This is a genomic window from Sphingomonas hankookensis, from assembly GCF_028551275.1.
Lineage (GTDB): Bacteria > Pseudomonadota > Alphaproteobacteria > Sphingomonadales > Sphingomonadaceae > Sphingomonas > Sphingomonas hankookensis_A.
Window position 1 is genome coordinate 3,193,787 of the sequence record NZ_CP117025.1, and the last position, 56,278, is coordinate 3,250,064.

The window sequence follows — 56,278 nt, forward strand, 5'->3', positions numbered from 1 at the left end:
GGTCCCCCTCCCCGCGAGCGGGGAGGATCTGCAAGGTCATCATGCCGCCACCGCTCCATAACCTTCGCGTTCCAGCTCGTGCGCCAGTTCCGGCCCGCCCGAGCGCACGATGCGGCCATCGGCGAGTACATGCACGAAATCCGGCTGCACATAGTCGAGCAGCCGCTGGTAGTGGGTGATGAGGATAACCGCCTTGTCCGGCGAGCGCATGATGCGGTTGATGCCGTCGCCGACGATGCGCAGCGCGTCGATGTCGAGGCCGCTGTCGGTTTCGTCGAGAATGGCGAGCTTGGGGTCGAGGATGCCCATCTGCACCATCTCGTTGCGCTTCTTCTCGCCGCCCGAAAAGCCGACATTCACCGGCCGCTTCAGCATGTCCATGTCCATGCCGAGGCCGTCCGCCTGGGCACGGGCGAGCTTCAGGAATTCGGCGCCCGACAGCGGCTTTTCGTCGCGGGCGCGGCGCTGGCTGTTCAGGCTTTCGCGCAGAAACTGGACGTTCGACACGCCGGGAATCTCGACCGGATACTGGAAGCCGAGGAACAGGCCGGCGGCGGCGCGGGCATCGGCCTCCATCTCCAGCAGGTCCTCACCCGCGAAGGTCACGCTGCCCTCGGTCACTTCATAGCCGGGACGCCCGCCCAGCACATAGCCGAGCGTCGACTTGCCCGCGCCGTTCGGCCCCATGATAGCATGGACCTCGCCCGCATTGACGCTGAGCGAGAGGCCCTTGAGGATTTCCTTGCCGTCGATTTCGGCGTGGAGATTGTCGATCTTCAGCATGTTCCGTCCTGTTCGTGCGGGGTCAGGCCCGCAGATCCAAATCTTACGGCGTCTCGCCCGCGACCGGTTCGGTGCCGAACTCGGCCTCGGCGGCGTCCGGGTTAGTCAGCACCGCCTTCATCGACGCATCGATCTTGTCGAGCATCGGGCCATGCGCCTTAGCGACCTTCGCCCGCACCGGTGCGCACGCCTTGGCCGCGTCGTCGAAAATCGCGACGCGGGCCGCGGCCTCGGTCGGCGGCTTCTCCATGCGCGCGTCCGCATTGATCCGCTCCGACAGGCAGTCGGCATAGGGCGCGGTCGGCGCGACCGCCTGCAGCGCGAGCAGCAGCGCGATCACCCCACCGACCCTTCAAGCGAAATGCCGAGCAGCTTCTGCGCCTCGACCGCGAACTCCATCGGCAGCTGCTGCAGGACTTCGCGGGCGAAGCCGTTGACGATCAGCGCGACCGCCGCTTCCGAATCCAGCCCACGCTGCATCGCGTAGAACATCTGATCCTCGGAAATCTTCGACGTCGTCGCCTCATGCTCGATCTGGGCCGAGGGGTTCTTGACCTCGATGTACGGCACGGTGTGCGCGCCGCACTGGTCGCCGAGCAGCAGGCTGTCGCACTGGGTAAAGTTGCGCACGCCCTCCGCCGAAGGACCGACGCGCACCAACCCGCGATAGGTATTGTCGCTGCGCCCGGCGCTGATCCCCTTCGACACGATGGTCGAGCGCGACCCCTTGCCCAGATGAATCATCTTGGTGCCGGTATCGGCCTGCTGGCGATTGTTCGTCACCGCGACCGAATAGAATTCGCCGACCGAGTTCTCACCCGCCAGCACACAGGACGGATATTTCCAGGTGATCGCGGAGCCAGTCTCGACCTGCGTCCACGACACCTTGCTGTTCCTGCCCTGACACAAGGCGCGCTTGGTCACGAAATTATAGATGCCGCCCTTCCCGTTCTCGTCGCCGGGATACCAGTTCTGAACGGTCGAATATTTGATCTCGGCATCGTCGAGCGCGACCAGCTCGACCACCGCCGCGTGCAGCTGGTTCTCGTCGCGCATCGGCGCGGTGCAGCCTTCGAGATAGCTGACGTAAGAGCCCTTGTCGGCGACGATCAGCGTCCGTTCGAACTGACCGGTATTCTCGGCGTTGATCCGGAAATAGGTCGACAGCTCCATCGGGCAGCGCACGCCCTCCGGAATGTAGACGAAGGTGCCGTCCGAGAAGACCGCGCTGTTCAGAGTCGCGAAGAAATTGTCCCGTTGCGGAACGACCTTGCCCAGCCACTTGCGGACCAGCTCGGGATATTCGCGGATCGCCTCGCTGATCGAGCGGAAGATGACGCCGGCGGCTTCGAGTTCCTTGCGGAAGGTCGTCGCCACCGACACGCTGTCGAACACGGCATCGACCGCAACCTTGCGCGACCCTTCGACCCCGGCGAGCACCTTCTGCTCCTCGATCGGGATGCCGAGCTTTTCATAGACGCGCAGGATTTCGGGATCGACCTCGTCCAACGACGACAGCGAGGGCTTCTTCTTCGGCTCCGCGTAATAGTACGCGTCCTGATAGTCGATCGGATCGAGGTTCAGCTTGGCCCAGTCGGGCGCCTCCATCGTCTGCCACAGGCGAAACGCCTTCAGCCGCCAGTCGAGCATCCATTCGGGCTCGCCCTTCTTGGCGCTGATATAGCGGACGGTGTCCTCGCTCAGCCCCTTGGGCGCGAAGTCCTGTTCGATGTCCGAGGAGAAACCCCACTCGTACTTCTTGTTCGCGGCGGCGAGCGCCTCGGCATTCTTGGTGGCCATCACACTACCTCTTGGGGCATCGCCCCGGTGTTCGCGAGTTGGGCGAGCGTCACGCCCGCCAGAGCGCCCCGGACCACGGCGTTGACCGTGCCGGCATGGGGGCGGATCATGCAGTTCGTCTCCACCGCGCAATCATGCCGCGCGGCGTCGACGCAGGTGGTGAGCGCGATCGGCCCCTCGATCGCCTCGATGATTTGCGCCAGGTCGATCGCCTGCGGGGCGCGGGCAAGGCGGAAACCGCCGCCGGTGCCGCGCCCGGTTTCGATCAGCCCGGCGGCGGACAGGCGGCTGACCAGCTTCTGCACCGTCGGCAGCGGCAGGCCGGTTTCCTCCGCCAGCACGGTCGCCGTCACGCGCGCATCGCCGCCCCGCCGCGCGGTGGCGGCGAGCAGGACGACGGCATAGTCGGCAAGGCTGGAAAGGCGCATGGATTCCTTAATCGGATCATTCCGGTCGGATTGGCATGTGGTCGCGCGGGGGCGTGAGGTCAACCGGGTTTCTGTCGATCGTTGTGATCGATTGTTTGGGGGCTCGAGGATTTGGTTTCGCGCGAAGGTGCGAAGAGAAGAAGGAAGAATGGTTCGCGCAGAGGCGCGGAGGCGCGGAGGAGTTGCGCCCGCGGATCGGTCAGCTGCGCCAGCGGCCTTCATCCTGTTGGTTGCCGCAAGTATGAAGGTCTCGCTGACGCGAGACGGGGTGGCGAGCGAACCTCCTCCGCGCCTCTGCGCGAACCACTCTCTTCTTCGCGCCTTCGCGCCTTCGCGTGAAACCGAATCTTCCTTCCGTCGCCGCTGAACGATAGAGCGCCGCATATGGCCTGGTATCACCCGCTTCTCTTCGCCCTCGACGCCGAACGCGCGCATTCGTTGACGATCGCCACGCTGGAGGCGTGGGGGAAAGCCGGCGCACCGCTCGCCCCCCGCACCGACGACAAACACGCGGTGACGGTGGCGGGCATTCGCTTCCCCAATCCGGTCGGGCTGGCGGCAGGGGTCGACAAGGATGCGCGGGCGGTCGCCGGGTTCCTGGGGTTAGGCTTCGGATTCGTCGAGGTCGGCACGCTGACCCCCCAGCCGCAGCCGGGCAATCCCAAGCCGCGCATCTTCCGCCTGCCCGAGGACCGGGGCGTGGTGAACCGGCTCGGCTTCAACAATGGCGGGATCGACGCGGCGCTGGCACGGGTCGCGGCGCTCACCCCCCGCCCCGGCATCATCGGCATCAATGTCGGCGCGAACAAGGATTCGACCGACCGCATCGCCGATTACGGGACGGCGGTCGCCAAGGCTGCGCCGCTCGCCGATTATGTCACGATAAACATTTCCAGCCCGAACACGCCGGGCCTGCGCGACCTGCAATCGCAGCCCGAGTTGGGGCAGTTGATCGCCGCGAGCGACGCCGCGCGCCATGTCGGTGGCAAGCGCGTACCACTGTTCCTGAAGGTCGCGCCCGACCTGTCGCGCGAGGGACTGGAGGTCGCGATCCGCGCGGCGGTCGATGGCGGGATCGATGCGCTGATCGTGTCTAACACCACCATCTCGCGCCCCGATACGCTGCGGTCGGCGAATGCGAAAGAGACCGGGGGGCTGTCGGGCGCGCCGCTCGCCCCCTTGGCACTCGCCAAGCTGGTCGAGGCGCGCGAGATTGCGGACGGTGCGATCCCCCTGATTTCGGCCGGCGGTGTCGGATCGGCGGACGAAGCGCGGCGGCGGCTCGACGCCGGGGCCAGCCTCGTCCAGCTCTATAGCGCTTTGGTCTATGAAGGCCCCGGCCTCGCCCGGCGGATCGTCGACGGATTGTGATCCGGCTGTTCCGTTCGCTGCTCGCCAATGCCGGGTTCGGCCGGCGGGTCGTCGCCTGCATCGGTGCGGGCATCGGCATCGCGCTGACCATGGTCGTCTGCGCGCAGGTGCCGTGGATCGAGGGCGACCTGCCGATCATCGTCGCGCCGCTGGGGGCATCGGCGGTGCTGGTGTTCGCGGTGCCGGCCAGTCCGCTCGCCCAGCCTTGGCCGGTGGTCGGCGGCAACATCCTGTCGACGCTGGTCGGTGTCGCGGTGTTCCAGGCGATCCCGAATGTGACGATCGCCGCCGGGGTCGCGGTGGGCCTCGCCATTCTCCTCATGTCGCTGTGCCGCTGCCTGCATCCGCCGGGCGGGGCGGCGGCGCTGACGGCGGTGATCGGCAGTGCGGGCATCCATGATGCGGGCTATGCCTTCGCCTTCGCGCCGGTCGGGATCAATTCGATCGCGCTGGTGTCGATCGGCATCTTCTATCACCGCATGACCGCACTCAGCTATCCGCACCAGCCGGCGACCCCCGCCGCGATTCAGGCGGCAGTGGAGCCGGGCGGGGTCCGGCTGGAGGATATCGACGCCGCGCTGGCGGAGACGCCGGACGCGTTCGATATCGCGCGGGAGGATTTGACGCTGCTGCTCGAACGGGCCGAACATTTCGCGACGGTTCGGCGGAAGAAGTAAGGGGTTCGCGCAGAGGCGCGGAGACGCGGAGGGGTTGCGTTCGCGGATCGGTCAGCCGCGCCAGCGGCCTTCATGCTGCTGGCTTCCGGAAGAGCGAAGGTCTGGCTGACGCGAGACGGAGCCGCAAATGCACCTCCTCCGCGTCTCCGCGCCTCTGCGCGAACCCCTCGTCCTTCTTCTTCGTACCTTCGCGCCTTCGCGCGAACCAACCTTCTACTCCACGATCACTTTACCCTCACGCCGCGGATCGACACCCCCATCGACCTTCCCGTCGCGGATGATGACCCCGTGCAGCCCCGAATCCTCGCCCTGCCCCGGCTGCAACCGGACACCCCGTGCCGCCAGCCCGCTCAGGATTTCCGGCGAGAACTTCGTCACCTCCCCCTGAAAACTGCTGCCCCGCGCGACGAGGTTGGGGAGCGCCAGCGCCTGCTGCATGGTCAGCTTCCATTCGACCGCACCGACCAGCGACTTGCCGACATAGGCGAGGATCGCATTGCCGCCCGCCGATCCCAGCGCCCCGGCGAACTTGCCCTGCCGGTCGATCATCACCAGCGGCGTCATCGACGACCGCGGCCGCTTGCCCGGTGCCACCGCATTGGCCGCAGGCCGGCCCTGCGCATCGCGCGGTGAAAAGGCGAAGTCGGTCATCTGGTTGTTCAGGAAGAAGCCGTCGACCATCCGCCCGGTGCCGAAGAAGCTCTCGACCGTGGTCGTCATCGACACGACATTGCCCTGCGCATCACCGACGATGAAATGCGACGTGCCCGCCGGCTCGCGCGTCGTGTCCGCCGCCGCCGTCACCACCCCGGCCGGCACGCCCGCCGCCGGGGCGGGTCCGGCGAACGGGCCAATCAGCTTCGCCCGCTCGGCGATATAGGCCGGGGCGAGCAGCCCTGCGACCGGCACGTTCACGAACTTGGGATCGCCGACATACAGGTCGCGATCGGCATACATCAGCCGGCTCGCCTCGGCGAAGAGATACCAGCTCTGCGGGTCGTTCGGCCCGCGCTTGTCGATATCGGTGCGGCCGAGGATCGCGAGCAGCTCGAGCAGCCCCACCCCGCTCGACGGCGGCGGCGGCGTGCAGACGATGTACGCGCGCCAGTTGCCGCACAGCGGATCGCGCTTCACCGCGCGATAGGCGGCGAGGTCGGCAAGCGTCATCGTGCCGGGCAGGCTGCCGCTGGTGGTCTTCGCCACGATCCGCTCGGCGGTCTTGCCGGTGTACAGCGCGTCCGGCCCCTGCTTGGCCAGCCGCTTCAGGAAATCGGCATAGTCGCCATTCCTGATCCGGTCGCCGGTGGTGGCGAGCGCCCCGCCCTTGCCCTTGAAGTAACGGCGGACATCCTCCGCCTGCAACTGCGGCGACTTGCCGCCCAGGAACCGACCGAGCCGGGGCGAGATCACGAACCCCTTGCGCGCGACCTCTTCCGCATCGTCGAACAACTGGTTCCAGGCGAGCGTGCCATGGTCGGCATGCGCCTGCCCCAGCATCCTGACCGCGCCCGGCACCCCGGTCGCCCGCCCGCTCAGCACCGCCTGCGCAAAGGGCAGCGGCTGGCCATCGGCGCCCATCAGCATGGTCGGCGTGGCGCCGGCGGGCGCAACCTCGCGCCCGTCATAGATTTCGACCTTGCCGGTCTTCGCGTTGAAATAGGTCAGGAACGCGCCGCCACCGAGGCCGGAGCTTTGCGGTTCGACCAGCGACAGCATCGCCTGAACCGCGATCGCCGCGTCGACCGCGCTGCCGCCCTTGCGCAGCACCGCCATCCCCGCCTCGCTGGCGATCGGGTTGGCCGAGATCACGAACTTCTGCGCCTGTCCCGCCGGCGCGGTCGGCGGCGCCTGTGTCGCAGACGTCGCCACCTCCTTCTTCCCGAAGGGCAGGACGTTGCAGCCCCCCAGCGTGACGGTGGCGAGCGCGGCGACGGTGGTGGCGAACATCTTCATGACCGCCTGTCTAACCAACGCGGTCGCCCCCGTCACCCGCTGTCGAACGTTGCCGTACCGGTTCCGCCTGCCTACACCCGGCGACAGGAGAAGGATAAGCAATGGCCCGGCAACTGGAACGATTCCCCAATCTGGTCGCGATGTTCTTTACGCGGGCGGCCGAACGCGGCGACGCGCCGTTCCTGTGGAGCAAACAGGCGGGCGCATGGCAGTCGATCAGCTGGGCCGATGCCGCGCGACAGGTCGCCAGCCTCGCCACGGCGCTCAAGGCGATCGGGCTGAAGCGCGGGGACCGGGTGATGCTGGTCAGCGAGAACCGGCCCGAATGGTGCATCTCCGACCTGGCGATCATGGCGGCCGGCTGCGTGACCGTGCCGACCTACGTCACCAATACCGTGCGCGACCATGGCCATATCATCGAGAATTCGGGCGCCTGCGCGATCATCGTGTCGACCGAAAAGCTGGCGCGCACCGTCCTCCCCGCCGCGCTGCGCACCACCCAGTCGTCCGAAAAGATCATCATGATCGAACGGATGAAGACCGCGCAGCAGGGCAGCCTCGAATTCCACGACTGGCACGACCTGATCGCCCGGCACCCCGCCGACCCGGCGAGCGTCGCGGCGCAGGCCGATTTCACCCGCGACGACCTCGCCTGCATCATCTACACCTCGGGCACCGGCGGGTCCCCGCGTGGGGTCATGCAGCATCACGGCGCGATCCTGCACAACGTCAATGGCTGCTGCACCGTCATCTCGGAGGATTTCGGCTGGGACGACGAGGTGTTCCTGTCGTTCCTCCCCCTCAGCCACGCCTATGAACATACCGGCGGCCAGCACTTCCCGATCGCGCTGGGCGGGCAGATTTACTATAGCGAAGGCCTCGACAAGCTCGCCAGCAATATCGAGGAAGTCCGCCCGACGATCATGGTCGTCGTCCCCCGCCTGTTCGAGGTATTGCGCACCCGCATTACCAAGGCGGTGCAGAAACAGGGCCGCGTATCGTCGTGGCTGCTCGACCGCGCCGTCACGATCGGGGGCAAGGAGAACGGCCCCACCCTGCTCGACCGGCCGACCAAGCTGCTGGTCGACACGCTGCTCAAACCCAAGGTCGGCAAGCGCTTCGGCGGGCGGTTGAAGGCGATGGTGTCGGGCGGCGCCCCGCTCAACCCGGAAGTCGGCGGGTTCTTCCAGTCGCTCGGCCTGTGCTTCCTGCAAGGCTATGGCCAGACCGAGGCGGCGCCGGTCATCTCGTGCAACCGCCCGGCGGCGGGGATCAAGATGGACACGGTGGGTCCGCCGCTCGCCGAGACCGAGGTCCGCATCGCCGAGGACGGCGAAATCCTGGTGCGCGGCGAACTGGTCATGCACGGCTATTGGCGCAACGAGGCGGAAACGGCGCGCGTGCTCAAGGACGGCTGGCTGCACACCGGCGATATCGGCGAGATCGACGCCAAGGGCCGCATCCGCATCACCGACCGCAAGAAGGATATCATCGTCAACGACAAGGGCGACAATGTCGCGCCGCAAAAGGTCGAGGGGATGCTGACCCTGCAGAACGAGATCGCGCAGGCGATGATCGCGGGCGACCGGCGCCCCTATATGGTCGCGGTGATCGTGCCCGACGCCGAATGGACCCAGCAATTCTGTGCGAAGGGCGGAGCACGCTGCGACTTCGCGAAGCTGCGCGAGGACAGCGACTATCGCGCGGCGCTCGGCGCGGCGGTGGAGCGGGTCAACAAGGACCTGTCGGTCACCGAACGCATCCGCCGCTTCATCATCGCCGACGAACCCTTCACCATCGAGAACCAGCAGCTGACGCCCAGCCTGAAGATCCGGCGGCATGTGTTGAAAGAGGTGTATGGCGAGCGGCTGGACGCGCTGTACCGAAATTGATCGCGGCCGACGAGCCTGTGGCGTCGCAATACGGACGGCCGACGTGACGCATCCCAGCGGCTCGATCTGCGTTAATCGGCTGCGTCATCGAACGACGACATAGAGAAGGTGGAAGATGCGCCATGCAGCCGAAGTGCGCCTTGCCGGATCCGTGGGCCGGGGCGGGCTTAATCGCTGGCCCGATGTGGCCGCCGTACAGCAATTGCTCAACGAACATCTACCCTCCGGCGTCCGGCCGCTGGTGATCGATGGCGATGCCGGTCCACTTACCGTAGATCTCATTGCCCGCTGGCAACGCCGCCACGGCATCGTGCGCCAGCCCGATGGTCGCGTCGATCCGGGTGGGCCAACACTGCGTGCGCTCAACGGCGCCAGGCGCGTGCACAGCATTCCCCGGGCTGAAGTACGCAAGGCACCGCCACCTGTTGCACCCCCTGTTTCGCGTCGTCCTCCACGCACGCCTGGGCCGGCGGTCCCAGTTACCCGCGCAACGCCACCGACTCCCGATACCATGGCCGCGCGCGGGCGCACGCCACCCGATGCGGTAATCCGTGCCGCCAGGCCTCTCAGACACGTTGGGGCATCCCCGCTTCCGTCACGCTGGCCCAATGGGCCTTGGAAAGCGCATGGGGCAGCCGAATGCCTCCCGGCAGCAACAATCCCTTCGGCATCAAGGCCAGGCGTGGTGAACCATCGGTCAGCACCGGCACCGAAGAAGTCATCAACGGCCAGCGCGTCCGCATCCGCGCTGGATTTCGCGCCTTTGCCTCGATCGCGGACGCATTCGATCACCATGGCAGGTTGCTCGCGACCGGTCGCCCCTATCGTAACGCGCGAGCGACCCTGCCCGACCCGAACGCCTTCGCGGATGCGCTGACCGGCGTCTATGCAACCGATCCAGGCTATGGTCGGAAGCTGAAGTCTCTGATGAACAGCAACAACTTCTATCGATTTAACGTGCGGTAAGGCCGTCCCTGGAACGGTTCTCCCCGTCTGGCCTATGCGGCGCTGAAGCACTTCGACAGGCGCGCGACGACCGGCGCCCATTGGCGTTGCGCCGCTGCGGGGTAGCGCAACTCCATCGTGCTGAACGTACCGTGGGCAAGCATCGATTTTAGATAGAATATCTGACCATTCTGACGTCCCGACAGCACATACCAGTTCGGACGCGTCACGGCATAGCTCACCTGCCCGTTTTGGGTCAGCCGTTTGCGATCCTCGGCCGCGCTCGAGGCAACCGTGTCGTTCAGCGCGTTATTGCTGCCCCAAACGCGCAAGACGGCACCACCCGCGCCGTTGAAGCGGCGCCCATCGCCGTTCGGGGCCTCTGCAGCCGGCCGAAGCAGTCCGGCTGGATAGCAGACGCGATAGCCGTAGCGCGCATTCACATAAGTCGGCCACTGCCCAGCCGCGTGGACACCGGTTGCGACTGCCGGCAAACCACCGGCTACGCCAGACACCAACATAGCCGAAGCCAGCACAACCGCCCGAACCGTTCCCGATACAGATCGCATCCATCCACCTCCGATTCCACGCTTGTCATACGTGTAGGGCCTGTACCAGGCGTGAAGCGCAGTTCCGGTTACCATTCCAACGCCGGCATCCTGAGCAGTTGCGAGGTAACGCAGGTCGGCGTTGCCCGATCCCAGACAACGGTCGCAAAGGTGGCAGGAAAGTTTGGAACCCCAATGACGGGGAAAAAAACGTTGCCGTCACAGGCAGACGCCAGGACGTCGCGCATAGCTATTCACCGTTGAACCGGCGATACCCTATCCCATATCGCCCGCTTCCGAACCTGCACCAAAACAAGGAGCGTGCCGGTGCCCCCGATCCGCAGCCCTGCCCTGTCCATCCCGCGCTCGCGCTGGGTGGCTTTGCGATCGGGACGACCGAGTTCGCAACGATGAACCTCGTGCCGTTCTTCGCGCCGGGCCTCGGCATTTGCGAGCTGACGGCGGGATATGTCATCAGCGCCTATGCGCTAGGCGTCGTGGTCGACGACAACCGCCGCATCCGAAACCGGACGTGAAGCGGCTGGCCCGGACGCTCGCGATCGGGGCGCTGGTCATGGCAGGGTCGCCCGGCTGTTCGAAGAGCACGGCAGATATGGTCGAAGGCGCACGGAACGACGTCGCCACGTTGCGAAAGCTCGTCACGCTGCAACCCGTGCCGGTCGAGGCGCGGTGGTCGCTCGACCCCGTCGGCAGGGACGACGGCTTCGGCCCGACCGACCGGGCGTTGTGGGTCGTAGTCCGCTATTCCGAGGGCGATGCCGCCAAGATCGCCCGCGCGCTCGAATCGGCCCCGGCAACGCAGCCGGTCACGGTCGCCGCGCCGCCCGCGTGGCTGCTGGCCGATATCGATCTCGCCCGGCACCGGCGGGGTAAGGACTATGTCTTCGACCGCTCCGTGTCGGACGGACGGCCGTTCGCATCGGACCTGTACTCTACCGGCTTTGCGATGCTGCTGCCGGACCGCCGCGTCCTGATCCACTTCGCGTCGCGGTAGCGCGCAGCGGCGACCAGGCCGAAGCTTGCTGCCGATCCGCCCGAACCAGCGCGTCGCCCCAGCAAAAGCTAGTTCCTCAAGCGGCTCCTGCCCCAAGCATAACCGGGAGATCCCAGCCTTCGCGGGGATGACGGTTGGGGCGAACACGACAGTGCCGGCATTCGGCAGCGCCCTTTGCCACCGCATAGCTATTCAGTGTTGAACTGCCCCGGCCCCATCCCATATGGCCCGCTTCTAATGCTGCATCGCAGCAAGGAGCCTGCCTGTGACCCCAACCCGTAGCCCTGCCCTCGTCCATCTCGCGCTCGCGCTGGGTGGTTTTGCGATCGGGACGACCGAGTTCGCGACGATGAGCCTCGTGCCGTTCTTCGCGCCCGGCCTCGGCATCGACGAGCCGACGGCGGGGCATGTCATCAGCGCCTACGCGCTGGGCGTGGTCGTCGGTGCCCCGCTGCTGGCGGTGATGACCGCGCGGATGGCGCGGCGGACGGTGCTGATCGCGCTGATGGCGTGCTTCGGCATCGCCAATGCGGCGAGCGCGCTGGCCCCGACCTATGAGGCGATGCTGATCGCGCGCTTCTTCAGCGGACTACCGCATGGCGCCTATTTCGGAATCGCCGCGTTGGTCGCCGCGTCACTGGTGCCGGCGGAGAAGCGGACGCAGGCGATCGGGCGGGTGATGCTGGGGCTGACCGTCGCGACGATCGTCGGCGTGCCGCTGGCCAACGCTTTGGGACAGGCACTCGGCTGGCGCTGGGGCTTCGGCGTGGTCGCGGTGCTAGCGGCGGCGACGATGGCGATGGTCGCCTGGGCCGCGCCGCATGACCGGCCGGACGTACAAGCCAGCCCGCTGGCCGAGCTGGGCGTGCTGAAATCAGGGCAGTTGTGGCTGACGCTCGGCATCGGCGCGATCGGCTTTGGCGGGATGTTCGCGGTGTACACCTATCTTGCCTCGACGCTGATCGAGGTGACCGGTGCCGCGCCGGCGATGGTGCCGGTGGTGCTGGCAGTATTCGGCGCGGGCATGACCTTCGGCAATCTAGTCGTGCCGCGCTTCGCCGACCGCGCGCTGATGCCGACCGCCGGCGGCCTGCTGCTATGGAGCGCGGCGACGCTGGCACTCTATCCGCTGGCGGCGGGGCAGCTATGGTCGATGCTGGCGATCGTGTTCCTGATCGGGATCGGCGGGGCGCTGGGCACGGTGTTGCAGACGCGGTTGATGGACATCGCCCAGCAGGGGCAGAGTCTGGCGGCGTCGCTCAACCATTCGGCGTTCAATACCGCCAATGCGATCGGGCCATGGGCCGGGGGGCTGGCGATTGCGGCAGGCTATGGGTGGACGTCGACGGGGATCGTCGGTGCCGGGCTGGCGCTGGGCGGGTTCGCGATCTGGGGGCTCGCGGTGCTGGCAGGCGCACCGGTTCGTCAGGTTGTGGAGGCGTAGAAGCAGGTAGGGGTTCGCGCGGAGGCGCGGAGACGCGGAGGGGTTGCGCCTTGTGCCAGCGTTCCCCGCGTCAGCGGCCTCACTATCAGCCTATCCGGTCACGCAAGGTCTCCCGTTCGCGAGCGCTTCGCCCGGAACGCAACCCCTCCGCGTCTCCGCGCCTCCGCGCGAACCCCTACCTTCTTTCTAAAAGTCAGGGGCGCCCGCCACCGGTTCGTGTGCGGACGCCCCCCTCCACCATCCTGCAGATGGTCCCCCCTCCCCGTTCCGGGGAGGAGCCTTACTTCTTCTCCGGCAGCACCTGCATCGACCAGTCCCTGGCCGGCACCAGATACTTCGCCGCCAGCGCCTGCAACTCGGCCGGGGTCGTGGCCCGGATGTCGTTGATGATGCCCGGGATCGCCGCCAGCCGCGCGGGATCGCGGGTGCCGCCCTGGGTCTGGTTCATCCAGAACATGTTGCCGCTCGACATGCGTGCGACCATCTGGATCACCGGCAGCTTGGCGCGGTCGAGTTCGTCCTCGGGCACCGGCGTCTTGACCAGGTCGGCCGCCAGTTCGCGCGCCAGGTCGAAGAAGAAGCCGGTCTTGTCCGGCGGCACCATGCCGATCGCCATGATCCGCCCGCCGCCGGGCAGGCCGACCGGCCAGCCATTGTCGACGTTCGGCGAATAGCTGACCCCGGCCTGGCTGCGCAGCCGGTCGAGCAGCCGGTCGCGGAAGACGGCAGCCAGCACCTCCAGCTTGCGGCTTTCGGCCAGCCCCGCGCTGCCGGCACCGGTCGGCCACGCGATCGCCGCCGCAGCCTGATTGGGCTGGCCGCTATGCGTGCGGGTGACCGGCGTCGCGACATGCGCGGGGAAGCGGACCGGCGGCGGCGGGGTGGTCGCGGCGGGACGCGGCGCCATCGCGCCGATCGTCGCGGCAACCGCGTCGATCGCCGGCTGCTGCTGCACATCGCCGAACACCTGCACCTCGATCGGACCAGAGGCGAGCAGCGGCGCCCACAGCGCCTTGAACGCCGCCGGGGTCAGCGCCTCGATCTCCTTGCGGTCGGGCGTGCCCCAGCGCGGGTCGTTATCGTGGAGCAGCGCGTCGAGGTCGCGCGCCATCACGCCGTCGGGCGAGGCGCCCAGCGCATCATAGCTCGCCAGCATCACCGCCCGCGCGCGGGCGACGGGCGCGGGATCCCATGCCGGCGATTGCAGCTTCGCCGCGATCAGCTTGAGCTGGTCGGCGAGGTCGGCGGCGGTGGTGATCCCCGACAGGCTGAACGCGTCGTCGTCGATCCCGAAGGACAGCCCGATCTGCCGCCCGCCGGTCAGCCGGTCGAGCTCCTCCTGCCCCAGTACGCCCTTCGGCGTCTGGATGCCCGATGCCACCAGCGCGAGGTCGGCCGCAAAGGCCGGCGTACGACGGTCGGCCGGCAGCGCGTTCAGCCCCCGGCCGAACCGGACGCGGACATAGAGTTTGCCGGTTTCGGACTCGTTCGGGAACAGCAGCAGCGACGAGCCATTGGCGAAGTCGACACGTTCGATCGGCGGATCGCTCAGCGCCATGCTGCGCGCGGTGATCGCACCCGGCTTGCCGAGCGAAGGCAGCCGGTCGAAGCCGATCGCCCCCTGCCCGCTGCGCCGGCTCGCGCTGCCGGCGATCTTCTGCGTCAGCGCGGCGGTCAGCTTGGTCTGCGCGGTCGGATCGGGAGTGCGGGTGTTGACAATCGCGCGGGTGGCGGTGCCGGCAAAGACCTTCTTCGTCGCCGCCTGCACGCGTGCCGGGGTGAAGAACTTCTTGGTCACCGCCCCTTCGAAGATGCGCAGCGACGTTTCCGGCCCGGCGACGGTTTCGCGAATGTCGGTCGCGGCGATCAGATTGTCGGCGAGCAGCGCGCCCGCCGTCACCGGCGCGGTGCGCACCTCATTCTCCATGCCCGCGCGGATTTCCGCGACCTCGCGGTCGATCTCCGCCTGGGTAGGCGCAGTGCGCATCGCATCGGCGATCGACTGCCGCACGTCGCGCAACGCCGCCGCCCAGTCGTCGCCCAGCGGCAGGATCGACAGCTGGGTGATGTTCGCGGAACGCGACACGTCGTCGAGGTTCGCTCCGGCCGAGATATAGCTGCCCCCGGCACGCGCGCGACTTTCCAGCCGGCGGTTGAGGATGCGGAGCGCAATCTGGTCGATCATCCGTTCCTGGTTGAACAGGATCGTGTCGTCACCGACCGTCCACGGCCGCAGCACCGCCATCTGGACGAGCGTCGGCATGGTCGGTTCGCTGACCGCCGCGGCGACCGGCTCGCCCGCCTTGGGCGATCCGAACTTCGGCTCGGCCGGCGACGGGCCGTTGCCCTGCCAATCTGCGAAATGCTTCTTCACCATCGCTTCGAGGATGGCGGGATCGGCGTCGCCCGCGATGACGATGATCGCGCGGTCGGGGCGATACCAGCGGTCGTGGAACGCCTTCACGCTGGCGGCAGTCGCCGCCTGCAACGTGTCGACATTGCCGATCGGCGAACGGTCGGACAGCGGCTGCCCGGCGAAGAACAGCGCACGCACCGCATCGCCGAAACGGACCTGGGGCCCGGGCTGTTCGCGCTGTTCGGACAGCACCACCGGGCGTTCGGCATCGAGCGCCGCCTGGGTCAGTGTCGGTTCGGCCATCATCCCCGACAGGATCTTCATGCTCTCGTCCAGCCCGGCGGGCGTGGCGGAGGGCAGGTCGAGCTTGTAGACCGTCTGGGTAAAGCTGGTCGACGCATTGCTGTCGGAGCCGAAAGTGACGCCCAGACGCTGCCACACCCGCTTCGATTCGCCATCGGGCACATGGACCGACCCGCGAAAGGTCAGATGTTCGATCAGGTGCGCGAAGCCGCGCTCGCTGTCGGTTTCCATCAGCGATCCGGTGCCGATCGCGACGCGGATCGCGACCTGCCCCGGCGGCACGCCATTCTTGCGCACCGCATATTTCAGGCCGTTGGACAGCACGCCATAGGTCCATGACCGGTCGGGCGGAATGTCGCTGCCCTTGAACAGCCACGGCGTGTCCGGCCCCTGCGCCACCGGTTCCAGTGGCGGGAGCTGGCGTGCCGGTGCCGGCGAACTGGGCGCGGGCGATGCGGGCGGGGTCTGCGCAGCGAGCGGCGCGGCGATCAGGGCCAGGGTCGTGAACGCACCCGTGGCCAGACGAAACGAAGATGCCATGGGCGGCAGGTGTAGCGTCGTTGCAACGCCCCGACCAGTATCGACAGCGCGCTGCAAATATAAAGGTGAAACGCGCCTCTGGTTCAGCCCCGGCTCAGCTTGGCGTCAACGCTCCTCGCGACGGAGATACAGGTACGAATCGTCGAACTCGGCCAGCGCGGTCAGCCCGGCAAGATCATGGATCGTCACCCGCCGCCCGCGAAAATCCATCAGCCCGCGTTCGCGCAGGTCGCGCAGCGTGCGGTTGACATGGACCGGGGTGAGGCCGGTGCAGTCGGACAGGTCGGACTGGGTCAGCGGCAGGGCGAAGCCGTCATCGTCCGCCTGCCCGATCAGGCCCAGCCGCACGCGCAACTCGCACATCAGGTGGGCGATCCGCTGGATCGCGCTGCGCCGGCCGAGCGACAATTCCCATTCGCGGTGGATCGCGGCATCGAGCGCGGTCAGGAACCAGTAGACCCGCGCCAGATGCGGCTGGGTCTCGGTAATCTCGGTCAGCTTGGCATGCGGCACCAGCACGACGCGGCACGGGGTCAGCGCCATGACATTATGCTCGAGCTGTTTCAGCGAAAAGCTGTGCAGGTCGAGAAAGTCGCCCGCGACATGCAATTCGGTGATCTGCCGCTCGCCGCCCGGCAGATCCTTGTAGCGGCACATCAACCCGTCGAGCAGCAGCGTGCTCGCGCTCAGCCGCTCGCCGGCGCGGATGCAGGTGACGTGCGCCCGCAATTCGCGCACCTCGCCCAGCGAGGCACGGATGACCTGCTCCTCCTCCTCGGAAATCGTGTCGCGTGCGCGCAGTTTCGCCAGATGCGTCTCGATCACGGGCACGTTCCCCTTCTGCCTTTCCCGGCTCGTACAGGAGCGTAACAATCGTGGCAACGCGCGGGTCGCCACCGCACAACCCAGCGTTTCCGCAACCGCCCTTGATCCCCCGTGCCCATGCCGCCACATGGACGCCATGTTGATCGAAACCGAATCCACGCCCAATCCGGCGACGCTGAAATTCCTGCCCGGGCAGGTCGTGATGGACGCCGGCACGCGCGACTTCGCGTCGCCGGAGGAAGCGGAAGCATCGCCCCTCGCCACGCAGCTGTTCGCGCTGGGCGATGTCGTCGGCGTGTTCTTCGGCCGCGACTTCGTGTCGGTGACCAAGGCGCCGGGCAGCGAATGGGCCGATCTGAAGCCGGATGTGCTGGCGCTGCTGCTCGACCATTTCGGCGGGCGCATGCCGTTGTTCCACGCGACCGGCACCGCCGGCTTCTCGGTTCCGGCCGAGGACGCGGCCTTCACGGACAACCCGGAAGACGCCGACATCGTCGAACAGATCAAGGAACTGATCGAAACCCGCGTCCGTCCGGCGGTGGCGAATGACGGCGGCGACATCGTCTATCGCGGGTTCGACCAGGGCAAGGTCTATCTCCAGCTGCAGGGCGCCTGTTCGGGCTGCCCGTCGTCCAGCGCGACGCTGAAGAACGGGATCGAGCAATTGCTCAAATATTATGTCCCCGAAGTCACGGAGGTTCGTGCAGTCTGATGGCCAAGCTCGACGACCAGGCGCTCGACACGCTGTTCCGCAGCGCGCGCACGTTCAACAACTATACCGATCGGCCGGTCGACGACGCGACGCTGCACGCGATCTGGGACCTGCTGAAATGGGGGCCGACCAGCGCCAACCAGCTGCCGGCGCGGATCGTGTGGTGCACCTCGCCAGAGGCGAAGGACAAGCTGGCCGCCTGCGCCAGCGGGACCAACCCCGACAAGATTCGCGCCGCGCCGGTGACCGCGATCATCGGCATGGACACCGAATTTCACGAACATCTGCCCGAACTATTCCCGCATACCGATGCGAAGTCGTGGTTCGACGGTAATGCCGAGCTGCGCCAGGCATCGGCTTTTCGCAATTCGTCGTTGCAGGGCGCCTATCTGATCCTCGCGGCACGCGCCCTGGGGCTCGATACCGGGCCGATGTCGGGCTTCGATGCCGGCGCGGTGGACAAGGCGTTCTTTGCCGATACGCCGTCGGTCCACGCCAATTTCATCACGACGCTCGGCTATGGCGATACCGCCAGCCTGCATCCGCGGTCGCCCCGGCCCGATTTCGCCAAGTTCAACCGGATCGCCTGACCCCCTCGTGCGGACGCTGGTCATCGAAACCGCCACCGCCGCCTGCTCGGTCGCGTTGATCGAGGATGGCGCCGTGATCGCACACGACCATGTCGTCGTCGGGCGCGGCCATGCCGAACGGCTGGTGCCGATGATCGCCGCCCTGCCCGATCAAGGACGCGCCGATGCGATCCTGGTCGATTGCGGTCCGGGCAGCTTTACCGGCGTGCGCGTCGGGCTGGCGGCGGCGCGCGGGCTGGGCATCGGCTGGGGCGTGCCGGTTACGGGCTATTCGTCGCTGGCGCTGATCGCCGCCGCCGCGCTCGCCGAACAACCGGGCGACGCGATCGTCGCGGTGCTCGACGGCGGCCATGGCGAGGTGTTTCAGCAGGCGTTCGACGGCGATCTGGTCGCCGATGGCCCGGCGGTGTCGCGCAAGCCCGCCGATGCGGTCGCGGCGCTTGCCCGCCGTCGGGTGGTCGGACAGGGCCTTGCCCGGTTGCGCAGCGTCGACGACAGCCTGCCCGACAGCGACCGCCTGCCCGATGCCGCCGATGCGGTGCTGCTTCCGGCGGTGCAGGCCAGCCTGCCCCCCGCCCCGCTCTATGGTCGTGCGCCCGATGCGGTGCCGAGCGTGCGGGCATGAGCGATACGCGCGTCGCGATCGCGCTGGCCGATGGCACCGCCGCCGATGTCGGCGCGGTCGACCGGGTGATGCAGGCGGCGTTCGATCCGCGCTTTGGGGAGGCATGGACCCCTGCCCAATGCCTCGGCATGTTGTCGTTGCCCGGCGTCTGGCTGACGCTGGCGCATCTGGACGGCCGACTGGTCGGCTTCGCGCTGACGCGGGCGGTGGCCGATGATGCCGAATTGCTGCTGATCGCGGTGCTTCCCGACGAACGCGGGCGCGGGGTCGGACGCGCCCTGCTGCGGCGGGCGATCGACGATGCCGCTGTGCGGGGTGCCGTGCGGCTGTGCCTCGAAATGCGCGCGGGCAACGATGCCACCCGGCTCTATGCCAGCGAAGGCTTCGCCAAATGCGGGGAGCGGCGCAATTATTATGCCGGTCGCGGTGGCGAACGCTTCGACGCACACACCTATGTCCGGCCGATTCCGGGCAAATAACAAAAGATGTTACTTATATTGTTGCGATGACCGCGCGGTAGGCCGATAGCGGTAACGGCCAATTGTAGCGGCTGCGTAACGAGGGAAGATATGGAAATGGACGCGGAGCGTGACGGCACGCTGATCGCATTGACCGCGGATATCGTCGCGGCACATGTCGGAAACAACAATATCGATGTCGCGGACATCCCGACGCTGATCCACAGCGTCCATGGTGCGCTCGCCAAGCTCGGTTCGCCGGCCGAGGCGCCCGCACCGCGCGCGGAACCGGCGGTGCCGGTGCGCTCGTCGGTCAAGCCCGACTATATCGTCTGTCTGGAGGACGGGCGGAAGCTCAAGATGCTCAAGCGGCATCTGATGACCCATTACAACCTGACGCCCGAGCAATATCGCGCGAAGTGGAACCTGCCGGCCGACTATCCGATGGTCGCGCCCAACTATGCCGAACAGCGTCGCTCGCTCGCCAAGCAGATCGGCCTGGGTACGCAACGGCGCAGCGCCTGATCCGGGCGGCACGCGTTTAGCGGCTTTCGCTGGCGCGCCCGGCACGCTAGAACGGCGCGCAACTCTCCCGTCTGGACGTACAGGAATTCATGCCCCGCAAGATCGATCTCGAAGCGCTGTGTCACCAAAAGGGGCTGCGGATCACCGAACAGCGCCGCGTCATCGCGCGCGTCCTGTCCGAAGCCGACGACCATCCCGATGTCGAAAAGGTGTATGAACGCGCATCGGCGATCGATCCGGGCATCTCGATCGCGACCGTGTATCGCACCGTGCGCCTGTTCGAAGAGGCGGGCATCCTCGACCGTCACGATTTCGGCGACGGCCGCGCGCGCTACGAACCCTCGCCCGAGGCGCATCACGATCACCTGATCGATGTGGAGAGCGGCCGGGTGATCGAATTCGTCGATCCGGAACTGGAACTGCTGCAGAAACAAATTGCCGAACGCCTGGGCTTCCGTCTCGTCGACCACCGCATGGAACTCTACGGCGTCAGCCTCGACCGCAAGGATTGACGCGCATGCCCCTGCCCGCGCGGCTGCGGTTGATCGCACGGGCGGGCGGCATGCTGGCGGCGCTGGTCGTCTATCTGATCCTGCACGGCAGTTGGCGGGCATTGCGCCTGCGCTCGCCATGGCCGCCGCGCTTTCTGGGGCGGATCGCTTCGGTCGTCGGGGTCAGGACCACCGTCATCGGGTCGCCGGCGCCGCGCGACGTGCTCTACCTCGCCAATCATCAAAGCTGGATCGACATTCTCGCCATTGCCGGGGCGAGCGGGAGTGCGTTCGTCGCCAAGGGCGAGTTGCGTGACGCGCCGCTGGTCGGGTGGCTGTGCACGCTGAACCACACCCTCTTTGTCGATCGCGGCGACCGGCTGGGCGTGGCGCGGCAGATCGATACGCTGCGCCAGGCGCTGCTGGCCGACCATCCGGTGACGGTGTTTCCCGAAGGGACGACCAGCGCGCCGGGCGAATTGCTGCCGTTCAAGGCGGCGTTGCTGGGTGCGATCGACCCGCCGCCGCCGGGCCTCAGGGTACAGCCGGTCTATCTCGACTATGGCGACGCGCGGGACGTCGCGTGGCTGGGTGACGAGCCGGGCACGACGAATGCTGCGAGGGTGCTGGCACGGCCGGGGCGGATCGCGCTGACGATCCATTTCCTCGAACCGTTCGATCCGGCGGGCATGGGACGCAAGGCGGTCGCGGCAAGGGCGCGGGATGCGATCGCGGCGGCGATGCGTCAGGGAAGAACGTAAGCGATTGGCGCTCCGTCCCGGTCGGTCGCTGGACGAAATCGCAACGATCGCAGGCGACTGCAGATCGATTTGGCACTATCGTCCGACTGCACCTGACCGTTTACCGTGCAATTTCCAACGCGCCCATCGGGGTTCACGACGAAACGAATACGGTGCGGTGGTGATACGGCCAGCACCGATTGCAGCGTCTGCTCCGCTACCTCGCTCGATGGCAGAACCCGTGGTGGTGTCACGTGAACATCGCCACGCCACGCAATGCGGGGATATATCGACGCGTCGGAAAGCGGCACATCGAATAGCTCTAAATCTTCCACACATTTGCAGACGTATCGATACCGCCAGTCGAACGTCACCGAGTAGACGAGCCAATTCGTCAGCAGGGCAAGGGCCAAAGCTGCCAAACGGCTCAGCGCCGTTGGCGCGGCAGACGAGGCCCCGGTATCAGCCATCGACCCGAAGTGTGTCACGCCGAACTGGCAATGCCAACCCTACTCGCTGAACTCCCCGACCGTCACCCGCCGCCCCAACAGGAAGGCGTCGTTGACGTGCACGAACGGCGACAGATCGACGTCGCTCACCCGGTCGCGCAGGCATTCGGCGAAACGGCGATACAGGCGAGCATATTCGGGCTCGTCACCAACATCGACCGGCGTGCCATCGACCGCCATCTGCGACGCGCCCATCGACAGCTTCAGGTTGCCGTCATCGGTTTCGACATCGACGTCCCAGGTCTGCGGCCCCGTCTGGTCGAAGTCGAATTCGACGCGGACCGGCACGCCCGCCGTGTCGGTGAAGTCGAGATCGGCGGCGATCGGCGCGTCGCGGTTCGAGGGAAAGCGTAGCTCCGCCGCATCGAGCAGCAGCGGGCGCGGCAGGATGCGGGTGATGACCGACAGCGCGTTGATCCCCGGATCGAACACACCGATGCCCGGCTCCCAGATCCATGCCTGTCCCGGATGCCAGACGCGCACGTCCTCCTTCCAATTGACCGCGACGCGGCGGATATTGCGGGTGGCCAGCCATTGCCGCGCCGGTTCGACCGCCGCTGCCTCGCGCGAATGCCAAGTCGCGAACAGCACCTTGCCGGCCTGTTCGGCGGCGCGGGCGAACGCCTGCGCTTCGGACAGGGTGGCGGCGGGCGGCTTTTCGATCATCACGTCGAGCCCGTGGTCGAGCGCCTGTTGGATCAGCGACAGGCGTCCGCGCGGCGGCGTGCAGATCGAGATCGCCTGCACATCGGGCATCGCCGCCATCATCTCGTCGATGGTCTTGAACCCCGGCACACCATCGGGCGCGGCATGGCCGGTGACGGCGGCGACGAGCTCGAAATCCGGGCTGGCGGCGATGTGCGGGATATGCTGGTCGCGCGCGATCTTGCCGATGCCGGCCAACGCAATGCGGGTCGGGGAAGCCAACGTCATTCTCTCCTGCCGATTATTTGTCCGACTTATCAAGCCGGCCGCAACCTAGCAAGCGGCGTATCAGATTCCGCCGGCGACCGGATCGTGACCGGCAGAGCGCAGGCGGTCGGTCAAGTCCGCAAGGCAGGCATCGACCAACACCGGATCGGTCGCGCGGACGACGAAGTTCGCGCCGGTGCGGCCTTCGCGAAAGAAGGGGTAGCTGCCGATCGCCACGCCATCATGCGCGCGTTCGACCTCGCCCAGCATCCCGGCCACCTCGCTCTCGCCCACCCAGCAGCCGAGCGTCCCGGAGACGACCGGCCGACCGCCCTCCATCGTGCCGGTCAGGCTGTCGAGCATCGCCGCGGCGATATGCGGCACGCCCGCCATGACGAAGATATTCGCGATATGAATGCCCGGCGCGCCCGACATCCGGTTCTCGATCAGCTCGCCGCCTTGCGGAACCCGCGCCATGCGCAGCCGCGCGTCGGTCAGCCCGCCACGCGTTGCGTAATAGGCTTCGAGGATCGCCCGCGCGCGGGGATGCACGACGACCGGCACGCCCAGCGCCGCCGCGATCGAATCGACGGTGATGTCGTCATGGGTCGGGCCGATCCCGCCGGTGGTGAAGAGATAATCGTTGCGCGCCCGCAGCGTGTTCACCGCCTCGACGATCGCATCCTCCCGGTCGGCAACCACCCGAACCTCGGACAGGCGGATGCCCTGCACGTTCAGCCAGGTCGCCAGCTGCGACACATTCTTGTCCTGCGTCCGGCCGGAGAGAATCTCATCCCCGATGACGAGCAGGGCGGCGGTCCAGATGCGATCGGTCATGCCCTTCGCATAGCGCGGGCACGCGCCCTCGCCTAGCGCCCGATCCTTGCCTATATGGGCACGATGACCGACTATCAGACCGTCACCGCCGATATGCCGCTGGCCCGGACCGGCGCGATCAAGCTGCACGATGCCACCGGGTTCGAAGGGATGCGCCGCGCCGGCCGCCTCGCCGCGCACATCCTCGATGAAATCACCCCGCATGTCGTGCCGGGCGTCACCACCGCCGAGCTGGATGCGATCATCTATCGCCTGATGCGCGAGGGCGGCGCGGTGCCCGCCACGCTCGGCTATCGCGGCTATGCCCATTCGACCTGCATCTCGATCAACCATGTGGTTTGTCATGGCATCCCGTCGGACCGGGCGCTGAAGGACGGCGACATCGCCAATATCGACGTGACGCCGCTGCTGGACGGCTGGCATGGCGACAGCAGCCGCACCTATCTGGTCGGCAACGTGCCGATCAAGGCCCGCAAGCTGGTCGACGTGACCTATGAATGCCTGATGCTCGGCATCGAACAGGCGAAGCCCGGCAACCGGATGGGCGATGTCGCGCACGCGATCCAGCGCCATGCCGAAGCGCATCGCTACGGCGTGGTCCGCGACTTCTGCGGTCACGGCCTGGGCCAGCTGTTCCACGACGCGCCGGAAGTGATCCATGCCGGCCGCCCCGGCACCGGTCCGGAACTGCGGCCCGGCATGTTCTTCACCATCGAACCGATGATCAATATCGGCCGCCCCGACGTGAAGATGCTGGAGGATGGCTGGACGGCGGTGACGCGCGACCGGTCGCTGTCGGCGCAGTTCGAGCATTCGATCGGGATTACCGAGGATGGGTGCGAGATCTTCACGCTCAGCCCCAAGGGGTTTACGAAGCCGCCGTACGGGTAAGTAGGGCGCCGGCCTTATCGCCTTCGCGACAGCCACCCGCCCAGCACGAACCCTACGCCCAGCACGACCGACGCGATCACGCCTGCCCAGACGCTGCCGATCGCGTCGATCGCCGGGCTGATCCGTGGTCGTCGCGGATCGTAGCGCACCGCTATGCGGTCACCTGTGGCGTAGCCGCCGATCCATCCATTGCCGGGAAAGGTCACGACGACGCCGTCCGCCGTCGCGAACCGTATGACCGGGTGGCTTCCGCCATAGGGCGTTGCCATTACCTCGCCGATGGTCACCGATGTGTCGCGAAGGTAGCGGCGCACGGCGACTGCCTGCACTGCCGCAGCCGTCAGAAGCGCGATACCCAGTACGACGAACAGCTTCGCACGCATGTCCTGCCTCCGTCACGGCTGCCCGAAAAACCGGCACCCTGCCCCTTCTGCGGGCAATATCGACAGCTTCGACCGAATGCTCGATGATCGTATCCAAGGCGAATCGCCGGTTGGCACGGTAATTGTTTAACGGGATGCAAACGACCCGTCCGGGTCGTCACGTCCGAGGGGATCGGCAGGGCGCATGAAGAAGATCGAGGCCATCATCAAGCCGTTCAAGCTGGATGAGGTAAAGGAAGCGCTGCACGAGGTTGGCGTGAGCGGGATCACCGTGACCGAGGCCAAGGGCTTCGGTCGGCAGAAGGGCCATACCGAACTGTATCGCGGCGCGGAATATGTCGTCGATTTCCTGCCCAAGGTGAAGCTGGAAGTGGTGGTCGAGGACGGCCTGGCCGAGCGCGTCGTGGAGGCGATCGCCGCGGCGGCACAGACCGGCCGCATCGGCGACGGAAAGATTTTCGTCATTCCGGTCGAGACCGCCTTGCGCATCCGCACGGGTGAGCGCAACGACGACGCGATCTGACGCAACGCAGCATTATTTCGAATCACGGGGCGTTCCGGGGCGATTGATTGCGCCGGAGCGTGGGGTTTAAATCAGAAAGGGCAGTTTCCGATGGCTACTACCGCCAGCACCATCCTGAAGCGGATCAAGGAAGAAGAGATCGAGTGGATCGACCTGCGCTTCACCGATCCCAAGGGCAAGTGGCAGCACCTGACCATGGTCGCGTCGATCCTGGGCGAGGACGAGCTGACCGACGGCCTGATGTTCGACGGTTCGTCGATCGAGGGCTGGAAGGCGATCAACGAATCCGACATGGTGCTCAAGCCCGATCTTGACGCGGTCTATACCGACCCGTTCTCGGCCACCCCGATGCTGGTCATCTTCTGCGACGTGGTCGAGCCGTCGACCGGCGAACTCTATGCCCGCGACCCGCGTTCGACCGCGAAGCGCGCCGAGGCGTATCTGAAGACCACCGGCATCGGCGACACCGTCTATGTCGGGCCGGAAGCCGAATTCTTCATGTTCGACGACGTGCGGTTCGAAAACAGCTATTCGACCAGCTATTACAAGATCGACGACATCGAACTGCCGGGCAATTCGGGTCGCGAATATGAAGCCGGCAACATGGGCCACCGCCCGCGTGCCAAGGGCGGTTACTTCCCCGTCGCCCCCGTCGATAGCGCCGTCGACATTCGTGGCGAAATGGTCACGACGATGCTCGAAATGGGCCTGCCCTGCGACAAGCATCACCACGAAGTCGCCGCCGCGCAGCACGAACTGGGCCTGACCTTCGGCACGCTGACCACGACCGCCGATCGCATGCAGATCTACAAATATGTCGTGCACCAGGTCGCCCATGCCTATGGCAAGACCGCGACGTTCATGCCGAAGCCGATCAAGGAAGATAACGGCTCGGGCATGCACACCCACTTCTCGATCTGGAACGGTGGTTCGCCGCTGTTCGCCGGCGACGGCTATGCCGGCCTGTCGGACATGTGCCTGTATTTCATCGGCGGCATCATTAAGCATGCCAAGTCGGTGAACGCCTTCACCAACCCGACGACCAACAGCTACAAGCGCCTGGTCCCGGGTTACGAAGCGCCGGTGCTGCTCGCCTATTCGGCGCGCAACCGGTCGGCATCGTGCCGCATCCCGTACGGCACCGGTCCGAAGTCGAAGCGCGTCGAAGTCCGCTTCCCCGACGCGATGGCCAACCCCTATCTCGCCTATGCGGCGCTGATGATGGCTGGTCTCGACGGCATCCAGAACAAGATCCATCCGGGCGAAGCGATGGACAAGAACCTGTACGACCTGCCGCCGGCAGAACTCGCCCAGGTCCCGACCGTGTGCGGCAGCTTGCGCGAAGCGCTCGACAGCCTCGAAGCCGATATGGACTATCTGCTGAAGGGCGACGTGTTCTCGAAGGACCAGATCGAAGCCTATATCGAGATCAAGCGCGGCGAAGTGGCGCGGTGGGAAATGACCCCCAGCCCGGTCGAATATGACATGTACTACAGCGCCTGAGGTTGCCGTGCCGGCAACCGGTGGCACGCAAGCGTGCCACCGGCGCTGTCGGCCGGCCTCGCCTTACGGCGAGGACCGACGGCGTGGCTTCGCCACGTCGCGCTGATGGATAAGAGGCGTCGGGCGCATGCTCCGGCGCCTTTTTCCATTGTCCGATCTGCCACGCGTCACGCTCGCCGAAGAAGAAGCGGGACCCCGGATCAAGTCCGGGGTGACGATGGACGATGGCTTTCGATAACCGCAAACGCCCCCTAACCGCGCGCACCGGCTCGCCCGCCCCACCCACCAACGTCATCCCAGCGAAGGCTGGGAATCTCCCGGTACGAGCCCACCGCAGGAGCCGCGAGAGGCCCCAGCCTTCGCTGGGGTGACGGGCTGATTGTGAAGGGGATTAGGCGATCCCCCCTCACCCTCACCGCCACACAATCGTCACATCGCCATGCTCCAAGGCCCGCATTCGCCCGTCAACAGGAACGCCCATGACCGTCATCCTCGACCGCCGCACGTTGCTCGGCGGGTTCGCCATCGGCGCGGCCAGCCTGGGCGTCACGCCGTCGCGCGCGCGGAGTGCGAACCGCGCGACCTTCGCCGTCCTCGGCGACTGGGGGCGCGATACCCCCGAACAGCATCATGTCGCCGCCGCGATGGGCCGTACCGCCGCAACAGCACAGGCCGATTTCGTGCTGGCGATCGGGGACAATTTCTACACCGACGGCGTCGCGTCGGTAGACGATCCGCTGTGGCAGTCGGTGTTCGAGGGCGTCTATACCCACCCGGCGTTGCAGGTGCCGTGGTATGCGCTGCTCGGCAATCACGACTATCGCGGCAACCCGCAGGCGCAGATCGATTATGCCGCGCGCAGCAAGCGGTGGCGGATGCCGGCGCGCTATTATCAGGTCGCCGATGCGGCGCTGGTCCGCGCCGACGCCGATCTGTTCGCGATCGATACCTCGCCCTTCGTCGAACGCTATCGCAGCAACGACGGCGTGATCGGCAGCAACACGCGGTCCCAGGATACGAAACAGCAGCTGGCATGGCTCGACCATGCGCTGTCGCAGTCGCGTGCCAAGTGGAAGATCGTGACCGGCCACCACCCGATCCGATCCGGCGGCAGCGGCCATGGCGACCAGCCGGAGATCATCGCGCAGGTGCTGCCGATCCTGAACCGCCACGGCGTGCAGGCCTATATCGCGGGCCATGACCACGACCTTCAGCATATCCGTCGCGACGGGATCGACATGATCCAGTGCGGCGGCGGCATGGAGGCACGACCGGTGCAGCCAGTCGAGGGCACCCGCTTCTGCCGCGCCGCCGCCGGCTTCGGCATGGTGCAGATCGCGGGGGACCTGTTGTCGTTCGACCTGCGCGACGAACGCGGCGCCAGCCTCTACAACGCGTCGATCCCGGTCCGCGCCCGCGCTACGGCATGACCGGCGGGGTGTAGGGCAGCGTAAACGCCAGCGCCCAGAGCAGGAACAGCACCAGCGGCAGGTGGACGATCAGCTGCAGGAAGCTGAACCCGACAATGTCGCGCGCCTTCAGCCCGAGAATGCCCAGCAAGGGCAGCATCCAGAACGGATTGATGAGGTTCGGCAGCGCCTCCGACGCATTGTAGATCTGCACCGCCCAGCCGAGATGGACCTGCAGGTCGTTCGCCGCCTGCATCACATAGGGCGCCTCCAGCAACCACTTGCCGCCGCCCGAGGGGATGAAGAAGCCGAGGATCGCCGAATAGACGCCCATGGTGATCGGGAAGGTCTCGGCGGTGTTCAGCGACACGAAGGCATGGGCGATGACGTCGGACAGGGTCGATCCGTCGGCGCTCCTGGCGGTCGTCATCATCGCGGCGATCGCGGCATAGAAAGGGTATTGGATCAGGATGCCCGCCGTCGCCGGCACCGACCGGGCGAGCGCGTTCAGGAAGCGTTTGGGCCGCCAGTGCAGCACCAGCCCCGCCATCAGGAACAGGAAGTTGTAGGTGTTGAGGTTGGAGATGGCGATCATCCACGGTTGCCGCGCGAACTCCTGCACCAGCCATCCGGCCGCCAGCAGCCCGATCAGCACGGTCAGCAGCGGCGCATGTTCCAGCCATTCGCCGGGCTGGGTCCGCGGCGGCAGTGCGTCGTCCTCGCGTGCCGGATCGATCCCCATGTCCTGCGCGGTCACCGCGCTGTCGCGACCGGGGGCGGAAGCGACCGCGATCACCGTCGACACCACGACCAGGATCGCGGCGATCAGCATCGATTGCCACAGGAAGATCGTCTGGCTGAACGGGATGACGCCGGTGATCGGCAGCAGCCCCGGTGGCAGGCTGGCCGGGTTCGCCTGTAGCTGCGCTGACGACGACGACAGTCCCATCGCCCAGGTCGCGCCGAGGCCGAGATAGGCCGCCGCCCCGCCTGCGCGGTAATCCATGCGCAACTCGGTCCGCCGCGCCACTGCACGGGTGAGCAGGCCGCCGAAGATCAGGCTCAAGCCCCAGCTGAGCAGCGAGGACAGCATCGTAGCGATGGCGATCAGCCCGATTGCGCCGCGTCCGCTCTTCGGGATCAGCGCCAGCCGATCGATCAGCCGCTGCATCGGCGCGGAGGTCGCGACGACATAGCCGCCGATGGCGACGAACACCATCTGCATGGTGAACGGGATCAGCGTCCAGAAGCCGTCACCGAAGCTCTTCGCAACCGACGCCACCGGCGCGCCATTGGCCAGCACCGCCGCGGCGACGACGACCACCGCCAACGCGACGAACACGAAGGCATCGGGAAACCAGCGTTCGGCCCATTCGGTGAAGCGCAGGGCGATCCGGGCAAGGCGGCCATCGGTGGCGGGGGCGGCGGCGGTCATCGGCGTCTCCGGTGGTTCGGACATTATACGAACCGCCCGGCCAATCGTTGCGCAGCCGGTTCGACCGCGGGTCAATAATCGCGGGAGATGCGGACGTTGGTGCTCTGCCGACCGATGGTGGAGATCGACGCCAGCAGCGACAGCCAGCGCGTGACCTGAAACTCGATCCGGGTGGCGGAATAGCCCTGCCCGTCGGTCACGATCTCCGCATAGAAACGCCGCGTCAGATATTTGCCGGCAGCGACCGAGGTCCCCTGTCCGGTCTGCGGGTCGGCGGGCAGGATGCGCAGGCGATCGAGGCCGGCGGCACGACGCACCGCGTTGATCGGGTTCAGCCCGCCCTCGCCATTCTGGAGCGCGGCGACGGCGGCTGCCAGCTGCAACGCCTCCGGTGCCGACAGGTTGGTGATCGAGGTGCCGAACAGCAGGCGGGACAGCAATTCGTCCTCAGGCAGCGCCGGCACGCTCTGGAAACTTATTTCCGGACGCGTGGCAGTGCCGGCAACACGAATGGTCGCGTTCAACCCCTGCGTATCGGCATTGGCGACGATGTCGAGCGCGGGGTCGGCCGGGCTTTCGCCGTTGAATCGCAACGCCCCGCGATCAAGCTGAAACTCCCGCCCGGCAAATTCATAATCGCCGCGGACCAGATCGGCGCGACCGTTGATGATCGGATTGGTCGGTTCGCCGGTGATGGCGAGGTCGGCGGACCATTCGCTGGTGAGACCCAGGCCGGTGACGATCAGGCCGCCGGGCGCACGGGCGCGCAGGTCGAGCTTCCACGGCACCACCGCCGCGCTCGCCTCGTCATCGCCGTCGGGGCGGTTGATCTCGCGGATGTTGAGGCGGGGGATCGGCGCGGTGGCGGTCGCGCGGCCGAGGCGATAGCGGCTGCCATCCATCCGGACCTCGCCCGAGATGGTGCCGCCCGCGCCGTCGCTGCGCACGCGGATCGGACCGGTGACGGTTGCCCCAATCGAGTCGGTATTGATGAGCCGCGCGCGGTCGGCGGTGAGCGACAGGTCGATGCCGAAGCCGCGCACCGCGGCGAATTCGAACGCGCCGGTGCCGGTCACCCGCCCCTGCCGACCGTCATTCGCCGCGAAGCGATCGATCACCAGCCGCGATCCGTCGAAGCGCCCCTGCGCCTCCACGCCGGTCAGCACGGTGCCGGTGATCGCGCTTTCGATGCGCGCGCCGCTGGAACGGAGCACGCCCCGGATGCGTGGGTCGTTCAGTCGGCCGGTCACGTCGGCGCCGACCGATACCGGGCCGGACAGGTCGAACAATTCGATGCCGGTCAGTCGCCATAGCGTGTCCGCCGGGCCGCCATAGCGTAGCTGCGCGAAGAGCGGCGCATTGCCCAGCCGGGTGGCGAGATCGCCCTGCCCCAACGGCGCGAGGCGTGCCTGCGCCCGGCCGATCGTCCTGCCGCCGCTGGCCATTACCGCACGCACGCCGGCGCGGTTCGCGTCGAGCACTGCCGCCACGCCGACGTCGATCGGCGTCGACGACAGCACCAGCCCCGACCGGCTCAAGCCCCGGATGGTCAGGTCGACCCGGCCGCTGGGGGTATCGCCGCGCGTGGCATAGGCGATCTTGCCCGACGCGCTGCCGCTCAGCCCCAGCCCCGGATAGCCGATGTCGAGCACCGCCAGCGGCATGCGCGTCACGTCCAGCGCCAGTTCGGTCGTGTCCGGCCCGACCGCGCCACCGACCGTCGCCGTGCCGCCGGCAAAGCTGAACCGGGTCGGTGCCAGCCGCCAGCCATCGCCTTCGCGCCGGACCACCGCCGGGGTTTCGAGCTTCAACGGCCGGCGGTCCAGCGTGCCCTGCGCGCTGATGCGATATTCGTCGGCGGTGACCTGGGTCACGCTCTGGATCGAGAAGGCGCGACCGCGCGAGCCGGCGATGGCGGCGCGGACTTCGCCGACGCCGTCGACCAGCTTCGCGCTGCCCGCCAGCCGCGGGATCGACAACTGGCCACGCCGGAACCCTTGCGCGGTCATCGTCGCGTCGAGCGTGGTGCCGCCATCCGCGAGCAGTACGCCCGCCTCAAGCCGGGCGCGCCGCACCGATCCGGCGACGCCGAGGCGCGCGCGCGTGGCGTCGAGCGCGATGTCGATCCGCTGGTCGCTGCCCTGCGGCGCGAAGTCGATCGTGCCGGCAATGCCGCCGCCATCGACGTTCAGCCGGCCAAGGAACCCTTCCGCGACGATGTCGACGCCACCGGTGGCGCGGGTGCCGCTGACCTCCAGTTCGTCGACCGCGATGCGTGCGGTGCCGCCGCTCGGCAACAGGATACGGCCGTTGGCGGTGAACGGCCCGAGCCGCGAGTTGCCCTGGGCACGATAGGCGAAGCCTTCCGCCGTCGGATCGAGATGGGCGACGACATTCGCCAGTCCCAGCGTGGCGTTGGGCGAGGCGAAGCGCAGGTCGAGCGTAGGCTTGGAGATATTGCCGTCGAGGACCAGCTGCACCGGGCCATAGGTCACCTGCCGTCCGCTGCCTTCGAAATGGAAGGTGCCGTCGCGGCGACGATAGCCGATGCCGGTCAGCGTCAGGCCGGGTGACGTGAGCCGCAACCCGCGCAGATAGAGGATGCCGTCATTGCCGCGCTCCAGCCCGGTCTCGATCCGGGGCAACCCTTGCGTCAGCGAGCGGAAGAAGCCGTTGTCGAGCCGGCGGACCTGCGCCATGCCGCGGCCGACGATCCGCGTGCCGCCGCCGGGGATCGGCACCGCCGTCAGCCGGGTCTGCACATCGACCAGCCCCAGTCCCGGAATCAGATAGCGTTGCAGTGCGCCGCTGATCCCGACCTCGTAGCGGCCGGTTGTCAGGTCGAGCGTCAGCATGATCCGCCCGTTAAGTTTGTCGGAGCGGACGATCAGGTCGTTGCCGACCAGCGTCCGGGCATCGACCGCGAGCTTGCCGGTCACCGACAGGTTGCGCAGGATACCGCCCGCAACATCGCCGACCCCGGTCACGCGCGCCGCCGCCAGCCGGATCGGCACGATCACCGGCGCCTTGGAAAAACGTCCCTGCCCGGCAGCCACCACCTGTTCGAACCCGGTCTGATCGAACGCCAGTCGGGCCGCACGCAGGCGATAGTCGAAGCGCGCAGTCGAGAATTCGCCGTCGAGGATCGCGCGCAGTTCGATGTCGCGCCCGGTCATGTTCGGGAACATCGCCGCCGGACGCAGCAGCCGTGCGCGCAGCCGCAGGTCGCGGAACGCGCTGGTGCCGAGATCGACGATGCCGTCCGCTTCCATCGCCAGCGCAGCGCTGCGCAACGCCAGCACGCCGTCGATGCGGCGGTCGGCGAAGGTCGCGCTGCCGGTCACGCGGACTTGGCGGGCGGTCAACCGCTGGAGCTTGCCCTGCAATAGCGATGACGGGGCGAGCGTCCCGCCCAGCGTATAGCGACCGGCGCGTACACCCAGCGTCAGGTCGACGATCCGCGCACGACCGGCATCGGCGACCGCCCGCCCGTCCCATGCCGACCAGCGCCCGTCGCCCGATATCTCGACCGACAACGGGCGGCGAATACCGCTGGCCGTCGCGAGCAGCCCGTCGCCCGCCCCGCGGGCACGAACGTCGACGTCGAACCGGTCGCGATCCGGTTCGGCGTCGAGGCGCAGGCGCAACCGGTCGCTGGCGGCGATATCGAGCGCGAGGTCGACCAGCGCCCGGCCCGAGCGGACATCCGCCTGCCCGGCCAGCTTGCCGATCCGCGGCGTGCCGGTGACCGCCTTGGCCAGTTCCAGCCGCTCGACGCTCAGCCGGCCGATGCGAATGTCGAAGCTCGGCAGGATCGGCGTCTTGCGCCCGGTCGGCGTCGGCTGCGGCAGTTTGGCAAGGATCGCGCGCGGAATGGTCAGGCTGTTGATCGACAGCCGGTTCGACACGAATTCCCACGGCCGCCAGTCGAGTTCGGCCAGCGGTGCGCGCAGGATCAGGCCCTTGGAATCATAGATCCGCACGTCGATCAGCCGTGCGCGGGTATAGATCGACCCGTCGATCCGCCCGATGCGATAGCGCAGGCCGTTGGCGGGCTTCATCGTCGCGATGCGGTTCGCGATCAGCCGGTGGCCGGGACCGGTGTCGATCAGCACCAGCAGCCCGGCGATCAGGACGATGATCGCCAACACCAGCTGCGCCAGCCGCCGGCCCCAGCCGATACGGCGCTTCGCCACGACCGGCGGCGACGCTGCGACGGGTTCGTCGGTCAAAATGCCTGCCCCAGTGAGACATAGACCGCGACGCGCGGGTCGCCACGCTGCGGGTTGATCGGCGTCCCGACATCGACGCGGATCGGACCGAAATTGCTGTAATAGCGCACGCCGACCCCGGCGCCGTAGCGCATGCCGGTGAAGCGCGGCAGCGTCGAGGTATAGATGTTGCCGGCATCGAGGAACGGCACGACGCCGAAATTGCCGAACGCCTTGACCCGCGCCTCCAGCGAGAATTCGGCAAGGCTGCGGCCGCCGATCGGATCGTTGTTGGGATCGCGCGGACCGATATCCTGAAAGCCATAGCCGCGCACCGACGCGCCGCCGCCGGCATAGAAGCGCCGCGACGGCGCCACCGCATCGCGCGGCGCGCCGAGGATCGACCCGATCCGGGTACGCGCCGCCAGCACGACCCGGCCGGTGATCGGACGATACACGCTCGCATCGATCTGCGCACGGGTATAGCCGAACACATTGCCCTGCAGCGACAATTCGGGGCTGATCCGCCCGCCCAGGCGGAAGCCGCGCGTCGGGTTGAGCAGGTCGTCCGAGCCGTCATAGTTGAGGCTGCTGGGCAAGGCGCCGATGAAATAGGTGCGGCGGCGCGGTTCGCCGGTCGCGACGATCACGTCGCGTTCGTCGGTCGCGACCAGTTCCCCGCCCAGCGACCAGGTCCAGGTCTTTTGGAAGAAGATGTTGGTCTGTCGCTCGAGGCTGCCCGACAGCGACAGCGTGTTCGCCTCGAACGCGTTGCGCACCAGGTGGGTCGCCGCCATCTGCGCGGTCAGCACCCGGTCGCGACCATGGAAATTGTTGCGGCGGAAGGTGACCGCCGCCACCTGTTCGAGGGTGCCGATCACGCCGCGCAGCGTCAGCGCGCCTTCGGGCGGGAACAGGTTGCGATGGGTCCAGCTCGCCTCGACCCGCGCGCCTTCGCCGGTGCCATAGCCGATTTCGCCGGCGATGGTGCGCGGCGGCGCCGGCTCCATCGCGAGGTCGAGGTCGACCGTGCCCGGCGCCTGTCCCTCGACCGGGGTCAGCCGCACCTGCGAGACGAGGCTGGTCTGCACGATCGCGCGGCGCAGATCGTCGACCAGCGCCGAATCATAGGTTTCGCCGGGCTTGAACCGGGCGATGTTCTGCGCATGATCGCCATCGAAGATGCGGTTGGGCCGGGCGACGATCCGCCCGAACCGCCGCTCGCCGCCCGGCTGCACGTCGACCTCGATCGTCGCGGTGCGGGTCGCATGGTCGACGGTGATCTGCGGATCGCCGACCTTGGCGAAGGGAAAGCCTTCGCGCCCGATCGTCGTCTCCAGCTTTTCCTGCGCCGCAACCACCGTGTCGCCCTGTACCGGTGCTTCGGGTTTGAGGCCGAATGCCGTGCGCAGGTCGCCGGCCTTCTCGCCCGCCGCCGCAATACCTGGCGTGCGGACCTGCGCGAAGCGGTAGAGCTGGCCCGGCTCCACCTCCAGATACACGATCAGCCGGTCGCCTTCGGGCCGGACGCTGGTCGCGATGCGGGCGTCGAAATAGCCTTCGTTGCGCAGCAGGTCGTCGAGCAGCCGGGCATCCTCGCGCGCGCGGCGGTCGATCTGCGCCGCGTTCGACGGTTCGCCTTCGTTCGCGCGCAACGTCGAGAGTTCGTTGAACCGCTGGCGGAACAGGTCGTTGTTGATCTCGTCAATGCCGGTGATGCGGTAATTATAGCGATATTCGCCGCCGGCACGCTGCGGCCCGGTGGCGAGCGTCGGGTCGGTCGGCGCGGTCGACAGATCGGGCCAGGCGACGCCGATATCGGGCAGGTCGGTCAGCGGCGCATTCGGATCGAGCGGGGTTTCCTGCGCGGCCGGCGGGGTCTGCGCGAACGCCATCGGACCCGCAAAAGCGAGCCATCCGGCGCTCAACAGCACGGCTAGCCGGCAGCTCGACATCGTTTCGTCCTAGACCGGCAGGGCACTTGCCGCCAAGGGCAAACCGGCCCGAAACGTCAGTGAATCGTGCCCCAGGCGCCCGGCTGCTCCAGCAGCGTGACGAGCCGCGCGACCTGTCGCCAGCGGCAGAATTGGACGACATTGTCCCGGTTGCGGGCCTGACCGGCACGGGCGGCGGCTTCCTCCGCGGCGACCGGGCCGTATTCGGCCATCAATTGCTGTGCGATACCCACGTCGGAAAGGTCGGCGATGTAGGGCGGCAGCGGTGCAGGGTCGAGCATGGCATCCCGTGGTTCATGGATCGTGCCGGAAGCGAACCGACCGCCTTCCCCGCCGCCTTTGATCGTTAACGGCCGCCGCGCAATCCCGGATCGGCACGCCACCCTGTCCCGATGCGACACAGGCGGGACGGGAGTGGCGCGCGGCCGTCGACTATGGCAAGCGACGGGGATGAACAAGACACCGCATACTCCGAAGGCCGGCGGAATGCCGATCGCGCTGGGCGTGATGGGCGGCGCGATCATCGGCGCGGTGTTCGGCGAAGCGACAATGGGGCTGCTGATCGGCCTTGCGCTCGGCATCGCGATCGCCGTCGCCATCTGGCAGCTGGACCGGCCGAAGCCGTGATCCGCCTATAGCGCGCGCGACAGCCACACGACGCGTCCGACGATATCGGGCGTGCCGTCGACCCGGATCGGGGCATAGGCCGGATTGTCGCTGACCAGTTCGACCCCGTTCGGCACCCGCGCCAGCCGCTTGACCAGCAACACCCCGTCATGGCGCACGACATGGATCGCCCCCGACACGCCGCGCCGGTCGCCGCCATCGACCAGGATGGTGTCGCCATCCGCCAGCGTCGGCAGCATCGAATCGCCTGCGACCGCGATCACCGACGCCTGTCCCGGGCGCACCCGCAACTGGCGTAGCAGCGCGCCGTCGATCCGCATCGCGCCGTCGCCGCGATCGTCATCCACCAGCCCACCCGGCCCCGCCGACGCCAGTGCGTCGACTCGTGGCACGGCGACCAGTTCGCGCGCCTCCGGGCCGCCCAGCGCCGCCTCCGACACGCCTAGGTAGCGCGCCAGCGTCGCCCGGTCGCCCTCCGACAATCGGCGGGGCGAACCGCGTTCGATGAACTGCTGCATATAGGCCGGATTGCGCCCCAACAGGCGCGACAATTCGGACAGGCTGGCCCCGCGTTCCGCCGCGACCCGCGCGATCGTCGCGCGGACATCGTCCATTTCCATCGCCGTCCTCCTTGTAGGAATTTTCCTAGACATGTTGGATTCCAAGGAACAGATCAAGAACATTGTCGAGTCGAGGGAGCGGACGGGAGGTTATGGATGCACACCATATTGCAGCGAATCAGCCGGCATCTGCAGGAAACGGGAACGCCCGAAACGCTGTTCGGGCGGCGCGCGGCGGGCGATCCGCGACTGGTGGGCGACCTGCGCAACGGGCGACAGCCGCGCCCGCCGCTGATCGCCCGGATCGAGGCCTATATCGACCGGCAGGAGCGTTCGCAGTGAGCCGGGGGCCGGACGTCACGACCCTGCTCGAACGGCGGCTGCGCATTGCGGCCGAAGCGGCGGGGATCGCGATCGAGATCGTCGCATCGGCGGCGACGCCTTGGGCGAGTGCCACGTTCAACGGGGCGCGGCACCACCTGACGCTGATCGGCGACGGGGCTGGATTCGCCCCATGGCTGGCGAACTTGCCCGAAGCGGACCTGCCGCTACGCGGACATCTGGTCGCCGACCTGGTCGTCACGAGCGCGGCCGAACGGACGGCAACGATCGACATACTCAGCGTCGAGGAACGCTGACCCCCTACTCGCCCCGCGCCATGCGGCGCAGCGCCCCCAGTGCCAAAGCGAGGCCGGCATTGGGGGCATCCGCATCGGGATCGCCCCGTTCCCCACGCCGACGCTGCAACCCGTGGTCGAGCCGGTCGATCAACGCCGACAGGCTGGGCGCAGGTTCGGCGGATCGGGCTTGCGGTTCCACCGGCGAGGGGGGAACGGGTTCGCTCTCCGCCACCGGTTCGGGTTCGGGCTCGGGTTCGGCGGCCGGACGGAACAGCGGGCGAACGGTCGGCGGTGGGGCGGCCGGCACCATCGGCAGCGCGTCCGGGTCGAACATCGCCATCGGCGTGTTCAGGTCGCGCGGCAGGGCGACCTCCGGCTCGGCCGGCGCGACCGGATCGAGGAACGGCTGACCCAGATCGCGCACGGCGCGGACCGGCGGGCGCGGCGGGGCGTCGGGATGGGCATCGGCGCGGCGGACGCTGGGCGGCGCTTCCTCTTCGACCGCTTCCGCCGATGGCAGCGCGACCGGGCCGCGATCGAGCAGGCGCAGCGCGATCCAGACCGGGACCGCAACCGCCAGCCCTGAAAGAAGCATCAGCGCCGCGCGCGCCGTTATGCCCAGCGGCGGCTCCGCGATCGACAGGAAGGCGGGCAGCCCGGTTTCGGACACCACCGTTTCGATCCGCCACATCGGTACGAAGGCGATGGCGATCGCGACGGCCAGCCCGACCAGCGTGGCGACCGTCAGGGGCAGTGCGCGGTTCATGCGTCCACCATCGATGCATCGCCGACCACCGCGCCCGGTCGCCGTGCGGCGATGAGGCGCTGGTAGAGCGGCTGATAGCGCGCGACGTTCGACGCCCAGTTGCGCTCCGCCTCGACAAAGGCGCGGCCGCGGTCGCGCATCGCGTCCCAGCCGGAGCGGTCGGCGAGCAGCGCGGCGACGCGCGACGCCAGCGCGGCGGGATCGTCGGGTGCGAACAGCGTGCCGGTATCGCCGTCGCGGATCAGTTCGCGATGGCCGCCGACGTCGGACGCAGCGACCAGCCGGCGCTGTGCCATGGCTTCGAGGGGTTTGAGCGGGGTGACGAGATCGGTCAGCCGCATCGCCTTGCGCGGATAGACCAGCAGGTCGACGAGGCCATAATAGCGTTCGACCTCCTGATGCGGCACGCGGCCGATGAAATGGATGGCGTGCGCGACGCTCGACGCCGCCGCCTGGGCGCGCAAGGCCGCTTCCATCGGGCCGCCACCGACCATCAGCAGCCGGACGTTCGGCCGCGCCGCAACCAGTGCCGGCATGGCGGCGATCAGCGTGTCGAGCCCTTCATAATCGTAGAAGCTGCCGAGATAGCCCAGCACCTCCTTGCCGGCCAAGCCGAGTTCGGCGGCGAGCGCGGTGTCGGGCGGGGGCGGATCGCCGAACAGGGTCAGGTCGACTCCGTTGGGCGACACCATGATCTTGCCCGCGTCGATCCCCCGCGCGACCAGATCGCGGCGCAGTCCTTCGCAGATCACCGCGACGCCATCGGCGCGGCGCACGGCCCAGGTTTCGAGCGCGCGAGTCGCACGGTAGCGGGCGGAGCCTTCGGTGCCGGTGCCGTTGCCGACCGCGGCGTCTTCCCAGAAGGCGCGGATTTCGTAGACGAGGGGCAGCTTGCGCCGGCGGGCGACGCGCAACGCGGCGAGCGCGTCGAGCACCGGCGAATGAGCGTGGAGGATGTCGGGGCGAAACTGGTCGACGACCCGGTCGATCGATGCGGAAAAGGCGCGGATTTCCGCCAGTTCGCCGAGTGGCGCCGGCAGCTGGCGGGGCGGCACGGTGCGGTGGAAATCGATGCCGTCCACCGTTTCCTGCGCGACCGCCGTCACGCCCTGCCGCGCGCCGGTGACGGCGGCGACCTGCCACCCGCGCGCCATCTGCGCCGTCAGGATCGCCCGCGTGCGGAACGTATATCCGCTGTGCAGGGGCAGGCCATGGTCGAGGATGTGAAGGACTCGCATGCCAACCTCCTGCCACGACAGGGTTAAAGGAGACGTAACGCCGTCATAGCGTGTGGTCAGTCGCCGGCAAAGGCGAAGGGGGTCAGCCCGCCCTCTCGGTCGTCCAATCGCATGGCGCGCCCGGCCGGCGGGGCGGAGCGTTGCGGGCAGTCGCTGCGGGTGCAGGCGCGGCAGCCCGGCCCGACCGGCATGCCCGGCGCCGACAGGTCGATGCCCCGCGCCGCCGCGAGGCCGCCCGCCTGATCGGCGGCGACCCCCAGCATCACGACGAAGCGCGCCCGCACCTCTCCGGCCAGGGCGCCGGGCGGAGTGACGGTGCGCGACAGGGTCAGCCAGCGGCCGCCCTCTTCCGGTTCGACCAGCTGCACGATGCTCTCCCCGCCGCGTGCGAAGGCGTCGAAGGCGCCGAGCAGCGGACAGGGTGCCCCCTCGACCAGCGGCGACTGGCTGGCGCCGGCGAAGCGCTTCGACACCTGCCCCGCCCGGTCGAGCCGGAGCAGGCAGAAGGAGAGCCCCCGCGCGCCGACGCGGTTGAGGGTGGTCAGCCGGTGGGCGACATGTTCGAACCCCGCCCCGAAACGGCGGCCGAGCAGCGCGAGGTCGTAGCCGGTCGCCTCGCACGCGCGCAGGAAGCGGGCATAGGGCATCATGACGGCGGCGGCGAAATAGCCGTGGAGGTGGCGACGGAGCCATTGTTCGGCGGTCCGGTCGGACAGGCCGGCACCGCGCACCACCGCATCGACCTCGCCCCGTGCCTCGGCATGGCCCAGCGCGCGGGCGAGCGCGAAGCTGCGCGAGGCGGGGTCGAGCCGTTCGGACAGTTGGAGCTGCCGGGCGTGGAGGTCGGTGCGGTGCAGCCGGTCGGGCATCGCCTCCACCGGCAGCAGCCGGACCGAGAGGTGATGGCGCACCCGCAGCCGGTCGGCCATCGCCGCCGCCGGATCGCCGCCGGCCAGCCGCAGTTCGTCGGCCAGTGCCTCGGCCTGGGCGTCGAGGTCGGGGAAATGGTTGCGCCAGCGCTCGATCGTCGCGCGCGCTTCCGCCGCCGGGTCGGCGGTGACCGGCGCCCCCGCCCCGCCGCTGCCCAGCCGGTCAAAGGCGCGGGCGAACGCCTCCGCCCCGCCCGGCGCGCCGGCCAGCCATTCGGCGATATCGGCGCGGTCGAGCGCGAGGTCGGCGAACATCGGATCGGCCAGCCGACGGCGCAGCGCCTCCGCCCCGCCGCCCGGCTCGCTGGCCGCCAGCGTGCGGGCATCGAAGCCATAGCGTTCGGCAAGCGCCACCAGCAGCGTCGCGGTCAGCGGGCGCTGATTGCGTTCGATCAGGTTGAGATAGCTGGCGGAAATGCCCAGCGCCTGCGCCATCGCCGCCTGGGTCAGCGCGTGGCCGCGGCGCAGGCGGCGGACGGCGTGGCCGGCGAACATCTTGCTTTCCATCTGCCCTGCCCCCTTTGTGCGCTTGTAAAGAGATTACAGGTGCCGGCAATCGACGCAAGATGGGCGAGCACACCTTTTTTGTTGCTACGGTATCGGCTATCCATCCCGTAACGATGCCAATTCGAACATCGGGTTTGTGGAGAGACGATGTGATGGATACCAGCAGCCTGTTCCGGCTCGACGGACGCACCGCGCTGATCACCGGGGGATCGCGCGGCATCGGGCGGATGATCGCGGCGGGCTTCGTGGCGCAGGGGGCGCGGGTGTTCGTGTCGGCGCGCAAGGCTGACCAGTGCATCGCGACCGCCGAGGAGATCGGCGCGACCGCCCTGCCGCAGGACGTATCGACCATCGAAGGGTGCCGCGCGCTGGCAGACCGGCTGGCCAGCCACACCGACCGGCTGGACATCCTCGTCAACAATGCCGGTGCGGCATGGGGACAGGCGTTCGAGGACTTTCCCGAAAGCGGCTGGGACAAGGTCATGGACCTGAACGTCAAGTCGCCCTTCTTCCTGACGCAGGCGCTGCATCCGATGCTGAAGGCGGCCGCATCGCGCGCGCGGCCGGCCAAGGTCATCAACATCACCTCGATCGACGGCCAGCGTGTCAATCCGTGGGAAACCTACAGCTACCAGGCGTCGAAGGCGGCGCTGATCCACCTGACGCGGCGGATGGCGGCGCGGCTGGTGATGGACGCGATCCACGTCACCTCGATCGCGCCGGGGGCATTCGCCAGCGAGATGAACAAGGCGGCACGCGACCATGGCGACGGCGTGGCCAAGCAGATCCCGGCGGGCCGGATCGGCGCGGACGAGGATATGGCGGCGGCGGCGATCTACCTCGCCGCGCGCGCCGGTGATTATGTGGTGGGCGAGACGATCACCGTCGATGGCGGGCTGGTCAATGCGTCGATGGGCGGATCGATCGACGGATAGCGGCCAAAGTTCACTAAGTTCACACTGGTGGCGTGTTGCGCGCCACGTCTTCGTTGGCTTGGACTTGATCGAGAGGTTCCGCTTTGGGTGGCGGTGGAGAAGAAGAAGCGGGACCCCGGGTCGAGCCCGGGGCGACGGTTGGGGTGGCGGTGGAGAAGAAGCGGGACCCCGGGTCGAGCCCGGGGTGACGGCCGGGGGTAGCTGGCATTGGAGCCTCGTGGCGGTTGCGGCGCCAAAGTTCACTAAGTTCACACTCGTCGCGTGTTGTGCGCGGCGTCTTCGTCGGTTCGGACTTGATCCAGGGTTTCGCTCTGGGCGGCGGTGGAGAAGAAGCGGGACCCCGGGTCGAGCCCGGGGTGACGGCCGGGGGTAGCTGGCATTGGAGCCTCGTAGCGGTTGCGGCGCCAAAGTTCACTAAGTTCACACTCGTCGCGAGCTGCGCGCGGCGTCTTCATCGGTTCGGACTTGATCCGGGGTTTCGCTTTGGGCGGCGGTGGAGAAGATGAAGCGGGACCCCCGGGTCAGGCCCAGGGTGACGGTTGGAGGTGGCTGGCGTTGGAACCTCGTGTCGGTTGCGGTGGCCAAAGTTCACTAAGTTCACACTCGTCGCGGGTTGCGCGCGGTGTCTTCGTCACCCCGGACTTGATCCGGGGTTTCGCTCTGGGCGGCAGTGGAGGAGAAGAAGCGGGACCCCGGGTCGAGCCCGGGGTGACGCGTGGAGGTGGCAGGCGTTCGAACTTCACGTCGGTAGCGATGGCCAAAGTTCATTAAGTTCACACTTGCGCGCAAGACGCGGCGCTTCGGGCGGCGCGGGCGCGGTGGGGTGGCGGACGATGCGAAAGAGCGTCGTCGACGGTGGCAGACGGGCGGCGTGTAGGAAAGTTACGGTGTGATTTCCGCGCCGTCCCATGCGAAGATGCGGCCGCTTTGCGCCGGGGTCAGGCCGTCGAGCACCGCCAGGAGCCGTTCGGCGCTATAGGCCGGGGCGAACAGTTTTTCGGCCGGCACCCCGCGCTGGAACGGCTTGCTCAGCCCCGTGTCGACGGTGCCGGGATGGAGCGCGACGCAGACCGCCTGTGGCCGGGTGCGGGCCAGTTCGATCGCGGCGGTGCGCACGATCTGGTTCAGCGCCGCCTTCGACGCGCGATAGCCGTACCAGCCGCCCAGCCGGTTGTCGGAAATGCTGCCGACGCGCGCCGAGATACAGGCGATGGCGCTCGGCGCGTCCTTTACCAGCAGCGGCGCGAAATGCCGCAAGACCAGTGCCGGGCCGATGGTGTTGATCGCAAAGAGATGGGCGAGACGGTCCGCGTCGAGGTCGCGCAGGCTGCGCTCGGGGCCGCCCGCTTCGTCGTGCAATATGCCGGTCGCGACGATGACGCGGGTGAGCGGCGCGTCGATACGCGCGGCGGCGGCTTCGATCGAGGCGGGATCGGCGAGGTCGATCGGGTGGTAGTCGACACCATCGGGCAAGGCGGCGGGCGCGCGGCGGGCGGCGGCGATGATGCTGGTGTAGCGGCCGGAACCGGCAAGCCCCGCCACCAGCGCCGCACCGATTCCGCCATTGGCACCGATCACCATCGCCGTCGTCATCGCCGCCTCCGTTGCCGCATCGTAAACGATAACGGTCAAAATGCTGCCGCTATCCCCAGGTGGCCCGTGCCGGTTTGACCCGCCAGCGCCCGACCGTAGAACGCGCCTGCACTACAAGGGTCCGTTCGAACCATGGCTATTGTCCGTTTTGCCGCGCTGCTGCTGACGCTGGTCGGCGCCGTTCCCGCCGCCGCGCGCGACACCACCGACTATCCGCATATTCCCGAACCGATGGTGTTCGACATGGTCCGCCCGATGGGCGCGCGGCGGGGCGAGCTGGAGACCAACGTCCTCGCGCTGTCGCCGCTGTCGGGGCAGGAACGCGCAGTCGAATGGGCGCCGGAGATCGAATATGCCGTTGCCGACGGCTTCGCGCTGGAATTCGAGCTGCCGTTCGAAGGCACGCGGCTGGCCGAACTGAAGATGGGCGCGCAGGCGACGATCGGCACGTTCGACCGCGGGCGCGCCGTGCACGGCGTGCAATATCTGAGCATTTACGAGCGCGAGAGCGGGCGGACGTCGCAGGCGCTGCTCTACATGCTGGGGCGCCGGCACAATGAACGGCTGAGCACGATGACGATGGTCGGGGTCGGCGACGTGCGGCTCGGCCAGTCGGAAAGCGATGCCGGGCTGCTGGTCAACCATTCGACCTTCTACGACCTGGGGCGCGACCGGATCGCCGGGGTCGAGGTCAATTACAAGTCGCACCGCGATGGCGGGGTGGCGATCATCCCGCAATTCCATGCGCCGCTGGCGGACAAGGTGAATGTGCAGTTGGGCGTCGGCGCCGACAAGCAGCGCGGCGAACGGGCGCGGCCGGTGGGGGGCGTGCGGTTGATCAAGGAGTTTTGAGGGGGGCTCGTGCGCATCCGCGTCTTGCGGCACCGCCCCGATTCGAGCATTCTTCCGTCGCTTCTGTGATGGGAGTGATATGCCATGAGCGCAATATTGGCGTCGGTAGGGTTGGGCGGTGAAAATCGTCGACAGGACGTGATTGCCGTTCAATCGCTGTTGCAAAGCGTCGGCGTCTCGCCGGTCCGATCGACGGGCTCTGTGGGCGAAAGACGATCCGGGCCATCGAGCAGTTTCAGCGCGATGTGATACGACGGCCCGATGGGCGGATCGACGTTCGTGGCCCGACTTTTCGACATCTATCGGCAAAGGCGGCGGCATCCCGCAACCGGCAGGCGCTGACGACACCACCTGTCCCGCCCCGGCACACTAGACCGCTGGAACGACCCAAGTCATCGCGACCTGTCGCATCGCCGCCATCTGCTTCGCCGAAACCCAGGTTCGAACCGTTGGTCGAGTATTGGCGGGAAAGAACCGTACTTCCCGGCCCGGCGATCAACGCTGGACTGGTTTGCCCGACCAGTTCGCACATGATGGCGCTGCTGGGCGATCCTAACAGCCAACGGATGAAAGGGTTGACCGCAACAGAATCGGTCGGCCCGTTCCGCGCAACCGGACTGAAGCCGGCGCTGGCAAGCCTGCGCAGTGTGCTGGCGACGGTTTTACGGAAATACCCGACGCTGAACGGCATCCTGGGGTATAACGGCATGCATCTCATTCGAAAGACGCGGAACGGTGCATCCTACTCGAACCATTCCTGGGGGATCGCGATCGACTTCGTCATCGGTGTCGACGCTCCTCCTTATGGTGCCGGTTACTCCATGCGCGGCTTGGACGTGATGGTGCCCCACTTTCACCGAGCGGGCTGGTATTGGGGCGGCGGCTATCGAAGTATCGGTCGTAAGGACGCGATGCACTTCGAATGCGGGTTGGCGCTTGTGCGGAGTTTCCAACTATGATCGGCCGTACGTTCGTCCTGGCGGCAGTTTTGGCATTGGCAGCGACCGCCGCTGAACCACGCTCGTCGCGTACGCCGTCCTTCCCTACCGCCTGTCGTGCCGCGGTGCCTGCGCGATATGCCGGCGAGCCAGCGCAATGGCTTGGCGATTGTGTGAAAAACCGGGCGGAAGGACTTGGCGTCTTGCGCATCGGTCGAGGAGCACCGTTCGCGTTTCTGGTAGGTCGAATGAAAGCGGGCCGCCCCGCCAGCGGTCTGCTGTTCAACCCGGACAAGTCCTACGCCGCCGCGCGTGGTTTCACCGCCGACGGCAGGATTTTGCCTGCCGACGGCAATTATTTAAAGGAACAGGATCAGGCTTGGGCCGATGCCGTCCTGGCCGCCCGACAGGTCGGCGATCGGTTCGTAAAAGCGGGCAATGCCGCGTCCGCTGCCTATTATCGACGGTTCGCGTCGGAGATCGAGAACGGCCGGCCGGAATAACGGCCGGGAGGGGGGCGCGATCGATCGCGCCCCCTGCCCTCACCCGACCATGCCGCCGGCGGCGAGCACCGCCAGCGTCACCAGTTCGTTGGCGGTGCTGGTCATCGGGGCGATCTGTACCGGCTTTTCCATGCCGATCAGCATCGGGCCGATCACGTCGTCGCCGCCCAGTTCGCGCAGCAGCTTGGCCGAGATGTTGGCCGATTGCAGTCCGGGCATCACCAGCACATTGGCCGGACCCGACAGGCGGGCGAAGGGGAAGTTCGCCATCTGGCGCGGGTTGAGCGCGACGTCGGGGGCCATTTCGCCTTCATATTCGAAACCGACCTGCCGCTTGTTAAGCGCGGCCACGCCGTCGCGGACATTGTCGATCCACTGGCCTTCGGGATTGCCGAAGGTCGAATAGCTGAGGAACGCGACGCGCGGTTCGTGGCCCATGCGACGGGCGACGGCGGCGGTGCGCTCGGCAATGTCGGCCAGTTCCTCGCCCGAGGGGCGTTCGTTGATCGTGGTGTCGGCCATGAACACGGTATGGCTCTGTCCCACGAGCAGGTGAATGCCGAACGGCACCTTGCCGTCGACCGGATCGATGACCCGCCGCACGCCGCGAAACGCCTGGGCATAGGTGCGGGTGATGCCGGTGATCATCGCATCCGCAACGCCCAGCTGCAGCAGCACCGCGCCGAAGGTGTTGCGGTCCTGGTTGATCATCCGCTCGACATCGCGCTTCAGGAAGCCGCGACGCTGCAGCCGCCCATAGAGGAAGTCGACCATCTGCGGCACCATCTCGCTGGTGCGGCTGTTATGGACTTCATATTCCTCGGGATTGGCGACGCCGAGCGCGCGCAGCTGGTCATAGACGTCGTCGCGACCGACCAGCACCGGGATGCCATAGCCACCTTCCTTGAAGGCGATGGCGGCACGCAGCACGACTTCCTCTTCGCCTTCGGCGAACAGCACGCGCTTGGGGTGCGCGCGGGCGCCCTCATAAGCCATGGTCAGGACCGAAGTGGTCGGGTTGAGGCGCGCGCGCAGCTGCTGGCGATAGGCCTCCATGTCGAGGATCGGGCGCGTCGCGACGCCCGAATCCATCGCTGCCTTGGCAACGGCGGAGGGCACCAGTTCCATCAGGCGCGGGTCGAACGGCGCGGGGATGATGTAATCGGGGCCGAAGCTGTGCTGCGTGCCATAGGCGAGCGCGACTTCCTCCGGCACGCGCTGGCGCGCGAGTTCGGCGATGGCGGTCGCGGCGGCGATCTTCATCTCGTCATTGATGCCGGTGGCGCGGACGTCGAGCGCGCCGCGGAAGATGAAGGGGAAGCCGATGACGTTGTTGACCTGGTTCGGATAGTCCGAGCGGCCGGTGGCGACGATCGCGTCGGGGCGCGCGGCCTTGGCCAGTTCGGGGCGGATTTCCGGCTCCGGATTGGCCATCGCGAAGATGATCGGCGACGGCGCCATGTCCTTGACCATTTCGGGCTTCAGCGCGCCCGCCGCGGAGAGGCCCAGGAACACGTCGGCGCCGTGCAGCGCCTCGGTCAGCGTGCGGCGGTCGGTGGCGGCGGCATGGGCCGACTGCCACTGGTTCACGTCGTCGCGGCCCTGATAGATGACGCCGGTGCGGTCGCACATGATGACGTTTTCATGGGCGACGCCCATCGCCTTCATCAGTTCGGTGCAGGCGATGGCGGCGGCACCCGCCCCGTTCACCACGACCTTGACCTCGGACAGCTTGCGCTTGGTCAGCAGGCAGGCGTTGATGAGGCCGGCGGCGCAGATGATCGCGGTGCCGTGCTGGTCGTCGTGGAAGACGGGAATGTTCATGCGTTCCCGAAGGGTCTGCTCGATGATGAAGCATTCGGGTGACTTGATGTCTTCCAGATTGATGCCGCCGAAGCTCGGCTCCATCAGCTCGACCGCGTCGATGAAGCGGTCGACATCCTCGGTCTTCAGCTCGATATCGATCGAATCGACGTCGGCGAAGCGTTTGAACAGCACCGCCTTGCCCTCCATCACCGGCTTCGACGCCAGCGCGCCGAGATTGCCGAGGCCGAGGATCGCCGTGCCGTTCGAGATGACCGCGACCAGATTGCCCTTGGCGGTATAGTCGTAGGCGGTGGCGGGATCGTCGTGGATCGCCTTCACCGGTACCGCGACGCCGGGCGAATAGGCGAGCGCGAGGTCGCGCTGGGTCGCCATCGGCTTGGACGCGATGATCTCGATCTTGCCCGGACGGCCTTCCGAATGGAACAGCAGCGCCTCGCGCTCGGAAAACTGGTCGGTGGTTTCGGACACTGGCGATCTCCCGTTTGGATGGGCTTTACGCAGGGGAAGGCGCGCGGGGCAAGGGTGAAGGGCGCGCGGATATGCTTTGATACGCTTGCGCGGGCACGCCGCCGGACGGTATCGCCCGGCGATGGCAAGCAAGGCTCAGGGAACCGATTCCCCCGCCCCCACCCCGATGATGCAGCAATATCTGGCGTTGAAGGCGGAGGCCGACGATTGCCTGCTCTTCTATCGCATGGGTGACTTTTTCGAGCTGTTCCATGACGATGCGAAGATCGCCGCAGCGTGCCTCGACATCGCGCTGACCGCGCGTGGCGAGCATGACGGCGCGAAGATCCCGATGTGCGGCGTGCCGGTGCATTCGGCCGAGGGGTATCTGGCGCGGCTGATCAAGGCGGGGCACCGGGTCGCCATCGCCGAACAGGTCGAAAGCCCGGAAGAGGCGAAACGCGCGAGGGGTTCCAAAGCGCTGGTCGCGCGGGCGATCGTGCGGGTGGTGACGGCAGGCACGCTGACCGAGGAAGCGCTGCTCGATGCGCGCGCGGCGAACTGGTGCGCGTGCATCGGCGAGGCGGCGGGCGGCGTGGCGATTGCCGCCGCCGATGTATCGACCGGCCGGTTCGAAGTGATCGAGACCGATGCCGCCGGCCTGACCGCCGCGCTCGCCCGGTTGCAGGCGGTCGAGGTGGTCGCGGCGGAGACGTCGACCTTTGCCGAGGTCGCGACGCTGCTGCGCGCCAGGGCCGATTTCGACAGTGCGTCCGGCGAGGCGCGGTTGAAGGCGCTGCACGGCGTCGCGACGCTCGACGGGTTCGGGCAGTTTTCGCGTGCCGCGCTGGCGGCGGCGGGTGGCCTCATTGCCTATCTCGACCATACGGCGCGGGGGCAATTGCCGTTCCTGCGCCCGCCGGTCTGCGCGGCCGATGGCCAGTGCATGGCGATCGATGCGGCGACGCGCGAGAGCCTCGAACTGACGCGGACGGCGGCGGGGGCGCGGGCGGGCAGCCTGCTGGCGGAGGTCGACCGGACGGTGACGGGCGCCGGTGCGCGGTTGCTGGCGAGCGATATCGCCGCGCCGTTGATGGACCGGGCGATGATCGAGGGCCGCCATGCCGCGGTGGCGTGGGCGCATGACGATCCCGGTTTGCGCGACGAGCTGCGCACGACGCTGCGCGCCTTGCCCGATATCGGCCGGGCGCTGGGGCGGATCGCGGCGCGACGCGGCTCCCCGCGCGATCTGGGGCAGTTGCGCGACGGGTTGAGCGCGGCATGGACGCTGGGGCAGCGGCTGGATAAACTGCCGGCCGTGCCGCCGCTGATCGCCGAGCTGGCGCCGCGGCTGCGCGGGCATGGCGAGCTGATCGACCTGCTGACGCGCGGGCTGGTGCCGATGCCGCCGATCGATGCGGCGGCGGGCGGGTTCGTGGCGGAAGGATATGACGCCGCGCTCGATGCGCTGCGCGATACCGGCGCCGGCGGGCGGCGGGCGATTGCCGCGCTGGAGGCGCAGTATCGGGAGCGGACCGGGATTTCGGCGCTCAAGATCCGGCACAATGGCGTGCTCGGCTATCATGTCGAGGTGCCGGCGCGCGCCGCCGACAAGCTGATGGCGGCCGATAGCGGCTTTACCCATCGCCAGACATTGGCCGGGGTCGTCCGCTTCAACGCGCCCGACCTGCACGAAGCGGCGCTGAAGGTGACCCAGGCTGGCGCGCATGCGCTGGCGGCGGAGGCGGCGCATCTGGAGGCGTTTACCGAAGCCGCGCTTGACAAGCGGGAAGCGATCGCCGCGACGGCGGATGCGCTGGCGCGGATCGACGTGACGGCGGCGCTGGCCGAACGTGCGGCCGAGGGCGGCTGGGCGCGCCCAGTGCTGGTCGATCATAGCTGCCTCGAGATCGTCGGCGGGCGGCATCCGGTGGTCGAGAGCGCGGTGGCGAGGAGCGGCGGGCGGTTCGTGGCGAACGACTGTCGGCTGTCGGAAAGCTCGCGGCTGTGGCTGGTCACGGGGCCGAACATGGGCGGCAAGTCGACCTTCCTGCGGCAGAATGCGCTGATCGTCGTGCTGGCGCAGGCGGGCAGCTTCGTGCCGGCGACCTCGGCGACATTGGGGCTGGTCGACCGGTTGTTCAGCCGGGTCGGCGCGTCGGACAATCTGGCGCGCGGGCGGTCGACCTTCATGGTCGAGATGGTCGAGACGGCGGCGATCCTGGCGCAGGCGACGCCCCGGTCGTTCGTGATCCTCGACGAGGTGGGGCGCGGTACGTCGACCTATGACGGCTTGGCGATCGCGTGGGCGGTGGTCGAGGCGATCCATGAGGATAATCGCTGCCGCTGCCTGTTCGCGACGCATTATCACGAGCTGACGCGGCTGGCCGAGCGGTGCGACGCGCTGTCGCTGCACCATGTCCGCGCGCGCGAGTGGAAGGGCGATCTGGTGCTGCTGCACGAACTGGCCGAGGGGCCGGCGGATCGCAGCTATGGCATCGCCGTCGCGCGCCTCGCCGGGCTGCCGCCGGCGACATTGCAGCGGGCGAAGGCAGTGCTGGCGAAGCTGGAGGCGGGCAAGGCCAAGACCGGCGGCATTGCGGCGGGGCTGGACGACCTGCCGCTGTTCGCCGCGATGGCCCCGGTCGAGGAGGCGCCGGTCGACGGGTTGCGGGAGGCATTGGGCGCGCTGGACGTCGATGCGATGTCGCCAAGGGAGGCGATGGAGGCGCTGTACCGGTTGAAGGGGCTGGTTTGAGGGGAATGGCGTCGTGTATCTCTCTGTCCGTCACCCCGGGCTTGACCCGGGGTCCCGCTTCTTACCGACCCGCGAAGAAGAAGTAGCGGGACCCCGGATCAAGTCCGGGGTGACGGACGGGTTGCGCCTCCCCTACCAACCTCCCGACAGTTTCCTCCGATGTCACCGGATACGACCGCGCGTCGATCGAACCGCACGCCGTTCACAACGACCGCTTTGCAAAGCGCCGCCCGCGCGATAGCCACGCCGGACGAACGGGAGAGACGCTATGCACGAACTGACGCGGCGGGACTTGCTGGCAGCCGCCGGTGCGACGATCGGCACCGCCGCCCTGCCCGCCTTTGCGGCCCCGCGTGGCGACGATGCGTTTCTGCTGAGCTACTTCACCGACAAGGACGAAGGGCGCGCGGGGCTGAAACTGGCGCGGAGCGACGACGGGTTCGTCTTCACTCCGCTAGGCGGCGGGCGCGGGTTCCTGATGCCCGAGGTCGGCAAGGACAGGTTGATGCGCGATCCGCATCTGTGCCAGGCGCCCGACGGGCTGTGGCATCTGGTGTGGACCAGCGACTGGTTCGGGCCGGTGATCGGCCATGCGACCTCGCGCGACCTGATGCACTGGTCGAAGCAGCAGACGATCCCGGTGATGACCGCGTTCGCGGGGGTGCGCAACAGCTGGGCGCCGGAAACGGTCTATGACCCCAAGCGGCGCGATTTCATGATCTTCTGGTCGAGCAGCATCGACGGCAAATACGGCGCGACGCCGGGCGAGCGGTTCGAGGGGCTGAAGCTCAGGCCCTATTACACCCGGACCCGCGATTTCCGAACCTTTTCGCCGACGAAACTGCTGTTCGATCCGGGGTTCGATTCGATCGACTTCACCCTGCTGAAGCTGCCGCAGGGCGGCTATCGCATGATCTACAAGGACGAGACGCACGACGTCGAACAGCGCCGCTGGGTGGTCAGCAGTTCGGCGGCGTCGCCGACCGGGCCGTTCGGACCGGCGAGCAAGCCGTTCAGCCCGACCATGACCGAGGGGCCGAGCGCGGTGTGGATCGATGGGCGCGCCGTCGTCTATTACGACGTGTACGAAAAAGGCTATTTCGGCGCGGCGTCGACCACCGATTTCGTGACGTGGCGGGACGAGACGGCGCGGGTGCGCTTTCCCAAGGAAGCGCGCCACGGCACCGTGCTGCGTGTGCCGCGTGGTTTCATCGACAAGATCGCCTGACGGTCATGGACCTGTCCGCGATCGTCGCCGACATCGCCGCCGAAATGGCCGATGCACCCGATCGCGGGCGGCCGGCCGACTATATTCCGCCGCTTGCCGCCGTCGATCCGAACCGGTTCGGCATGGCGGTGATCGAGGCGGACGGGACCTGCCATCTGGCGGGCGATGCCGAGGAGAGTTTCTCGATCCAGTCGGTGTCGAAGGTGTTCGCGCTGACGCTGGCGCTGGGCGCGGTCGGGGACCAGTTGTGGAAGCGGGTCGGGCGCGAGCCGTCGGGCAGCGCATTCAATTCGATCGTGCAGCTGGAAAGCGAACACGGCATTCCGCGCAACCCGTTCATCAATGCCGGCGCGATCGTGGTCGCCGACATATTGCTCGGCCGCTACGAACCGCGCGAGGCGCTGGGCGAGCTGCTGCGCTTCGTCCGCGCCGCGGCGGGCGAGGACGGGATCTTCATCGACGAGAACGTCGCGAAGGCGGAACAGGATACGGGGTTCCGCAACCTGGCGCTGGCCAGCTACATGCGCGCGTTCGGCAATCTCCACCATGACCCGCACGTGACGCTGGGCGTCTATTTCCACCAATGCGCGCTGGCGATGAGCTGTCGGCAGCTGGCGCTCGCCGGGCGCTATCTGGCGGCGGGCGGGGTCAATCCGACCACCGGGCGCAATGTCGTGTCGGCGCAGCGGGCGCGGCGGATCAACGCGCTGATGCTGACCTGCGGCCATTATGACGGGTCGGGCGAGTTCGCCTTCCGCGTCGGCCTGCCGGGCAAGAGCGGGGTCGGCGGCGGTATTCTGGCCATTGCGCCGGGCATCGCGTCGATCGCGGTATGGTCGCCGGGGCTGAACGAACGCGGCAATTCGCAGCTGGGGACGGTCGCGCTGGAACGGCTGGTGCAGCGGACCGGGTGGTCGGTGTTCGAGCCGCGTTGACGGTCGATTGGGGCAGTTGCTCTCGCGTCACCCCGGCCTTGAGCCGGGGTCCCGCTTCCTTACCGGCCGCAGAAAAAGAAGCGGGACCCGGATCAAGTCCGGGGTGACGAAGACGGCAGGTGGTGCGAACTGGCCGATACGCACCGTACCCCCGCGCAGGCGGGGGTCCAGAGTACCAGATGCCGCCGGAGCGATCGTGACCCTGGATCCCCGCTTGCGCGGGGATACGGTGGCGCGTGGGATTACCGTTGCGGTGCCGGCTGCGGCGTGAAGCTGGTCACGTTCGCCATGCCGTTGGCGCCGAAGGTGATGATATGGCGCGACCCTTCCTGACAGGTGGCGACCCAGCTGCCCGGCTTTTCACCCCGTTCGGACGAGGTCACGCCCTGGCAGCGCAGCCCCGCGTCGCGGATTGCGCGGATGAACACGCCGTCGCGCTGGCCGGGCGACAGCGCCTCCACCTGGGTCGCCATCTGCTGCGCTTCGACCGCGTTGGCGGCGGCGGCTTCGTTGGCCGCGGCCTGCTGCTCGGCGCTCGGCCCGCAAGCCGCCAGCATCAGCGATCCACCCAGCATCACCAGCAACGCACGCATGTCTCGTCTCCCGTTCCAAGGCCGCAGGCGCGGCGACTGTCCGAAGCGGACAAAGCCCGATCGCGCCTGCGGGTTCCGTCATCCTTATCGCTGATACGCCTTGGGCAGGCCCTGTTCGACGGGGTTGAGATAGCGGTCGCGCAACCGGGTCTGGCGGTTGGTCAGCGGCTGTTCGACGCCGTCGATGAACAGCTGGGTCGGGGCCGATCCGATCTCCAGCGGATCGCCGTCCCAGATCACCACGTCGCCGCGCCGGCCGGGGCTGAGCGAGCCGATCTCCCCCTCCATCCCGATCGTGCGCGCGGGCAGCGAGCTGATCGTGGCGAAGGCGGCCCCCCAGTCGAGGCCCGAGGCGCCCGGCACCTTCGACAGCGCGACGAGATTGCCGGCATATTGCCGCACCAGTCGTGCCTGCCGTGCCTCGTCGTCGCCGATCGTGCCGATGCCGACGACCACGCCGGCGGCCTTCATCCGGCCGATATTGGACTGGGTGGCGGCGAGCTGTTCGAAGCTGGCGGGCAGGTCGGACAGCGCGCTGGCGAGTACCGGCACGTTCGCGGCCGCGATCTGCCGCGCGACGGTCCAGCCTTCGCTGGCGCCGACGAGGACCGGCTTCAGCCCGGCGAACTCGCGCTTGAGTGCCAGCACGCCCAATATGTCGGAGGCGCGTTCGACATGGATCAGCAGCGGCACCTGTCCGCTCAGCACCTTTTGCAGCGCCTGCGCATCGGTGCGGGTCAGCAGCGCTTCCTTGCCGCGATCGGCGAAGCTGGCCGGGTTGCGGGCATATGCCTGCGCCTCGAACAGCGCGTTGCGGAACATCGCCATCGCCGCCGGGCGGCTGCCGCCCGCCGCACGCGCGCCGGCTTCGCCCCATTCCATGAACTGGAACGCCTGCGGCCGGGTGACCGCATCCATGTCGTTGGCGAGGTCGATGACCGCGCCCTGGCCCGCAAAGATCGAGCCGGCATTGTCGGGCGCGACGATCGCGCGGGTAATGCCGTCGGTGCGGTTGATCGCGATCGGCGTCGCGCGCGGATTGACCGCCGAGGCGATGTCGAGGCCTGCATTGAACACGCTCTCGCGCGCCGAGGCATCGTTGGTCGCCGACACGCCGTCGACCTCGATGATGCCGAGGCGGGTGAAGCCGGCGACGAGGCCGGGCGTGACATAGCGCCCGCCGGCATCGATGGTGCGACCACCCGCCACCGCTGCGCCGCGACCGGCGCTGACAACGCGGCCGCCGCGCACGACGACGGTGCCGCCCTCGATCGGGGCCGATCCGTCGCCCAGCACGAGCCGGGCATTGGTGATGGTCACGTCCTGCGCGGCAGCAGGCATGGCAACGGCAGCGCTGGCGAACAGCGCGGCGAGGAACAGGCGCTTCACTTCACATCCCCTTCGCCGGGCTGGCCGAGTTCGAAATCGGATACCGGTCGCATCTTCGGATTGTTCGCGTCGTAGAGCAGCGCGCCGTCGACCCACACCATCTGCGGGCGGGTATAGACGCTGAACGGATCGCCGTTCCACAGCACCACGTCGGCCATCTTGCCGGCCTTGAGCGAGCCGGTCACCTTGTCGATGCCGAGCGCCTTCGCCGGATTGATCGCCAGCCACGTCCACGCATGTTCGGGCGTCACGGTGATGCCGGCGCGCTTGGCCGAGGCGATGACCTTCGCGACCTCCTGATTAAGCCGCTGGATGCCGTTGGCGTCGTCGGAATGGATCATCGCGCAGGCGCCCTGCTGGTCGAGGATCGCCAGGTTCTCGCCGATCGCGTCGTAGCTTTCCATCTTGAAGCCGTACCAATCGGCCCACACCGCCGAGCAGACCCCGCGCGCCTTCAACAGGTCGGCGATCTTGTAGCTTTCGACCGCGTGGTGGAAGGCGGTGACCTTGTACCCCATCTCCTGCGCCATATCCATGACGATGGCCATTTCGTCGGCGCGGTAGCAATGGTTGTGGACGAGGATCTCGCCGTCCAGCACCCCGCGCAGCGTGTCCATGGCGAGGTCGCGGGTCGGCGCTTCGCCACCATCCTCCTCATATTTGTCCCATTTGCGGTCATAGTCCTTCGCGCGCAGCCACGTCGCGCGGTCGACCGCGACATTGCCCATGCGGGTCGACGGCATCCGCCCCTTCGACCCGTAGACGCGCTTCGGGTTCTCGCCGCACGCCATCTTGAAGCCATAGGGCGCGCCGGGGAACTTCATCGCCTGCATCGTGCGGCCATAGACGTTCTTCAATGTGACCGAGCGGCCGCCCATCAGGTTCGCCGATCCGGGCAGGATCTGCAGCGTGGTGACGCCGCCATTGGTCAGCGCGCGGGCGAAGCCCGGGTCCTGCGGCCAGACGCTGTGTTCGGCCCATACTTCGGCGGTGACCGGGCCGGTCATCTCGTTCCCGTCGCTATGCGCCTCGACGCCGGGGCTGGGATAATCGCCCAGATGGCTGTGGACGTCGATGACGCCGGGGGTCACCCATTTGCCCTGCCCGTCGATCACGGTCACGCCATCCGCAGCCGCGATGGCCTGCCCGACCTCGACGATCTTGCCGTCGCGGAACAGGACCGACCCGTTATTGATCCGCCCGCCCTCGCCATCGAGGATGGTGACGTTGGTGACCAGCGTCGCGCGGCCCGGATAGGCGCGATAGGTCGAGGGGAACGGGTCATGGTCATAGCCCTTGCCCGCGCCGGGCCCCTTGCCCTTCGGCGCGTCGGCGGAGGCGGAGCGCACCTCCCTGCCATCGCCGGTACAGGCGACCAGCCCGGCGGCCAGCGCCGCCAACGTCAATGTTCGGATCACGCGGAAACTCCCCCTTTTTACGATCA

51 protein-coding genes and 2 pseudogenes are annotated in these 56,278 nt (G+C 67.7%); 29 read left to right on the top strand and 24 right to left on the bottom strand.

Features of this window, described 5'->3' with window-relative positions:
- Positions 1 to 39: 39 nt before the first annotated feature.
- Genes sufC through PPZ50_RS15245 form a run of 4 tightly spaced genes read right to left on the bottom strand, consistent with a single transcriptional unit; the run spans position 40 to position 3,011 of the window.
- Positions 40 to 783, bottom strand: coding sequence for a Fe-S cluster assembly ATPase SufC (sufC, locus tag PPZ50_RS15230; RefSeq protein ID WP_126013427.1), 744 nt, complete (start codon positions 781 to 783; stop codon positions 40 to 42).
- A gap of 43 nt (positions 784 to 826) precedes the next feature.
- Positions 827 to 1,123, bottom strand: coding sequence for a hypothetical protein (locus tag PPZ50_RS15235; RefSeq protein ID WP_066693367.1), 297 nt, complete (start codon positions 1,121 to 1,123; stop codon positions 827 to 829).
- Positions 1,120 to 2,583 carry a Fe-S cluster assembly protein SufB gene (gene sufB, locus PPZ50_RS15240; protein ID WP_066693371.1) on the bottom strand — a complete coding sequence of 488 codons (1,464 nt, stop codon included), beginning with the start codon at positions 2,581 to 2,583 and terminating at the stop codon, positions 1,120 to 1,122. The genes PPZ50_RS15235 and sufB overlap by 4 nt, the downstream gene beginning before the upstream one ends.
- Positions 2,583 to 3,011, bottom strand: a complete 429-nt coding sequence (locus tag PPZ50_RS15245; RefSeq protein ID WP_066693373.1) for an SUF system Fe-S cluster assembly regulator — start codon at positions 3,009 to 3,011, stop codon at positions 2,583 to 2,585. Before PPZ50_RS15245 ends, sufB begins: the two co-directional genes overlap by 1 nt.
- A 384-nt stretch (positions 3,012 to 3,395) precedes the next feature.
- On the opposite strand from PPZ50_RS15245, the gene PPZ50_RS15250 reads away from it, so the two are divergent.
- Positions 3,396 to 4,382: a quinone-dependent dihydroorotate dehydrogenase gene (locus PPZ50_RS15250; protein WP_066693376.1), complete on the top strand. Its 987-nt coding sequence runs from the start codon at positions 3,396 to 3,398 to the stop codon at positions 4,380 to 4,382.
- Positions 4,382 to 5,059: an HPP family protein gene (locus PPZ50_RS15255; protein WP_066693416.1), complete on the top strand. Its 678-nt coding sequence runs from the start codon at positions 4,382 to 4,384 to the stop codon at positions 5,057 to 5,059. Before PPZ50_RS15250 ends, PPZ50_RS15255 begins: the two co-directional genes overlap by 1 nt.
- Before the next feature lie 213 nt (positions 5,060 to 5,272).
- Here PPZ50_RS15255 and ggt read toward each other — a convergent pair whose 3' ends face one another.
- Entirely contained in the window at positions 5,273 to 7,012 is a 1,740-nt protein-coding gene (gene ggt, locus PPZ50_RS15260) for a gamma-glutamyltransferase (protein ID WP_066693378.1), read from the bottom strand.
- A 101-nt stretch (positions 7,013 to 7,113) separates the two neighbouring features.
- Between ggt and PPZ50_RS15265 the strand changes: the two genes are divergently transcribed.
- The 3 genes and pseudogenes from PPZ50_RS15265 to PPZ50_RS15270 all read left to right on the top strand — a co-directional run bounded on the left by PPZ50_RS15265 (position 7,114) and on the right by PPZ50_RS15270 (position 9,870).
- The gene (locus PPZ50_RS15265) at positions 7,114 to 8,904 is read left to right on the top strand and encodes an AMP-dependent synthetase/ligase (RefSeq protein ID WP_066693380.1); all 1,791 of its coding nucleotides are present in this window, start codon (positions 7,114 to 7,116) and stop codon (positions 8,902 to 8,904) included.
- 115 nt (positions 8,905 to 9,019) lie between these two features.
- Positions 9,020 to 9,184, top strand: a pseudogene (locus tag PPZ50_RS18955) (hypothetical protein); the annotation flags it as partial.
- Between the two features lie 335 nt (positions 9,185 to 9,519).
- Positions 9,520 to 9,870 (top strand): glycoside hydrolase family 73 protein, encoded by a 351-nt coding sequence (locus PPZ50_RS15270; RefSeq protein ID WP_232308042.1) that lies wholly within the window; start codon positions 9,520 to 9,522, stop codon positions 9,868 to 9,870.
- 32 nt (positions 9,871 to 9,902) lie between these two features.
- On the opposite strand, the gene PPZ50_RS15275 is transcribed toward PPZ50_RS15270, so the two are convergent.
- Positions 9,903 to 10,292 carry a hypothetical protein gene (locus PPZ50_RS15275; RefSeq protein ID WP_066693384.1) on the bottom strand — a complete coding sequence of 130 codons (390 nt, stop codon included), beginning with the start codon at positions 10,290 to 10,292 and terminating at the stop codon, positions 9,903 to 9,905.
- Between the two features lie 476 nt (positions 10,293 to 10,768).
- On the opposite strand from PPZ50_RS15275, the pseudogene PPZ50_RS15280 reads away from it, so the two are divergent.
- From PPZ50_RS15280 to PPZ50_RS15290, 3 genes and pseudogenes are all read left to right on the top strand, one after another.
- Positions 10,769 to 10,900 (top strand): annotated as a pseudogene (locus PPZ50_RS15280) (MFS transporter); the annotation flags it as partial.
- 29 nt (positions 10,901 to 10,929) lie between these two features.
- On the top strand, positions 10,930 to 11,412 hold the full coding sequence (locus tag PPZ50_RS15285; protein ID WP_066693388.1) for a hypothetical protein: 483 nt from the start codon (positions 10,930 to 10,932) through the stop codon (positions 11,410 to 11,412).
- Between the two features lie 259 nt (positions 11,413 to 11,671).
- Positions 11,672 to 12,856, top strand: coding sequence for an MFS transporter (locus tag PPZ50_RS15290; RefSeq protein ID WP_420794429.1), 1,185 nt, complete (start codon positions 11,672 to 11,674; stop codon positions 12,854 to 12,856).
- Between the two features lie 280 nt (positions 12,857 to 13,136).
- Here the strand turns inward: PPZ50_RS15290 and PPZ50_RS15295 are convergent, their stop codons facing one another.
- A complete protein-coding gene (locus tag PPZ50_RS15295; RefSeq protein WP_272815442.1) occupies positions 13,137 to 16,055 on the bottom strand; it encodes a M16 family metallopeptidase in 2,919 nt (972 codons plus the stop codon).
- Positions 16,056 to 16,160: 105 nt separating this feature from the next.
- A complete protein-coding gene (locus PPZ50_RS15300; RefSeq protein WP_272815443.1) occupies positions 16,161 to 16,880 on the bottom strand; it encodes a Crp/Fnr family transcriptional regulator in 720 nt (239 codons plus the stop codon).
- 136 nt (positions 16,881 to 17,016) lie between these two features.
- Here PPZ50_RS15300 and PPZ50_RS15305 point away from each other — a divergent pair, with 136 nt between their 5' ends.
- From PPZ50_RS15305 to PPZ50_RS15335, 7 genes are all read left to right on the top strand, one after another.
- On the top strand, positions 17,017 to 17,592 hold the full coding sequence (locus PPZ50_RS15305) for a NifU family protein (RefSeq protein ID WP_066693430.1): 576 nt from the start codon (positions 17,017 to 17,019) through the stop codon (positions 17,590 to 17,592).
- Entirely contained in the window at positions 17,592 to 18,182 is a 591-nt protein-coding gene (locus PPZ50_RS15310) for a malonic semialdehyde reductase (protein ID WP_420794417.1), read from the top strand. Before PPZ50_RS15305 ends, PPZ50_RS15310 begins: the two co-directional genes overlap by 1 nt.
- 7 nt (positions 18,183 to 18,189) lie before the next feature.
- Positions 18,190 to 18,807 carry a tRNA (adenosine(37)-N6)-threonylcarbamoyltransferase complex dimerization subunit type 1 TsaB gene (gene tsaB / locus PPZ50_RS15315; protein WP_272815444.1) on the top strand — a complete coding sequence of 206 codons (618 nt, stop codon included), beginning with the start codon at positions 18,190 to 18,192 and terminating at the stop codon, positions 18,805 to 18,807.
- Positions 18,804 to 19,286: a GNAT family N-acetyltransferase gene (locus PPZ50_RS15320; protein WP_272815445.1), complete on the top strand. Its 483-nt coding sequence runs from the start codon at positions 18,804 to 18,806 to the stop codon at positions 19,284 to 19,286. Before tsaB ends, PPZ50_RS15320 begins: the two co-directional genes overlap by 4 nt.
- A gap of 90 nt (positions 19,287 to 19,376) precedes the next feature.
- On the top strand, positions 19,377 to 19,790 hold the full coding sequence (locus PPZ50_RS15325; RefSeq protein ID WP_272815446.1) for a MucR family transcriptional regulator: 414 nt from the start codon (positions 19,377 to 19,379) through the stop codon (positions 19,788 to 19,790).
- An 89-nt stretch (positions 19,791 to 19,879) separates the two neighbouring features.
- On the top strand, positions 19,880 to 20,302 hold the full coding sequence (locus PPZ50_RS15330; protein ID WP_066689351.1) for a Fur family transcriptional regulator: 423 nt from the start codon (positions 19,880 to 19,882) through the stop codon (positions 20,300 to 20,302).
- Positions 20,303 to 20,307: 5 nt separating this feature from the next.
- Positions 20,308 to 21,042 carry a lysophospholipid acyltransferase family protein gene (locus PPZ50_RS15335; RefSeq protein ID WP_272815447.1) on the top strand — a complete coding sequence of 245 codons (735 nt, stop codon included), beginning with the start codon at positions 20,308 to 20,310 and terminating at the stop codon, positions 21,040 to 21,042.
- Between the two features lie 488 nt (positions 21,043 to 21,530).
- Here PPZ50_RS15335 and PPZ50_RS15340 read toward each other — a convergent pair whose 3' ends face one another.
- Positions 21,531 to 22,463: a Gfo/Idh/MocA family protein gene (locus tag PPZ50_RS15340; RefSeq protein WP_272815448.1), complete on the bottom strand. Its 933-nt coding sequence runs from the start codon at positions 22,461 to 22,463 to the stop codon at positions 21,531 to 21,533.
- Positions 22,464 to 22,523: 60 nt separating this feature from the next.
- Positions 22,524 to 23,279, bottom strand: coding sequence for a competence/damage-inducible protein A (locus tag PPZ50_RS15345; RefSeq protein ID WP_272815449.1), 756 nt, complete (start codon positions 23,277 to 23,279; stop codon positions 22,524 to 22,526).
- 63 nt (positions 23,280 to 23,342) lie between these two features.
- Here PPZ50_RS15345 and map point away from each other — a divergent pair, with 63 nt between their 5' ends.
- Complete coding sequence (map, locus tag PPZ50_RS15350) at positions 23,343 to 24,170, top strand: type I methionyl aminopeptidase (protein WP_272815450.1); 828 nt, start codon at positions 23,343 to 23,345, stop codon at positions 24,168 to 24,170.
- A 14-nt stretch (positions 24,171 to 24,184) separates the two neighbouring features.
- Here the strand turns inward: map and PPZ50_RS15355 are convergent, their stop codons facing one another.
- A complete protein-coding gene (locus PPZ50_RS15355; RefSeq protein ID WP_272815451.1) occupies positions 24,185 to 24,553 on the bottom strand; it encodes a DUF3592 domain-containing protein in 369 nt (122 codons plus the stop codon).
- Positions 24,554 to 24,737: 184 nt separating this feature from the next.
- Here PPZ50_RS15355 and PPZ50_RS15360 point away from each other — a divergent pair, with 184 nt between their 5' ends.
- The 3 genes from PPZ50_RS15360 to PPZ50_RS15370 all read left to right on the top strand — a co-directional run bounded on the left by PPZ50_RS15360 (position 24,738) and on the right by PPZ50_RS15370 (position 28,009).
- A complete protein-coding gene (locus PPZ50_RS15360; protein ID WP_055759592.1) occupies positions 24,738 to 25,076 on the top strand; it encodes a P-II family nitrogen regulator in 339 nt (112 codons plus the stop codon).
- 90 nt (positions 25,077 to 25,166) lie between these two features.
- A complete protein-coding gene (glnA, locus tag PPZ50_RS15365; RefSeq protein ID WP_066689345.1) occupies positions 25,167 to 26,579 on the top strand; it encodes a type I glutamate--ammonia ligase in 1,413 nt (470 codons plus the stop codon).
- Between the two features lie 479 nt (positions 26,580 to 27,058).
- A complete protein-coding gene (locus PPZ50_RS15370) occupies positions 27,059 to 28,009 on the top strand; it encodes a purple acid phosphatase family protein (RefSeq protein WP_066689343.1) in 951 nt (316 codons plus the stop codon).
- Here the strand turns inward: PPZ50_RS15370 and PPZ50_RS15375 are convergent.
- The 4 genes from PPZ50_RS15375 to PPZ50_RS15390 are packed head-to-tail and all read right to left on the bottom strand — an operon-like array spanning position 27,999 to position 35,870.
- Positions 27,999 to 29,447 (bottom strand): short-chain fatty acid transporter, encoded by a 1,449-nt coding sequence (locus PPZ50_RS15375; RefSeq protein WP_272815452.1) that lies wholly within the window; start codon positions 29,445 to 29,447, stop codon positions 27,999 to 28,001. The two genes, PPZ50_RS15370 and PPZ50_RS15375, sit on opposite strands and share 11 nt — an antisense overlap.
- 47 nt (positions 29,448 to 29,494) lie before the next feature.
- On the bottom strand, positions 29,495 to 33,655 hold the full coding sequence (locus tag PPZ50_RS15380; protein ID WP_198158507.1) for a translocation/assembly module TamB domain-containing protein: 4,161 nt from the start codon (positions 33,653 to 33,655) through the stop codon (positions 29,495 to 29,497).
- Positions 33,652 to 35,589: an autotransporter assembly complex protein TamA gene (locus tag PPZ50_RS15385; RefSeq protein WP_420794418.1), complete on the bottom strand. Its 1,938-nt coding sequence runs from the start codon at positions 35,587 to 35,589 to the stop codon at positions 33,652 to 33,654. Before PPZ50_RS15385 ends, PPZ50_RS15380 begins: the two co-directional genes overlap by 4 nt.
- Positions 35,590 to 35,645: 56 nt before the next feature.
- Positions 35,646 to 35,870 (bottom strand): hypothetical protein, encoded by a 225-nt coding sequence (locus tag PPZ50_RS15390; protein ID WP_066689337.1) that lies wholly within the window; start codon positions 35,868 to 35,870, stop codon positions 35,646 to 35,648.
- A gap of 169 nt (positions 35,871 to 36,039) precedes the next feature.
- Here PPZ50_RS15390 and PPZ50_RS15395 point away from each other — a divergent pair, with 169 nt between their 5' ends.
- Complete coding sequence (locus PPZ50_RS15395; RefSeq protein WP_164523844.1) at positions 36,040 to 36,216, top strand: hypothetical protein; 177 nt, start codon at positions 36,040 to 36,042, stop codon at positions 36,214 to 36,216.
- Between the two features lie 5 nt (positions 36,217 to 36,221).
- Here the strand turns inward: PPZ50_RS15395 and PPZ50_RS15400 are convergent, their stop codons facing one another.
- A complete protein-coding gene (locus PPZ50_RS15400) occupies positions 36,222 to 36,836 on the bottom strand; it encodes a S24 family peptidase (RefSeq protein WP_066689335.1) in 615 nt (204 codons plus the stop codon).
- 96 nt (positions 36,837 to 36,932) lie between these two features.
- Between PPZ50_RS15400 and PPZ50_RS15405 the strand changes: the two genes are divergently transcribed.
- Both PPZ50_RS15405 and PPZ50_RS15410 read left to right on the top strand, forming a co-directional pair.
- Positions 36,933 to 37,118, top strand: a complete 186-nt coding sequence (locus PPZ50_RS15405; protein ID WP_066689333.1) for a hypothetical protein — start codon at positions 36,933 to 36,935, stop codon at positions 37,116 to 37,118.
- Positions 37,115 to 37,414 carry a hypothetical protein gene (locus tag PPZ50_RS15410; protein WP_066689330.1) on the top strand — a complete coding sequence of 100 codons (300 nt, stop codon included), beginning with the start codon at positions 37,115 to 37,117 and terminating at the stop codon, positions 37,412 to 37,414. The genes PPZ50_RS15405 and PPZ50_RS15410 overlap by 4 nt, the downstream gene beginning before the upstream one ends.
- 4 nt (positions 37,415 to 37,418) lie before the next feature.
- Here PPZ50_RS15410 and PPZ50_RS15415 read toward each other — a convergent pair whose 3' ends face one another.
- Genes PPZ50_RS15415 through PPZ50_RS15425 form a run of 3 tightly spaced genes read right to left on the bottom strand, consistent with a single transcriptional unit; the run spans position 37,419 to position 40,836 of the window.
- The gene (locus PPZ50_RS15415) at positions 37,419 to 38,162 is read right to left on the bottom strand and encodes a hypothetical protein (RefSeq protein ID WP_066689328.1); all 744 of its coding nucleotides are present in this window, start codon (positions 38,160 to 38,162) and stop codon (positions 37,419 to 37,421) included.
- Positions 38,159 to 39,400 (bottom strand): TIGR04063 family PEP-CTERM/XrtA system glycosyltransferase, encoded by a 1,242-nt coding sequence (locus PPZ50_RS15420; protein WP_272815453.1) that lies wholly within the window; start codon positions 39,398 to 39,400, stop codon positions 38,159 to 38,161. The genes PPZ50_RS15415 and PPZ50_RS15420 overlap by 4 nt, the downstream gene beginning before the upstream one ends.
- A 56-nt stretch (positions 39,401 to 39,456) precedes the next feature.
- Entirely contained in the window at positions 39,457 to 40,836 is a 1,380-nt protein-coding gene (locus PPZ50_RS15425) for a helix-turn-helix domain-containing protein (RefSeq protein ID WP_066689325.1), read from the bottom strand.
- Between the two features lie 152 nt (positions 40,837 to 40,988).
- On the opposite strand from PPZ50_RS15425, the gene PPZ50_RS15430 reads away from it, so the two are divergent.
- Positions 40,989 to 41,771 carry an SDR family oxidoreductase gene (locus PPZ50_RS15430; RefSeq protein WP_066689323.1) on the top strand — a complete coding sequence of 261 codons (783 nt, stop codon included), beginning with the start codon at positions 40,989 to 40,991 and terminating at the stop codon, positions 41,769 to 41,771.
- A gap of 882 nt (positions 41,772 to 42,653) precedes the next feature.
- On the opposite strand, the gene PPZ50_RS15435 is transcribed toward PPZ50_RS15430, so the two are convergent.
- On the bottom strand, positions 42,654 to 43,364 hold the full coding sequence (locus tag PPZ50_RS15435; protein ID WP_066689319.1) for an SDR family NAD(P)-dependent oxidoreductase: 711 nt from the start codon (positions 43,362 to 43,364) through the stop codon (positions 42,654 to 42,656).
- A 132-nt stretch (positions 43,365 to 43,496) separates the two neighbouring features.
- On the opposite strand from PPZ50_RS15435, the gene PPZ50_RS15440 reads away from it, so the two are divergent.
- From PPZ50_RS15440 to PPZ50_RS15450, 3 genes are all read left to right on the top strand, one after another.
- The gene (locus PPZ50_RS15440; RefSeq protein ID WP_272815454.1) at positions 43,497 to 44,216 is read left to right on the top strand and encodes a hypothetical protein; all 720 of its coding nucleotides are present in this window, start codon (positions 43,497 to 43,499) and stop codon (positions 44,214 to 44,216) included.
- Positions 44,217 to 44,746: 530 nt separating this feature from the next.
- A complete protein-coding gene (locus PPZ50_RS15445; protein ID WP_066689318.1) occupies positions 44,747 to 45,175 on the top strand; it encodes a M15 family metallopeptidase in 429 nt (142 codons plus the stop codon).
- Positions 45,172 to 45,657: a hypothetical protein gene (locus tag PPZ50_RS15450; RefSeq protein WP_272815455.1), complete on the top strand. Its 486-nt coding sequence runs from the start codon at positions 45,172 to 45,174 to the stop codon at positions 45,655 to 45,657. The genes PPZ50_RS15445 and PPZ50_RS15450 overlap by 4 nt, the downstream gene beginning before the upstream one ends.
- 39 nt (positions 45,658 to 45,696) lie before the next feature.
- On the opposite strand, the gene PPZ50_RS15455 is transcribed toward PPZ50_RS15450, so the two are convergent.
- Positions 45,697 to 47,952, bottom strand: coding sequence for an NADP-dependent malic enzyme (locus tag PPZ50_RS15455; protein ID WP_066689314.1), 2,256 nt, complete (start codon positions 47,950 to 47,952; stop codon positions 45,697 to 45,699).
- Positions 47,953 to 48,118: 166 nt separating this feature from the next.
- On the opposite strand from PPZ50_RS15455, the gene mutS reads away from it, so the two are divergent.
- The 3 genes from mutS (at position 48,119) to PPZ50_RS15470 (ending at position 52,852) form a co-directional block, all read left to right on the top strand.
- Positions 48,119 to 50,689, top strand: coding sequence for a DNA mismatch repair protein MutS (gene mutS, locus PPZ50_RS15460; protein ID WP_126014985.1), 2,571 nt, complete (start codon positions 48,119 to 48,121; stop codon positions 50,687 to 50,689).
- A gap of 268 nt (positions 50,690 to 50,957) precedes the next feature.
- On the top strand, positions 50,958 to 51,917 hold the full coding sequence (locus PPZ50_RS15465) for a glycoside hydrolase family 43 protein (protein WP_066689309.1): 960 nt from the start codon (positions 50,958 to 50,960) through the stop codon (positions 51,915 to 51,917).
- A 5-nt stretch (positions 51,918 to 51,922) separates the two neighbouring features.
- A complete protein-coding gene (locus PPZ50_RS15470; RefSeq protein WP_066689308.1) occupies positions 51,923 to 52,852 on the top strand; it encodes a glutaminase in 930 nt (309 codons plus the stop codon).
- Between the two features lie 242 nt (positions 52,853 to 53,094).
- On the opposite strand, the gene PPZ50_RS15475 is transcribed toward PPZ50_RS15470, so the two are convergent.
- The 3 genes from PPZ50_RS15475 to PPZ50_RS15485 all read right to left on the bottom strand — a co-directional run bounded on the left by PPZ50_RS15475 (position 53,095) and on the right by PPZ50_RS15485 (position 56,252).
- Positions 53,095 to 53,445 (bottom strand): hypothetical protein, encoded by a 351-nt coding sequence (locus PPZ50_RS15475; RefSeq protein ID WP_066689307.1) that lies wholly within the window; start codon positions 53,443 to 53,445, stop codon positions 53,095 to 53,097.
- An 84-nt stretch (positions 53,446 to 53,529) separates the two neighbouring features.
- Positions 53,530 to 54,834, bottom strand: coding sequence for an amidohydrolase family protein (locus PPZ50_RS15480; RefSeq protein WP_066689306.1), 1,305 nt, complete (start codon positions 54,832 to 54,834; stop codon positions 53,530 to 53,532).
- Entirely contained in the window at positions 54,831 to 56,252 is a 1,422-nt protein-coding gene (locus PPZ50_RS15485; protein ID WP_420794419.1) for an amidohydrolase, read from the bottom strand. The genes PPZ50_RS15480 and PPZ50_RS15485 overlap by 4 nt, the downstream gene beginning before the upstream one ends.
- Positions 56,253 to 56,278 lie beyond the last annotated feature (26 nt).

Excerpts from the sequence above, each read along its gene's own strand:
- PPZ50_RS15470 (WP_066689308.1), top strand. The coding sequence starts at position 51,923 with ATGGACCTGTCCGCGATCGTCGCCGACATCGCCGCCGAAATGGCCGAT.
- ggt (WP_066693378.1), bottom strand. The coding sequence starts at position 7,012 with ATGAAGATGTTCGCCACCACCGTCGCCGCGCTCGCCACCGTCACGCTG.
- PPZ50_RS15305 (WP_066693430.1), top strand. The coding sequence starts at position 17,017 with ATGTTGATCGAAACCGAATCCACGCCCAATCCGGCGACGCTGAAATTC.
- PPZ50_RS15465 (WP_066689309.1), top strand. The coding sequence starts at position 50,958 with ATGCACGAACTGACGCGGCGGGACTTGCTGGCAGCCGCCGGTGCGACG.
- map (WP_272815450.1), top strand. The coding sequence starts at position 23,343 with ATGACCGACTATCAGACCGTCACCGCCGATATGCCGCTGGCCCGGACC.
- PPZ50_RS15340 (WP_272815448.1), bottom strand. The coding sequence starts at position 22,463 with ATGACGTTGGCTTCCCCGACCCGCATTGCGTTGGCCGGCATCGGCAAG.
- glnA (WP_066689345.1), top strand. The coding sequence starts at position 25,167 with ATGGCTACTACCGCCAGCACCATCCTGAAGCGGATCAAGGAAGAAGAG.
- PPZ50_RS15330 (WP_066689351.1), top strand. The coding sequence starts at position 19,880 with ATGCCCCGCAAGATCGATCTCGAAGCGCTGTGTCACCAAAAGGGGCTG.
- PPZ50_RS15435 (WP_066689319.1), bottom strand. The coding sequence starts at position 43,364 with ATGACGACGGCGATGGTGATCGGTGCCAATGGCGGAATCGGTGCGGCG.
- PPZ50_RS15400 (WP_066689335.1), bottom strand. The coding sequence starts at position 36,836 with ATGGAAATGGACGATGTCCGCGCGACGATCGCGCGGGTCGCGGCGGAA.
- PPZ50_RS15320 (WP_272815445.1), top strand. The coding sequence starts at position 18,804 with ATGAGCGATACGCGCGTCGCGATCGCGCTGGCCGATGGCACCGCCGCC.
- PPZ50_RS15450 (WP_272815455.1), top strand. The coding sequence starts at position 45,172 with ATGATCGGCCGTACGTTCGTCCTGGCGGCAGTTTTGGCATTGGCAGCG.
- PPZ50_RS15395 (WP_164523844.1), top strand. The coding sequence starts at position 36,040 with ATGAACAAGACACCGCATACTCCGAAGGCCGGCGGAATGCCGATCGCG.
- PPZ50_RS15375 (WP_272815452.1), bottom strand. The coding sequence starts at position 29,447 with ATGTCCGAACCACCGGAGACGCCGATGACCGCCGCCGCCCCCGCCACC.
- PPZ50_RS15295 (WP_272815442.1), bottom strand. The coding sequence starts at position 16,055 with ATGGCATCTTCGTTTCGTCTGGCCACGGGTGCGTTCACGACCCTGGCC.
- PPZ50_RS15345 (WP_272815449.1), bottom strand. The coding sequence starts at position 23,279 with ATGACCGATCGCATCTGGACCGCCGCCCTGCTCGTCATCGGGGATGAG.
- PPZ50_RS15385 (WP_420794418.1), bottom strand. The coding sequence starts at position 35,589 with ATGTCGAGCTGCCGGCTAGCCGTGCTGTTGAGCGCCGGATGGCTCGCT.
- PPZ50_RS15360 (WP_055759592.1), top strand. The coding sequence starts at position 24,738 with ATGAAGAAGATCGAGGCCATCATCAAGCCGTTCAAGCTGGATGAGGTA.
- PPZ50_RS15405 (WP_066689333.1), top strand. The coding sequence starts at position 36,933 with ATGCACACCATATTGCAGCGAATCAGCCGGCATCTGCAGGAAACGGGA.
- PPZ50_RS15355 (WP_272815451.1), bottom strand. The coding sequence starts at position 24,553 with ATGCGTGCGAAGCTGTTCGTCGTACTGGGTATCGCGCTTCTGACGGCT.
- sufB (WP_066693371.1), bottom strand. The coding sequence starts at position 2,583 with ATGGCCACCAAGAATGCCGAGGCGCTCGCCGCCGCGAACAAGAAGTAC.
- sufC (WP_126013427.1), bottom strand. The coding sequence starts at position 783 with ATGCTGAAGATCGACAATCTCCACGCCGAAATCGACGGCAAGGAAATC.
- PPZ50_RS15265 (WP_066693380.1), top strand. The coding sequence starts at position 7,114 with ATGGCCCGGCAACTGGAACGATTCCCCAATCTGGTCGCGATGTTCTTT.
- mutS (WP_126014985.1), top strand. The coding sequence starts at position 48,119 with ATGATGCAGCAATATCTGGCGTTGAAGGCGGAGGCCGACGATTGCCTG.
- PPZ50_RS15475 (WP_066689307.1), bottom strand. The coding sequence starts at position 53,445 with ATGCGTGCGTTGCTGGTGATGCTGGGTGGATCGCTGATGCTGGCGGCT.
- PPZ50_RS15420 (WP_272815453.1), bottom strand. The coding sequence starts at position 39,400 with ATGCGAGTCCTTCACATCCTCGACCATGGCCTGCCCCTGCACAGCGGA.
- PPZ50_RS15390 (WP_066689337.1), bottom strand. The coding sequence starts at position 35,870 with ATGCTCGACCCTGCACCGCTGCCGCCCTACATCGCCGACCTTTCCGAC.
- PPZ50_RS15310 (WP_420794417.1), top strand. The coding sequence starts at position 17,592 with ATGGCCAAGCTCGACGACCAGGCGCTCGACACGCTGTTCCGCAGCGCG.
- PPZ50_RS15245 (WP_066693373.1), bottom strand. The coding sequence starts at position 3,011 with ATGCGCCTTTCCAGCCTTGCCGACTATGCCGTCGTCCTGCTCGCCGCC.
- PPZ50_RS15430 (WP_066689323.1), top strand. The coding sequence starts at position 40,989 with ATGGATACCAGCAGCCTGTTCCGGCTCGACGGACGCACCGCGCTGATC.
- PPZ50_RS15370 (WP_066689343.1), top strand. The coding sequence starts at position 27,059 with ATGACCGTCATCCTCGACCGCCGCACGTTGCTCGGCGGGTTCGCCATC.
- PPZ50_RS15440 (WP_272815454.1), top strand. The coding sequence starts at position 43,497 with ATGGCTATTGTCCGTTTTGCCGCGCTGCTGCTGACGCTGGTCGGCGCC.
- PPZ50_RS15425 (WP_066689325.1), bottom strand. The coding sequence starts at position 40,836 with ATGGAAAGCAAGATGTTCGCCGGCCACGCCGTCCGCCGCCTGCGCCGC.
- PPZ50_RS15250 (WP_066693376.1), top strand. The coding sequence starts at position 3,396 with ATGGCCTGGTATCACCCGCTTCTCTTCGCCCTCGACGCCGAACGCGCG.
- PPZ50_RS15415 (WP_066689328.1), bottom strand. The coding sequence starts at position 38,162 with ATGAACCGCGCACTGCCCCTGACGGTCGCCACGCTGGTCGGGCTGGCC.
- PPZ50_RS15335 (WP_272815447.1), top strand. The coding sequence starts at position 20,308 with ATGCCCCTGCCCGCGCGGCTGCGGTTGATCGCACGGGCGGGCGGCATG.
- PPZ50_RS15325 (WP_272815446.1), top strand. The coding sequence starts at position 19,377 with ATGGAAATGGACGCGGAGCGTGACGGCACGCTGATCGCATTGACCGCG.
- PPZ50_RS15445 (WP_066689318.1), top strand. The coding sequence starts at position 44,747 with ATGATGGCGCTGCTGGGCGATCCTAACAGCCAACGGATGAAAGGGTTG.